The sequence below is a fragment of the Campylobacter gastrosuis genome, from assembly GCF_030249845.1.
In the GTDB taxonomy this organism is placed as follows: Bacteria; Campylobacterota; Campylobacteria; order Campylobacterales; family Campylobacteraceae; genus Campylobacter_A; species Campylobacter_A gastrosuis.
In genome coordinates, this window is sequence record NZ_JANURM010000007.1 from 1 (window position 1) to 57,671 (window position 57,671).

General features: G+C 38.6%; 48 protein-coding genes and 8 tRNA genes. 22 read left to right on the top strand and 34 right to left on the bottom strand.

Annotation, left to right across the window (positions count from 1 at the left end; translation table 11 throughout):
* Nucleotides 1-179: 179 nt before the first annotated feature.
* The 9 genes from rho to NYG85_RS06555 form a co-directional block, all read right to left on the bottom strand.
* Nucleotides 180-1,517: a transcription termination factor Rho gene (gene rho / locus NYG85_RS06515; protein ID WP_284937688.1), complete on the bottom strand. Its 1,338-nt coding sequence runs from the start codon at nucleotides 1,515-1,517 to the stop codon at nucleotides 180-182.
* A 74-nt stretch (nucleotides 1,518-1,591) separates the two neighbouring features.
* A tRNA-Asp gene (locus NYG85_RS06520) sits at nucleotides 1,592-1,668 on the bottom strand.
* A 17-nt stretch (nucleotides 1,669-1,685) separates the two neighbouring features.
* Nucleotides 1,686-1,760: transfer RNA gene (locus NYG85_RS06525), tRNA-Glu, on the bottom strand.
* Nucleotides 1,761-1,847: 87 nt separating this feature from the next.
* Nucleotides 1,848-1,923: transfer RNA gene (locus tag NYG85_RS06530), tRNA-Val, on the bottom strand.
* Between the two features lie 6 nt (nucleotides 1,924-1,929).
* Nucleotides 1,930-2,005, bottom strand: a tRNA-Glu gene (locus NYG85_RS06535).
* 14 nt (nucleotides 2,006-2,019) lie between these two features.
* Nucleotides 2,020-2,095 (bottom strand) — tRNA-Lys (locus NYG85_RS06540).
* Nucleotides 2,096-2,098: 3 nt separating this feature from the next.
* Nucleotides 2,099-2,175: transfer RNA gene (locus NYG85_RS06545), tRNA-Asp, on the bottom strand.
* Between the two features lie 49 nt (nucleotides 2,176-2,224).
* A tRNA-Val gene (locus NYG85_RS06550) sits at nucleotides 2,225-2,300 on the bottom strand.
* A 49-nt stretch (nucleotides 2,301-2,349) separates the two neighbouring features.
* Nucleotides 2,350-2,425, bottom strand: a tRNA-Lys gene (locus tag NYG85_RS06555).
* A gap of 193 nt (nucleotides 2,426-2,618) precedes the next feature.
* Between NYG85_RS06555 and sstT the strand changes: the two genes are divergently transcribed.
* The 14 genes from sstT to NYG85_RS06625 all read left to right on the top strand — a co-directional run bounded on the left by sstT (nucleotide 2,619) and on the right by NYG85_RS06625 (nucleotide 22,359).
* A complete protein-coding gene (sstT, locus tag NYG85_RS06560) occupies nucleotides 2,619-3,857 on the top strand; it encodes a serine/threonine transporter SstT (protein ID WP_284937689.1) in 1,239 nt (412 codons plus the stop codon).
* Nucleotides 3,854-5,572, top strand: a complete 1,719-nt coding sequence (locus NYG85_RS06565) for a M3 family oligoendopeptidase (protein WP_284937690.1) — start codon at nucleotides 3,854-3,856, stop codon at nucleotides 5,570-5,572. Before sstT ends, NYG85_RS06565 begins: the two co-directional genes overlap by 4 nt.
* The gene (locus NYG85_RS06570; protein WP_284937691.1) at nucleotides 5,566-6,015 is read left to right on the top strand and encodes a hypothetical protein; all 450 of its coding nucleotides are present in this window, start codon (nucleotides 5,566-5,568) and stop codon (nucleotides 6,013-6,015) included. Before NYG85_RS06565 ends, NYG85_RS06570 begins: the two co-directional genes overlap by 7 nt.
* Nucleotides 6,016-6,148: 133 nt before the next feature.
* Complete coding sequence (locus tag NYG85_RS06575; protein ID WP_284937692.1) at nucleotides 6,149-9,370, top strand: TonB-dependent hemoglobin/transferrin/lactoferrin family receptor; 3,222 nt, start codon at nucleotides 6,149-6,151, stop codon at nucleotides 9,368-9,370.
* A gap of 148 nt (nucleotides 9,371-9,518) precedes the next feature.
* Entirely contained in the window at nucleotides 9,519-10,598 is a 1,080-nt protein-coding gene (locus NYG85_RS06580) for an epoxyqueuosine reductase QueH (protein ID WP_284937693.1), read from the top strand.
* A gap of 70 nt (nucleotides 10,599-10,668) precedes the next feature.
* Nucleotides 10,669-11,727: a YedE family putative selenium transporter gene (gene yedE / locus NYG85_RS06585; RefSeq protein WP_284937694.1), complete on the top strand. Its 1,059-nt coding sequence runs from the start codon at nucleotides 10,669-10,671 to the stop codon at nucleotides 11,725-11,727.
* A gap of 277 nt (nucleotides 11,728-12,004) precedes the next feature.
* On the top strand, nucleotides 12,005-15,163 hold the full coding sequence (locus tag NYG85_RS06590; protein ID WP_284937695.1) for a S8 family serine peptidase: 3,159 nt from the start codon (nucleotides 12,005-12,007) through the stop codon (nucleotides 15,161-15,163).
* Between the two features lie 96 nt (nucleotides 15,164-15,259).
* Nucleotides 15,260-16,078: a peptidylprolyl isomerase gene (locus tag NYG85_RS06595; protein WP_284937696.1), complete on the top strand. Its 819-nt coding sequence runs from the start codon at nucleotides 15,260-15,262 to the stop codon at nucleotides 16,076-16,078.
* 10 nt (nucleotides 16,079-16,088) lie between these two features.
* Nucleotides 16,089-17,153 (top strand): class II fructose-bisphosphate aldolase, encoded by a 1,065-nt coding sequence (gene fbaA, locus NYG85_RS06600; RefSeq protein ID WP_284937697.1) that lies wholly within the window; start codon nucleotides 16,089-16,091, stop codon nucleotides 17,151-17,153.
* Nucleotides 17,154-17,156: 3 nt separating this feature from the next.
* A complete protein-coding gene (locus tag NYG85_RS06605; RefSeq protein WP_284937698.1) occupies nucleotides 17,157-18,458 on the top strand; it encodes a MotA/TolQ/ExbB proton channel family protein in 1,302 nt (433 codons plus the stop codon).
* Nucleotides 18,445-19,407 carry an OmpA family protein gene (locus NYG85_RS06610; protein ID WP_284937699.1) on the top strand — a complete coding sequence of 321 codons (963 nt, stop codon included), beginning with the start codon at nucleotides 18,445-18,447 and terminating at the stop codon, nucleotides 19,405-19,407. Before NYG85_RS06605 ends, NYG85_RS06610 begins: the two co-directional genes overlap by 14 nt.
* On the top strand, nucleotides 19,404-20,252 hold the full coding sequence (locus NYG85_RS06615) for a 1-aminocyclopropane-1-carboxylate deaminase (protein ID WP_284937700.1): 849 nt from the start codon (nucleotides 19,404-19,406) through the stop codon (nucleotides 20,250-20,252). Before NYG85_RS06610 ends, NYG85_RS06615 begins: the two co-directional genes overlap by 4 nt.
* Nucleotides 20,249-21,544: a histidinol dehydrogenase gene (gene hisD / locus NYG85_RS06620; RefSeq protein WP_284937701.1), complete on the top strand. Its 1,296-nt coding sequence runs from the start codon at nucleotides 20,249-20,251 to the stop codon at nucleotides 21,542-21,544. Before NYG85_RS06615 ends, hisD begins: the two co-directional genes overlap by 4 nt.
* Before the next feature lie 50 nt (nucleotides 21,545-21,594).
* Nucleotides 21,595-22,359 (top strand): flagellin, encoded by a 765-nt coding sequence (locus tag NYG85_RS06625; protein ID WP_284937702.1) that lies wholly within the window; start codon nucleotides 21,595-21,597, stop codon nucleotides 22,357-22,359.
* Between the two features lie 338 nt (nucleotides 22,360-22,697).
* On the opposite strand, the gene NYG85_RS06630 is transcribed toward NYG85_RS06625, so the two are convergent.
* The 7 genes from NYG85_RS06630 to NYG85_RS06660 form a co-directional block, all read right to left on the bottom strand.
* Nucleotides 22,698-25,397: a sensor domain-containing phosphodiesterase gene (locus NYG85_RS06630; protein WP_284937703.1), complete on the bottom strand. Its 2,700-nt coding sequence runs from the start codon at nucleotides 25,395-25,397 to the stop codon at nucleotides 22,698-22,700.
* Between the two features lie 72 nt (nucleotides 25,398-25,469).
* Nucleotides 25,470-26,018 carry a ribonuclease HII gene (gene rnhB, locus NYG85_RS06635; protein ID WP_284937704.1) on the bottom strand — a complete coding sequence of 183 codons (549 nt, stop codon included), beginning with the start codon at nucleotides 26,016-26,018 and terminating at the stop codon, nucleotides 25,470-25,472.
* Nucleotides 26,018-26,365 carry an aspartate 1-decarboxylase gene (gene panD, locus NYG85_RS06640; RefSeq protein WP_284937705.1) on the bottom strand — a complete coding sequence of 116 codons (348 nt, stop codon included), beginning with the start codon at nucleotides 26,363-26,365 and terminating at the stop codon, nucleotides 26,018-26,020. Before panD ends, rnhB begins: the two co-directional genes overlap by 1 nt.
* A gap of 3 nt (nucleotides 26,366-26,368) precedes the next feature.
* Nucleotides 26,369-27,649 carry a UDP-N-acetylmuramoyl-L-alanyl-D-glutamate--2,6-diaminopimelate ligase gene (locus NYG85_RS06645; protein ID WP_284937706.1) on the bottom strand — a complete coding sequence of 427 codons (1,281 nt, stop codon included), beginning with the start codon at nucleotides 27,647-27,649 and terminating at the stop codon, nucleotides 26,369-26,371.
* Entirely contained in the window at nucleotides 27,633-28,190 is a 558-nt protein-coding gene (locus NYG85_RS06650; RefSeq protein WP_284937707.1) for a histidine kinase, read from the bottom strand. The genes NYG85_RS06645 and NYG85_RS06650 overlap by 17 nt, the downstream gene beginning before the upstream one ends.
* Nucleotides 28,183-28,452 (bottom strand): NifU family protein, encoded by a 270-nt coding sequence (locus NYG85_RS06655; RefSeq protein WP_284937708.1) that lies wholly within the window; start codon nucleotides 28,450-28,452, stop codon nucleotides 28,183-28,185. The genes NYG85_RS06650 and NYG85_RS06655 overlap by 8 nt, the downstream gene beginning before the upstream one ends.
* A 28-nt stretch (nucleotides 28,453-28,480) precedes the next feature.
* Entirely contained in the window at nucleotides 28,481-29,278 is a 798-nt protein-coding gene (locus NYG85_RS06660) for a M48 family metallopeptidase (protein ID WP_284937709.1), read from the bottom strand.
* A 98-nt stretch (nucleotides 29,279-29,376) separates the two neighbouring features.
* Between NYG85_RS06660 and NYG85_RS06665 the strand changes: the two genes are divergently transcribed.
* Nucleotides 29,377-29,820 (top strand): DUF411 domain-containing protein, encoded by a 444-nt coding sequence (locus NYG85_RS06665; protein ID WP_284937710.1) that lies wholly within the window; start codon nucleotides 29,377-29,379, stop codon nucleotides 29,818-29,820.
* Between the two features lie 32 nt (nucleotides 29,821-29,852).
* Here the strand turns inward: NYG85_RS06665 and fldA are convergent, their stop codons facing one another.
* From fldA to NYG85_RS06700, 7 genes are all read right to left on the bottom strand, one after another.
* A complete protein-coding gene (fldA, locus tag NYG85_RS06670; RefSeq protein ID WP_284937711.1) occupies nucleotides 29,853-30,344 on the bottom strand; it encodes a flavodoxin FldA in 492 nt (163 codons plus the stop codon).
* Nucleotides 30,345-30,354: 10 nt separating this feature from the next.
* Complete coding sequence (locus NYG85_RS06675) at nucleotides 30,355-31,071, bottom strand: hypothetical protein (protein ID WP_284937712.1); 717 nt, start codon at nucleotides 31,069-31,071, stop codon at nucleotides 30,355-30,357.
* Nucleotides 31,072-31,389, bottom strand: coding sequence for a DUF2325 domain-containing protein (locus NYG85_RS06680; RefSeq protein WP_284937713.1), 318 nt, complete (start codon nucleotides 31,387-31,389; stop codon nucleotides 31,072-31,074). It abuts the gene before it with no gap.
* 195 nt (nucleotides 31,390-31,584) lie between these two features.
* Nucleotides 31,585-35,145, bottom strand: a complete 3,561-nt coding sequence (nifJ, locus tag NYG85_RS06685) for a pyruvate:ferredoxin (flavodoxin) oxidoreductase (RefSeq protein WP_284937714.1) — start codon at nucleotides 35,143-35,145, stop codon at nucleotides 31,585-31,587.
* A 577-nt stretch (nucleotides 35,146-35,722) separates the two neighbouring features.
* The gene (gene guaA, locus NYG85_RS06690) at nucleotides 35,723-37,258 is read right to left on the bottom strand and encodes a glutamine-hydrolyzing GMP synthase (RefSeq protein WP_284937715.1); all 1,536 of its coding nucleotides are present in this window, start codon (nucleotides 37,256-37,258) and stop codon (nucleotides 35,723-35,725) included.
* Nucleotides 37,258-38,628, bottom strand: a complete 1,371-nt coding sequence (gene nhaD, locus NYG85_RS06695) for a sodium:proton antiporter NhaD (RefSeq protein ID WP_284937716.1) — start codon at nucleotides 38,626-38,628, stop codon at nucleotides 37,258-37,260. Before nhaD ends, guaA begins: the two co-directional genes overlap by 1 nt.
* Nucleotides 38,629-38,681: 53 nt before the next feature.
* The gene (locus tag NYG85_RS06700; RefSeq protein WP_284937717.1) at nucleotides 38,682-38,834 is read right to left on the bottom strand and encodes a hypothetical protein; all 153 of its coding nucleotides are present in this window, start codon (nucleotides 38,832-38,834) and stop codon (nucleotides 38,682-38,684) included.
* On the opposite strand from NYG85_RS06700, the gene NYG85_RS06705 reads away from it, so the two are divergent.
* Genes NYG85_RS06705 through NYG85_RS06720 form a run of 4 tightly spaced genes read left to right on the top strand, consistent with a single transcriptional unit; the run spans nucleotide 38,820 to nucleotide 44,653 of the window.
* A complete protein-coding gene (locus NYG85_RS06705) occupies nucleotides 38,820-39,278 on the top strand; it encodes a hypothetical protein (protein WP_284937718.1) in 459 nt (152 codons plus the stop codon). The two genes, NYG85_RS06700 and NYG85_RS06705, sit on opposite strands and share 15 nt — an antisense overlap.
* Complete coding sequence (gene uvrC / locus NYG85_RS06710) at nucleotides 39,259-41,046, top strand: excinuclease ABC subunit UvrC (RefSeq protein ID WP_284937719.1); 1,788 nt, start codon at nucleotides 39,259-39,261, stop codon at nucleotides 41,044-41,046. Before NYG85_RS06705 ends, uvrC begins: the two co-directional genes overlap by 20 nt.
* Entirely contained in the window at nucleotides 41,043-41,792 is a 750-nt protein-coding gene (locus NYG85_RS06715) for a hypothetical protein (RefSeq protein WP_284937720.1), read from the top strand. Before uvrC ends, NYG85_RS06715 begins: the two co-directional genes overlap by 4 nt.
* Nucleotides 41,789-44,653, top strand: a complete 2,865-nt coding sequence (locus NYG85_RS06720; RefSeq protein ID WP_284937721.1) for a response regulator — start codon at nucleotides 41,789-41,791, stop codon at nucleotides 44,651-44,653. Before NYG85_RS06715 ends, NYG85_RS06720 begins: the two co-directional genes overlap by 4 nt.
* A gap of 34 nt (nucleotides 44,654-44,687) precedes the next feature.
* On the opposite strand, the gene pyrF is transcribed toward NYG85_RS06720, so the two are convergent.
* Genes pyrF through NYG85_RS06760 form a run of 9 tightly spaced genes read right to left on the bottom strand, consistent with a single transcriptional unit; the run spans nucleotide 44,688 to nucleotide 51,442 of the window.
* Nucleotides 44,688-45,365 (bottom strand): orotidine-5'-phosphate decarboxylase, encoded by a 678-nt coding sequence (pyrF, locus tag NYG85_RS06725; RefSeq protein ID WP_349252800.1) that lies wholly within the window; start codon nucleotides 45,363-45,365, stop codon nucleotides 44,688-44,690.
* Entirely contained in the window at nucleotides 45,362-45,748 is a 387-nt protein-coding gene (nusB, locus tag NYG85_RS06730) for a transcription antitermination factor NusB (protein ID WP_284937722.1), read from the bottom strand. Before nusB ends, pyrF begins: the two co-directional genes overlap by 4 nt.
* Before the next feature lies 1 nt (nucleotide 45,749).
* Entirely contained in the window at nucleotides 45,750-46,220 is a 471-nt protein-coding gene (ribH, locus tag NYG85_RS06735) for a 6,7-dimethyl-8-ribityllumazine synthase (protein ID WP_034969200.1), read from the bottom strand.
* A gap of 47 nt (nucleotides 46,221-46,267) precedes the next feature.
* Entirely contained in the window at nucleotides 46,268-46,843 is a 576-nt protein-coding gene (locus NYG85_RS12160) for a restriction endonuclease subunit S (protein ID WP_432264849.1), read from the bottom strand.
* Nucleotides 46,803-47,342: a restriction endonuclease subunit S gene (locus tag NYG85_RS06740; RefSeq protein WP_284937723.1), complete on the bottom strand. Its 540-nt coding sequence runs from the start codon at nucleotides 47,340-47,342 to the stop codon at nucleotides 46,803-46,805. Before NYG85_RS06740 ends, NYG85_RS12160 begins: the two co-directional genes overlap by 41 nt.
* Nucleotides 47,333-47,956: a restriction endonuclease subunit S gene (locus NYG85_RS06745; protein WP_284937724.1), complete on the bottom strand. Its 624-nt coding sequence runs from the start codon at nucleotides 47,954-47,956 to the stop codon at nucleotides 47,333-47,335. Before NYG85_RS06745 ends, NYG85_RS06740 begins: the two co-directional genes overlap by 10 nt.
* A 2-nt stretch (nucleotides 47,957-47,958) precedes the next feature.
* A complete protein-coding gene (locus tag NYG85_RS06750; protein WP_284937725.1) occupies nucleotides 47,959-49,749 on the bottom strand; it encodes an HsdM family class I SAM-dependent methyltransferase in 1,791 nt (596 codons plus the stop codon).
* A 5-nt stretch (nucleotides 49,750-49,754) separates the two neighbouring features.
* Complete coding sequence (gene kdsA, locus NYG85_RS06755; protein ID WP_284937726.1) at nucleotides 49,755-50,552, bottom strand: 3-deoxy-8-phosphooctulonate synthase; 798 nt, start codon at nucleotides 50,550-50,552, stop codon at nucleotides 49,755-49,757.
* Nucleotides 50,552-51,442: a DMT family transporter gene (locus NYG85_RS06760; RefSeq protein ID WP_284937727.1), complete on the bottom strand. Its 891-nt coding sequence runs from the start codon at nucleotides 51,440-51,442 to the stop codon at nucleotides 50,552-50,554. The genes kdsA and NYG85_RS06760 overlap by 1 nt, the downstream gene beginning before the upstream one ends.
* A 95-nt stretch (nucleotides 51,443-51,537) precedes the next feature.
* Between NYG85_RS06760 and der the strand changes: the two genes are divergently transcribed.
* The 3 genes from der to trpS all read left to right on the top strand — a co-directional run bounded on the left by der (nucleotide 51,538) and on the right by trpS (nucleotide 54,716).
* Nucleotides 51,538-52,914, top strand: coding sequence for a ribosome biogenesis GTPase Der (der, locus tag NYG85_RS06765; RefSeq protein ID WP_284937728.1), 1,377 nt, complete (start codon nucleotides 51,538-51,540; stop codon nucleotides 52,912-52,914).
* Nucleotides 52,901-53,419 (top strand): shikimate kinase, encoded by a 519-nt coding sequence (locus NYG85_RS06770; protein WP_284937729.1) that lies wholly within the window; start codon nucleotides 52,901-52,903, stop codon nucleotides 53,417-53,419. Before der ends, NYG85_RS06770 begins: the two co-directional genes overlap by 14 nt.
* Nucleotides 53,420-53,753: 334 nt before the next feature.
* On the top strand, nucleotides 53,754-54,716 hold the full coding sequence (gene trpS / locus NYG85_RS06775; protein ID WP_284937730.1) for a tryptophan--tRNA ligase: 963 nt from the start codon (nucleotides 53,754-53,756) through the stop codon (nucleotides 54,714-54,716).
* Here trpS and NYG85_RS06780 read toward each other — a convergent pair.
* Nucleotides 54,713-55,051, bottom strand: a complete 339-nt coding sequence (locus tag NYG85_RS06780; protein WP_284937731.1) for a hypothetical protein — start codon at nucleotides 55,049-55,051, stop codon at nucleotides 54,713-54,715. The two genes, trpS and NYG85_RS06780, sit on opposite strands and share 4 nt — an antisense overlap.
* Nucleotides 55,052-55,087: 36 nt before the next feature.
* Nucleotides 55,088-57,628 (bottom strand): molybdopterin-dependent oxidoreductase, encoded by a 2,541-nt coding sequence (locus tag NYG85_RS06785; protein WP_284937732.1) that lies wholly within the window; start codon nucleotides 57,626-57,628, stop codon nucleotides 55,088-55,090.
* Nucleotides 57,629-57,671 lie beyond the last annotated feature (43 nt).

Genomic DNA, 57,671 nt, shown 5'->3' on the forward strand with positions numbered 1-57,671 from the left:
TGTTTAGGGCATTTACGTTCGTGTTAATGCGAAAACTCATTGTGTATCCTTTTAAGTTTTATTTCAAGCTTTTTGCTTGTTAAAACCCAAATCGGCAAAAAAAAAAAAACGTTTAGGGGTTTAGAGAGAATTTGTGAAAAAATTAGAAAATTTGAAAGAAAAGGCGAAAAATCGCCTTTTTACTCATTTAAAATAGAAAGTAGCTCTTTATTATCTTTTGTTTTTAGCATTTTTGCGTATAAAAATTTAAGCGCTTCAACGTCGTCCATAGAGGCGATCGCCGTGCGAATAGCCCAAATTTTTTGAAGCTCGTCAGGCTTTTGAAGTAGCTCTTCTTTTCTCGTGCCTGATTTTAGCACGTTTATGGCAGGGTAAATTCTGCGGTCAGAGATGTTTCTATCAAGCACGACTTCGCTGTTGCCAGTGCCTTTAAACTCCTCAAAAATAACCTCGTCCATACGTGAGCCAGTGTCAATTAACGCAGTCGCGATGATTGTCAGACTTCCGCCGTGCTCTATGTTACGAGCTGCGCCAAAGAAGCGTTTTGGCTTGTGAAGCGCGTTTGCATCAACGCCACCCGTTAAAACCTTGCCACTTGGCGGCGTAACGGTGTTGTAAGCACGTGCTAAACGCGTAATGCTATCAAGCAAGATGATGACGTCCTTGCCCATTTCAACCAGGCGCTTTGCCTTTTCTATGACAAGCTCAGCCACACGCACGTGATTAAGTGCTGGCAGGTCAAAAGTGGAGCTAAACACCTCGCCCTTAACAGAGCGCTGCATATCAGTAACCTCTTCTGGTCTTTCATCAACCAAAAGCACCATTAAATGCGCTTCTGGGTGGTTTTTGGCTATGCCGTGAGCTAGTTCTTTCATAAGCTCGGTTTTACCGCTTCTTGGGGGTGCTACTATAAGCCCACGCTGACCCTTGCCAAGTGGCGTAAATAGGTCAAGCACACGTCCAGTTAGCTTCATAGGGTCGTATTCAAGGTGGATTTTCTCAGTCGGAAATAGCGGTGTTAGGTTGTCAAAAAGCGGTCTTTCTTTTGCCTCGGCAAGTGGCATATAATTTACCGCTTCAATCTTTAAAAGTGCGTAGTATTTTTCTTGATCCTTTGGCTCTCTAACCTGTCCAGTTACGATGTCGCCGACACGAAGTGCGAATTTTTTGATTTGCGAGTTTGAAACGTAGGCGTCATTTGAGCTGTCGCTTAGGTTTGCATCAACCGAGCGTAAAAAGCCATAACCCTCGTTTGTAACCTCTAAAATTCCGGTAAAAAGTATAAAACCGCCCTGTTTTGTCTGTGTTTTTAAAATTTCAAAAATCAAATCTTGGCGACGAAATTCCCTTGGGTTTTCAACACCGACGCTATTTGCGATTTGGACTAAATTTTCAAGATCAAGCGTCCTTAGCTCTTCAATCTTGTGTCCATCAACCGGGATATGTGTGCGAGTGTTGTTTGTGTGTTTTTTTGTGGTTTTTGTCGCTTCTTTTGGCGTTTCTTGATTGTTTTGCATTAAACCTCTTTGAATAAAATTAAGATACCCTTTAAAATAAAACGGATAGGGATTAAAATTTGAGTATCTGAAAGTGGCGCAGCGGACGGGGCTCGAACCCGCGACCTCCGCCGTGACAGGGCGGCATTCTAACCGACTGAACTACCGCTGCACCTAAAACAATAAGTATGGTGACCCATACGAGACTCGAACTCGTGTTACCAACGTGAGAGGCTGGTGTCCTAACCACTAGACGAATGGGCCAAAAATAGGAATGGACTAAATTTACAACCCTATCATTAAGAGTGATATGCTCTACCAGCTGAGCTAACGAGACAAAACACAAATTAATGGTGGTCGCTATAAGACTCGAACTTATGACATCCACCTTGTAAGGGTGGCGCTCTACCAACTGAGCTAAGCGACCAAATAATGGCGACCCTTAGAGGATTTGAACCTCTGTTTCTACACAGAGAAAGTAGAGTCCTGAGCCACTAGACGAAAGGGTCATAAACCCAAAAAATGGTGTCCTGTGCTGGATTCGAACCAGCGACCCCCTCATTAAAAGTGAGATGCTCTACCGACTGAGCTAACAAGACAGGTGGCGCAGCGGACGGGGCTCGAACCCGCGACCTCCGCCGTGACAGGGCGGCATTCTAACCGACTGAACTACCGCTGCACCTAAAAATTAAGTAAGCACTTGTGGTGGCTAATCACCCAAATTTAAGTGGTGGTCGCTATAAGACTCGAACTTATGACATCCACCTTGTAAGGGTGGCGCTCTACCAACTGAGCTAAGCGACCAAAATTTACAACTGGCAAAACTAAAAATAGATAAAAGTTTAAACCAAAGTGGTGTCCTGTGCTGGATTCGAACCAGCGACCCCCTCATTAAAAGTGAGATGCTCTACCGACTGAGCTAACAAGACAAAATCCAAAAGAAAGCGAGATTATACAAAAAAGTTTTACTTTTGTCAAGAAAAAATAAAATTTAAAAATATTAACTATTTTTATTGTTTTTAAACATAATTTTAATAAAAAGATAGATTTAACAACAAAAAATCATTTATTTTTAAAATTTTATTGGCTATACTTAACGAAATTTTCTAAAAAGGCAAGAACGTGTTTGCAAAATTTTTCAACTCATATAAAGATGGCAATCTCATCTTACAGATTGTTACTGGTATGATGCTAGGTGCTATTGTCGGCTTTGTGGCGTTTAAAACTGGCTCTGAGAGTGCTAAACAGATAGTAAATACTATCTCAATACTTGGCGACCTTTTTGTGGGTGCTTTAAAGGCGGTCGCACCGGTTTTGGTATTTGTTTTGGTGCTTTTTGCTGTGTCAGTTAAGCACGTTAAAAGTAGCTCAAAAGGCTTTAAAAACGTCATCACCTACTATATCATCGGCACTTTGGGTGCTTCATTTATCGCTGTTGGAGCTAGTTTTTTATTTCCAGTCGAGCTTTCGCTTAAAGGCGTTGAAGCCGTCTCATCAACAGCCCCACAAGCACTAAGTCAAATTTTAAAAACAATACTCTTTAAAATCGTAGATAACCCAATAAACGCCATTGCAACTGGCAATTATATCGGCATTTTAGCTTGGGCGATCGCTGGCGGTATCGCACTTCGCCAAGCGTCAAGCGAAACTAAAAATTTCATCTCAAATATCTCAGACGCCACGACAAAAATCGTCCGCTTCATCATTCGCCTAGCGCCATTTGGTATCTTTGGCATAGTTGCGTTTAGCGTCTATGACAGCGGTGGTAGCTCACTTTTAGAATACGCAAAACTCCTTGCCGTGCTTGTTGGCGTGATGTTTTTTGTCGCTCTCATAATAAACCCACTAATCGCCTTTATCGCGCTTAGAAAAAACCCCTATCCACTCGTATTTACCTGCCTAAAAGAGAGCGGTATTACGGCGTTCTTCACTCGTAGCTCGGCTGCAAATATCCCAGTAAATCTAAATTTATGCAAAAAATTAAAGCTAAAAGAAGAAATTTACAGCGTTTCAATACCACTTGGGGCAGCTATGAATATGGCTGGTGCTGCAATTACAATTAGCGTTTTGGCCCTAGCTGCTGTAAATAGCGTTGAGCACGTGCAAATTAGCTTTGCAAACGCCTTTTTACTAAGCGTCATCTCAGCGGTCGGAGCGTGCGGTGCTAGCGGTGTGCCGGGCGGTTCGCTTATGCTTATCCCACTTGCTTGCTCGCTTTTTAATATCCCAAACGATATTGCAATGCAAGTAGTCGCCGTTGGCGTGGCTATTGGCGTTATTCAAGACAGCGTTGAAACAGCACTAAATAGCTCATCAGACGTGCTATTTACAGCGGTTGCTTCTATGAAGGACGAGCGATGACGTGGGATTTGACGGCACTTTTTAAGGATTTAAACGCACTTGATGAGTTTATACAAGCCCTAAAACAAGACGCCATAAATTTTAAAAATCAACACGAAAATCAGCTAAGTAGCCTAAATGCCAATGAATTTTTAAAGGCGTTTAGCGAGTTTGAACGCCTAAATGAAGGCATTTCAAAGGTGCTAACCTACGCATTTTTAATCTTTGCAAAGGATACAAAAAACGGCTCATTTTATGCCAAATATGATGAAATTTGCACCAAAATCAGCCAAAATTTGCTATTTTTTGAGCTAGAATTTAATCAAATTGATAAAAATTTACAAGAAAATTTCATCACAAACGCCCCAAAATACGCCTACTATCTTAAAAATTTACAAAAACAAAAATCACACCAGCTAAAACTAGATGAAGAACAAATCCTACTTCGCACGGCAAACACCGGCGCACAGGCGTTTGCTAGGCTTTTTGATGAGAGTATGAGTGCGATGAAGTTTAAATTTATGGGCGAAATTTTAAGCGAAGAGGAGATTTTAAGCAAACTTCACAACCCGAGCCGAGATGAGCGAAAAATGGCTGCAAAATCGCTCTCAAAAGGGCTTAAAAAACACCAGCACCTACTTGGCTACATCTATAATATGATAAAGACCGACCTTGCAACAAACTGCGAACTTCGGGGCTTTTCTAGCAAAGAAGCGCCTCGCCACCTAGATAATCAAATCTCGCAAGAGAGCGTAAATGCACTCATAAACGCCTGTGAAAAAAGCTTTGAAATTTCAAGAGAGTATTACGAAAAAAAGCGTGAAATTTTAGGCTACAAACGCCTTTTTGACTACGACAGATACGCTCCACTTAGCAAGGACGGACTGAAATTTGAGTATCAAGACGCACAAAAAATCGTCCTTGATGCATTTAACGCCTTTAACCCAGAATTTGGCAAAATTGCAGATGAGGCGTTTAAAAATGGCTGGATAGATGTCTATCCAAGCGAGGGCAAAAGGGGCGGTGCGTTTTCTCACTCTGGCGTCTCAAATGCCCACCCTTACGTGCTTTTAAACTACACAAACGAGAGCCGAGATCTATTTACACTCGCTCACGAGCTAGGACACGCCATTCATCAAAAGCTAAGTTATAGCGTTGGGTTTTTAAACTCCGACACACCGCTTACCACAGCCGAAACCGCCTCGGTGTTTTGCGAAATGCTAGTGTTTGACTACGTCATCAAAGACGCCTCAAACGCCCAAAAGCAGGCACTCTTAGCAAGAAAGCTTGAAGATATCTTTGCCACGCTTTTTAGGCAGATAAATTTTACGACATTTGAGCGAAGAGTGCATTCACACGAGGGCGAAATTTCGCTTGATGAGCTAAATAAAATTTGGCTTGAAGAGAGCAGAAAAATGTTTGGCAAAAGCGTGAAATTAAAGGATTATTACGCCATTTGGTGGAGCTACATACCCCACTTTATTCACACGCCATTTTACTGCTACGCCTACTCTTATGCACAGCTTTTAGTTCTCGCACTTTTTGGGCTTTATAAAAGTGGCAAGTGCGAGAATTTCGCCCAGCTTTACACGCAGTTTTTAAGTAGCGGTGGCTCAAAAAGCCCAAAAGAGCTTGTTGGGCTTTTTGGATTTGACATTGATGATGAGCGGTTTTGGCAGATTGGACTTGATGAGGTTAGAAAAATTTTAAGCGAATTTAAGGAGATAAAATGCTAGAAACCATACTAAATGATGATAAATTCGCAGCTCTAATGCAAAAGCACGTCTATGAGTGCGTGGGCTATCTTTTAGAAAATGATATAAATTTTTCGGTTATGGCTAATTTAAGCTTTGTCGGCTTTGAGCCATCTTTGCCAGATAAAATCACACGCACTTTTACCCGCCCAGCCATTGTTTTTATGCTTGGCGGTTACACCTTTGAAAGTGCGGTTTTAACGCCAAAAATGCTTACTTTTGAAGCTGGTTTTGGCAGCGAAAATTTCGCCTCAATCGTAAGCGTGCCACTTAATGCAATCGTGCAAATTGCCGTTGAAGATAATCCGATTTTAGTAAATTTTGCAATCCCAAAAATCAGAAAACAAAAAGATAAAAGCCTACAAAAATCAATCTCAATCTTTAAATCAAACCCAAACAACAACAAAGCGTTGAGCAAAAAATAGCCAACGCTTTAAATTCTCTTTATTTGTTATATGTTTGCAATTAATTAATTAGTATTTAAACTTTATTTTATTAAAATTACTGCCGTTTATGAAAATAATTATCATAAGCACAAACTACAAATAAGGGGACTTAATGCTAAAAAATGCTACTTGGGGGAGTAGCATAAAATTTAGAAATTTTATGCTTTTATCAGCGATTTTATCGGCTAATTTAGAAATTTATGCAAACGAAATTGATTTGGATACAATAGAAGTTACGCATAAATTAGATGATATTAAAAATCAAAAAATTGGCGAAATTAGCAAGAGCGATAAGCTCTTAGAAAAACAGCAGGTTTCTGATACGAGAGATTTGGTTAAATATGAAACTGGCATTAGCGTGGTTGAGAGTGGTCGCTTTGGGGCTAGTGGCTATGCGATTAGGGGAGTTGATGAAAACAGAGTTAGCATACAAATTGACGGCTTAAATCAAGCTCAAACTCTCTCCTCGCAAGGTTTTAAAGAGATTTTTGAAGGCTATGGCAATTTCAACAACACAAGAAACAGCGTTGAGATTGAGACCATAAAACAGGTAAATATCACAAAGGGTGCTGATAGCATTAAGGCTGGTAGCGGTGCTTTGGGCGGTTCTGTAATGTTTAAAACCAAAGACGCTATGGACTTTTTGACACAAAAAGACTGGCATTACGGCTTTAAAGTCGGTCATAACTCTGCAAACGATGAGCGACTGCACGCCCACACCCTAGCGGCTCGTTTTAAGTGGTTTGACTTTTTAATCATCAAAACCGACAGAGATAGCAGGGAGCTAAAAAACTACGACTACGCAAAATTTGATGATAATGTGCGTGGCAGAGAGCGAGAAAAGGCTGATCCTTACGAGATTAAAAAGAGTGGCACGCTTTTTAAATTTGGTTTTATGCCACACGAAGAGCATAGATTTAGCTTTGCAAGTGATAAATACAAGGCAAACAGCAAGGGTAATGATTACAGCTACACGCTCTATCCGCCAAGCTCTGGCAGCGGTTTTGAGTTTGAGCCAAAGCGTGGGGAGCGTTACACCGATGATTTAAGCGAACGCCTAAATCAAAGCTTTTCTTATGAAAATTTCACACAAACGCCACTTTGGGACTACTTTAAAGTTACATATTCACACCAAAAAATCAAGCAACGAGCAAGGACACAGGAGTATTGCAGAGATGGGCAAAACTGCATAAACACGGCAAATCCGCTTGGTTTGAAGGTTGAAGGTGCAAAGGTCGTTGATAAAGACGGCAACGAGATAAAAATCGGCACAGAGTATTATTTAGTAGGGCAAATGGCTAAAATTTATAAAAGCGTTGATGATTTTAATACGAATTTTCAGGGCTGGGGCAAGGATGATCACCTTGCAAAACGAGACTACATAAGAGATGCTAATGGCAATAAAATTTTACTCTCGGACACATTTAATCCGATAAATACTTCAATTAATAGTAAAATTTCAAATTTCAAGCTTGATTGCTCTATTTTTGACTGCACAAAAAGCATAAATATCGTAAGCAAAAAAGAGCCAAATTTATACTATAAAACCTACGAAGCCGACTGGGACATAAAAAACGTAGATTTAAGCAAAACTCAAAACGATGAATACGACCAAGACGGCACAAGATATAAATTTAAGGTAGATACAGAGCAAATCGGCGATAAAACCTACAAATCAATTTCAAGAGAGCGTTACAACGATTTTTCAAATAGCTGGGTGGATGACAGCTCGCCTTATAACTACATTTTGCCAAACTCACGCGGATTTTTGACAAACGACTACAAAGAGCGTGATTTAGACACAGATACAAAACAGCTAAATTTAGACTTTGAGAAAGAATTTGAAATTTTTAAAATGCTAAATGACTTTAAATACGGCATAGAAATTTCAAAAACAACAAAATCAATGACAAATCGTGGCGGTTACTACGGCGTAAATGCAAAATGGTGGGCAAATACATATCCAATTGATTGCCAAAACGCAACAAACATATACAGCGAAGAGCTAAGATGCCCTAGAAACTCGCCAGAAACATCGTTTTTAATCCCGGTTGAAACCAAAACCAACGCCTTTTATCTAAACGAAAGTGTGCAAATAAACGATTATATTGGCGTTGATTTAGCCTACCGATACGATAAGATAAAGCACAATCCAATCTACATACCGGGCAAAACCCCAGCAATACCAGATGATATGGTTAAAGGTATTTTTGTGCCACTTGTAAATGTGCCAAAAGAGCCGATATGGTGGGAGAGTAAATATAATTGCTACTCATCTACTAATTGTTCTGACCCGAAATTTTTAGCGGATAAAAAAGCTTACGATGAAGCAGTAGCGGATAAAAAAGCATATGATGAAATGATAAAGGCAAATAGTGAAAACCCAGCTAAAAACATTGAATACTTTGCCAAGCCAAAAGAATTTAAAAACAGCTCCTACGCCTTTGGGCTAAATTTAGACCCATTCTCATTTTTAAGACTTGGGGCAAAATACTCAAAGGCGTTTCGCACACCCACAACAGATGAGATGTATCTTACATTTAAGCACCCAGACATTACTATACGCCCAAATCCAGATTTAAAACCAGAAATTGCAAAGACAAAAGAGTTTGCCATAACTCTTCATCAAAATTCAAGCTTTGCAACATTTTCGGTATTTAAAACCGACTACACCGACTTTTTGGACTTTAAATTTATAAAAAGAACTCAATTAAATGCGTCGGCAAATAGTATGCTTGATTTTGACATTTGGCAAAATGTAAATAGAGCAAGTGCAGAAGTTAGCGGATTTGAGATAAACTCAAAGCTAAATTTAGGCGATATTTCAAGCTTTTTTGATGGACTTTATTTAGGCTATAAACTCACAAAACAAAGGGGTAAAATTCTAACCGACAATGATGGCAAAGTGCCGATGAATGCGATACAGCCACAAACTTCTATCTATAATCTAGGCTACGCTAATAAAAAATATGGTTTTGATATTTTTATCACTGATGTTAAGGCAAAAAATCCAGATGATACTTACAATATCTTTTATCAAAACGAGCTAGGACAGACAATAAACAACAGGGTCGTTAGCGACTACCGCTCGCACTGGCTAAGCGATAAATACCGCACGATTGATTTTATTGCATTTGCTAAACCGATTAAAAATTTAACCCTGCAATTTGGCGTTTATAATATCACGGATAAAAAATATATCACGTGGGAGAATGCTCGCTCAATTCGCTCTTTTGGCACGACAAATATGGTGCGAAAAAATGATAGCTTAGGCATAAATCGCTTCTATTCGCCCGGACGAAATTTTAAGCTAAATTTTGAGATGACGTTTTAGTTTTAAAGCCAAAAACCAGCAGGCATTTGCAAAATGATACCTTAAAACAGCAATAAGTTTAAAAGGGCAATAAATCTTGCCCTACCTTAAAAAGCTAAACGCAAATTTTTATATTTTTAGCTAAAATCACGGCTAAAAAAGGATAAAAATGCTAGTTCATATCTGCTGTTCGGTTGATAGCCACTACTTCTTGCAACGCCTAAAAAAGGAGCTACCAAACGAACAGCTTGTTGGTTACTTTTACGACCCAAATATCCACCCTTACAGCGAGTATTTGCTTCGTTTTAATGACGTCAAACGCTCGTGTGATAAGCTAAAAATTCCCTTAATTATGGGCGAATATGATTATGAGGCGTGGCTTGGTGGCACAAAGGGGCTTGAAAACGAGCCTGAAAAGGGCAAAAGGTGCGTTTATTGCTTTGATTTTAGGGTCAAAAATGCCGCAAAAAAGGCAGTAGAAATTGGCGAGAAAACTATTACAACCACGCTTTTAATGAGCCCAAAAAAGGACTTTACGCAACTTACAAACGCCCTAAAAAACGCTGTTTTAGGCACACAGCTAGAAATTTTCGCCGTTGATTTTAGGATAAATGGTGGCACAAACGAGCAGTTTAAAATGGCTAAAAACGATAAACTTTATCATCAAAACTATTGTGGCTGTATCTTTGGGCTTACAAAACAGCGCGAGGCTCAAAATTTACCGCTAACCGAGCTTTCAAGCGATATTTTTAACAAAACATTAATAGGTAGCATAAATGAGCGTTTAGAGCTTTACGAAAAGGTAGCAGAGTGCGAAAAAATGGGCATTTCATTTAGCCTAGATAGAAGCTATTTTTTAAACTATCGCCTGCTTTTTGGTGGCGTGAAATTTAATAAAACAGCAATACCAAGCTACTTTTTTTTCTACTCAAATTTTAAGCGAGAGAGCGTAAAAATCACGCTAGAAAGCGACTTTGAGATGACAGACACGCTAAGGGACGGCGTGATATTTTTATCACTAAAACGACTAAATTTTATGCTAAAAAGCGAGTATAAAAGCGTTTTAGAGCTTTGTAAAAATCCGCCAAATTTTGATGACGAGCTTGCTTTAAGAGCCAAAATTTCAGGGCAGATGAGCCTAAATCCGATCATCGTTCTTGATGATTTAAGGGCTGGGCGATATGAAATTTTTGCCAAAAATGTGCTTTTTAACGACAGCCGTGAAATTTTAAGGATTAATGAAAGTTAAATTTTATATAAATTGCTGTAAAATTGCCGTTAAGAAATCAGTCTGATTTAGAAAATTTTAGGACAAAATTATGTCAAAAACACCGATTTTCATCATCACTGGCTCACTTATCGGAGCATTTGCCGCCCTACTTTCATTTTACGGCAACCCCGCAAATATGGGCATTTGTGCCGCTTGTTTTTTAAGGGACACAGCTGGGGCTTTTGGACTTCATAACGCAGCCGTAGTCCAATACGTAAGACCTGAAATTTTAGGGCTAGTTTTAGGCGGACTAATCGCTGCCCTAGCCTTTAAGCAATACACCCCAACAGGCGTTTCATCGCCATTTTCAAGGCTTTTGCTTGGGATTTTTGCGATGCTTGGGGCTTTGATATTTTTAGGCTGTCCGTGGCGTGCTTACATAAGGCTTGGAGGTGGCGATTTATCGGCACTGGCTGGGATTTTGGGGCTGGTTTTAGGCGTTATTGGCGGTAGATTTTTTAAAAAACGAGGTTACGCCTTAAAAGATGAGCCTAGCACGTCAAAATTTTTAGGATTTTTGCCTAGCATTTTGGCTGTTTTGGTGCTTTTTGCTGCCATTTTTGAGCTTAAAATCGGCGAAAATTTACCGCTTTTTAGCTCACAAAAAGGTCCGGGCTCACAGCACGCAAGCATAGCACTTTCGCTCATTTTAGCCATAATCATCGGCTTTTTTGTGTTTAAAAGCAAATTTTGCACCATTGGTGCAATTTCACGCGCCATTGATAAAAATTTCTCAATGCTTTATGGCGTCCTAGCCCTAGTCATATCAGCAACTGCCCTAAATATCGCACTAAACCGCTATAATTTAGGCTTTTTAAACCAGCCAATCGCACACAACGACACAATTTTTAACCTGCTCTCAATGGCGCTTGCTGGGCTTTGTTTTAGCCTTGCAAGTGGGTGCCCGGGCAAACACCTAGCACAAATGGGTAGCGGTAACCTAAACTCGGCAATCTTTATCGTCGGTATGATAATTGGTGCTTCTATCGCCCATAATTTCGCACTAGCAAGCTCCCCAAAAGGCGTAACACCAAACGCAATCTACGTGATACTGATCGGTTTTATCGTCTGCTTTTTCATCGGATTTTTTAACAAAAAACAGGTGTAAATTTCTGTCCTAAAATTTTTATTTTAGGACATACTTTAAATAATTTTTTTAATTTTATTTATTTATTTTTCTAATTTTAATAGTAAATTTTAAATAATATAAAAAAATAAATATAAAATACTAAGTAAATATTTTTATAAATTTTAGCTATTTTTATCTATTTTTAGACTTTTATTAAAATAAACTTATTATTTTATTTTAAATATTTTTATTAATTTTTAAACTTTTACGCTATAAAATTACCCACAGAATTTCTACATTTTTTAAAGGAGAAAAAATGGCAACGAAATCAAAGCTAAAAATTTCACTCTTAGCTTGTGCTATGATATGGGGGGGGGGCGAAGCACTCGCCTATGATGAAAAAGGCACTCTTGGCAATACTTTAAGCTGGGAAAGTCCTGAATACTTAAATCAATGGGGACTAAAATCACTAAACGTCTCAACAGCATACGCACTTGGCATCACTGGCAAAGGCGTAAAAATTGGCGTTTTAGACTCTGGAATTTTACTATCACACCCTGAATTTTTAGGCGGTAGATTCTTAGTCGTAAAACAGCAAGGCAAATACGGCAAAAATGGACTAAAATACCCAGACGCAAACGTAGGCAACGCACCTTTTAACAAAAATCAGCCAATAATTTTTGATATAAACGAGAATAAATACATAGCAAACCACGTAGAAACGGACTTTGGCGAGTTTAAAAAAGGCGAGAGTTTTAGCCTTGATGGCAACTGGATTTATGGGGTAAATGACGCTCACGGCGTAAATGTCGCTGGTGTAATTGGAGCAAACAGAGATGGCAATCAAATGCACGGAGTAGCCTTTGAAGCGACAATTTACTCGGCAAATACAGGTGGCAATGACAATATGACCTATGGCCCAACACAAGATTATGAATTTTTCTTAAATGCCTACACAGCACTAGCCAAAGAGGGCGTGAAATTTATAAACAACAGCTGGGGTTCAAATAGAAGACTAAACTCAGCCTACACAGGAGCTACTGGCTGGGTTGGATTTTGGGATGAAAACAGCAATTATGACTACACAATCAAAAAGACAAATGCACCAAGTGCTCATATGGATTTAAAGGATTTAGAATCTGCTAAAAAAGCCTACTATCAATTTGTTTTAACAAAACAAAAGAGTTTTTTAGACGCAGCCTATGAAGTAGCAAAGAATAACAACATCGTGCAAATTTTTACCGCTGGTAATAGAACATCAATGCAGTATCCATTCACTCGTGCTATGCTTGCATATTTTCGCCCAGATATTGAAAATTTATGGTTAAACGTAACTGGCGAAGACGGAGATAGCTCGTATCCAGATAGCTCATATGTTAGCGATTACGCTCCATTTGGCGGACAAGGAGCGCATATTTGGAATGAAAGCAGAGGCGCAAAATGGTGGAGCATAGCAGCCCCTGCACTAAATACAAAAGCCCCAGAGGTGCTTTATGAAGACCTTAGCGATGCTAGTTTATATGGCAGTGCTGGTTATACAGATCTTTTTGGTGGCACATCAGGCGCTGCACCTCACATAGCTGGTGTTTTAGGGCTTATAGCTCAACGCTATCCATATATGAGTCCAGCCTTAGTGCGTGAAATTTTATTAACAACGGCAAGGCAGACAAAATTTGACGACAGCACACAAATGCTTGACGGCTGGACGGCACAAGCCAATACACCTGATAATATTTGGGGCTGGGGCGTGGCTGATGTTAGCAAGGCTATATTTGGTCCGGCTCAGTTTTTAGGCACATTTAATCTAAATTTAGACACCGATGATACATTTTCTAACGATATTTCAGACGTTGCAATCAAATTTAGAAAAACAGAAGATGAAGCAGAACAAACCGCTTGGCTTACAAGAAAATCGGAGCTTGATAAAAAAGCAAATTTAAGTGATGAAGAAAAAGCCGAATATGAAGTAGAACTAGCAAGACAAACAGCAAGGGATTTAAGAGCAAAAGATGGCTATGAAGGTAAGCTCATTAAAAATGGCAAAGGCACACTAACCCTAACTGGCAACAACACATTTTCAGGCGACACAACAATAAATAACGGCAAAATCAAAGCCCTAAATCAATCCCTGCAAAACAGCAAAGTCATCGTAAATAACGGCGCTAGTTTAGAAATTTTAAACGAAGCTATTATCACAAAACCAAGTCAAACTGGATTTGTTAGCCAAACGATAAAAAGCACGGCAAATGATATTACAGCTACTATTAATGGTGGTGGCACATTCATCGCAAACAACGGCGTAAGTGGTCTAAATTTAAACTTCTTAAACGGCTCAAAAATCACACAAGCAGATACCACAAACACCAAGCTAAAATCGTTATATCAAAATCCAAGTGACACACTTACATATGCCATTAGTGGGAATTTTACAGGCTATGCAGAGCCGTTTAGTAAATACGCACTTTTTAGCCTTACGCAACAAAACATCACTACAAACATAACCTTATCACTTCAAAAAAGTAGAAATTTTAGCGATTTAGCAGAGAATGAAAATCAAAAAAACGTGGCAAACACAATCCAAAACGCACCAAATAGCAAAATTTTTACAAATTTAATGTCTGCAAATGAGCAAAAATTTAATGAGATTTATAATGCCCTAACAGACACAAAACCGCTTAAAGCCCAAAATCACGCTATCATTAACGGCATTTTGCTAAGCAGTAATATTCTAAATCAAGCAAATTTTACAAAGATAGGCGTAGATGAAAATTTATGGATTTTAAGTAGCTCAAATTTTAACACCATAAGTGATAAAAATCTAAAAACAAAGCAGATAAATCAGCTAATATCAGTAAAGACCACGCTTGGCGAAAATGCAAATTTTGGCGTGTTTATCGGTAAAGGCAGAAGCGATGATAAAAATTTAAAAAACAATGACACTCACGCTGGAATTTATGCAAATGCCGATTTTAACACACTTTGGCTTGATAGCACGGTATCACGCACTCATAAAAACGCAAAAATAAATACACCAAAAATTTCAGATGATTTAAATGTAGCTTATGAGCGAGAAAGTGCTAAATTTAACCTAACTCAGGCGTTTTTAAGAGCTGGTATAAACTACAACCAAATAAAACCATATATTAGCACTGGCTATTTAAAGCTTAAAGACAGAGAGCTAAAAATCGCAACAGCTGGGGTTTTAGGCACTTTATCATTTGATAATTTTAGCCTAAAAGGCGATTTGGGTTTTAGTAAATTTTTTGGCGATAAAACAGCATTTTATTACGTTGGCGTAGGCGATGCAGGGGATGCATTAATTAAAGGCGATGAGATAAAAAACCTAATAACTGCAAATTTTGGCATAGAAAAAGAGCTGTTTAAAAATGCAAAATTTAGTCTATTTTATCAAGGTGCTTACAATAAAAACGCCAAATCAAACGGCATAAGTGCGAATTTTAGTCTTGCATTTTAAAATAAATTTGCTAGTTCTAAAACTAGCAAATTTATACCTACTTTTAATATTACAATGCTATAATAACGCCTTAAAATTTCAACCAAAGGATTTTAAATGAAAAAAATTCTACTCTCTACAATCATAAGTATGACAGCTGCCATTAGTCTAAATGCCGCTGTTTTAGCAAGTGTTGATGGCGAAAACGTAACTAACGCCGACATTCAAGCGCTACTTTCACAGGCTATGCCGGGTGCAAATGTCGCTTCATTACCAGCTGACATTAAAAAGCGCGTGATTGACGATATCATCGGCAGAAAGCTACTTTTAAAAGAGGCAAAAGCTAGTGGCATAGAAAAAGACCCAGAATACACAAAAGCTCTAAATTTAGCAAAAGACAATATAGCTGGCGAGCTATATTTTAAGAAAATTTTTGACACGATTAAGGTTAGCGACGCCGAAATAAAGAGCTTTTATGACCAAAACAAAGATAGATTTAACCAACCAGCAGCCGTAAAAGCAAAGCACATTTTAGTTGAAAAAGAGAGCGAAGCAAAAGATATTATAAACCAGCTAAAAAATCTAAAAGGCGACGAGCTTAGTAAGAAATTTAGCGAGTTAGCCGCTGCAAAATCAATAGACAAAGGCTCAGCAGCACAGGGCGGAGAGCTTGGCTGGTTTGGTCAATCAGCTATGGTTAAGCCATTTGCCGATGCCGCTTTTTCAATGAAAAAAGGCGAAATTTCAAAATCGCCTGTTAAGTCAAATTTTGGCTATCACGTAATCTTTAAAGAGGACGCAAAACCCGCTGGCGTCGTGCCTTTAAACGAAGTAAAAGATCAAATTGAAAACAACTTAAAAGTTCAAAAATTCCAAGAAGTAATCAAAACAAAAACCGATAATCTTCGCTCAAAAGCAAAGATTGAATACAAATAAGGACTGAAAAATGGGCGTTTTAGATATTGTAAGAGCCGGTGTAGTAAGTGGCGATGACGTAAGCAAACTATACGCTCACGCTAAAAGTGAAGGCTTTGCTATCCCTGCGGTAAATGTTGTTGGCTCAAACTCAATAAATGCGGTTTTAGAAGCAGCAAAAGTAGCAAATTCGCCCGTGATTATCCAGTTTAGCAACGGCGGTGCTGGATTTTACGCTGGTAAAAACTGCGAAAATGCCGACATTTTAGGTGCTATCGCTGGGGCAAATCAGGTGCATTTACTAGCCCGTGCTTATGGTGTGCCTGTCGTGCTTCACACCGACCACGCCGCACGTAAGCTTTTGCCGTGGATTGATGGACTTATTAAAGCCTCAAAAGAGCATAAAAAAGCCCACGGCGTGCCACTTTTTAGCTCACATATGCTTGATTTAAGCGAGGAGAGCTTGGATGAAAATTTAAGCACCTGCGAGAGATATTTAAGCGAACTTAGCGAGCTTGGCATTAGTTTAGAGATTGAGCTTGGTGTCACTGGTGGCGAAGAGGACGGCGTGGATAACACCGGCGTGGATAACGCCCTGCTTTACACACAGCCAGAAGATGTCGCCCTAGCTTATGAAAGACTAAGCAAAATCAGCGATAAATTTAGCATCGCCGCATCTTTTGGCAACGTGCACGGCGTTTATAAACCGGGCAATGTCGTGCTTAGACCTGAAATTTTAAAAAATTCACAGGAATTTGTGGCAAATAAATTTAAAACTGCCAACAAAAAACCAGTAAATTTCGTATTTCACGGTGGCAGCGGTAGCGAGCTAAAAGATATAAAAGACGCTGTAAGCTACGGCGTGATTAAGATGAACATTGACACCGACACCCAGTGGGCATTTTGGGACGGAGTTAGGGCGTATGAGCTTAAAAATAGAGCCTATTTACAAGGGCAAATCGGCAACCCAGAGGGCGATGACAAGCCAAATAAAAAATACTACGACCCACGAAAGTGGCTAAGAAGTGGCGAAGAGAGTATGATTAGGCGTTTGCAAACGGCATTTTCTGACCTAAACTGCCTAAATAGGAATTAATTTATGCAATACGAACAGGGCGTTAGAGAAAATTTTATCCTATCTTACATTAAAATCGTAGCGTTGCCATTTGTGCTTTACGCTATGATTTTACTTAGCTTTTTTGGCTTTTTTAGGGTTAGGGTTGGCGTTGATTGCGTTATTCTAAGCGGTATTATGCTTATTATTGCGATGATTTTTGCCACGCAAAATGCCGATTTTGCCTACTCGTCATTTCTTAAAAAGGCTGATGAGTTTAAGAGCAAGTTAAAGGAATTTATAGTCGCAAACCTGCTTGAAATTTCTGGCGTAAAAAAGTCAAACGCAAGTTTTGATGAGTTCTTAGACAGCTACACCAAGGATTTAAGAAACGACAGCCTAGCAAATATCGCCGCTGGTATCTTTGCCACGCTTGGAATTTTAGGCACTTTTATTAGCATTGCCATATCTTTACCAGCATTTAGTGCAAACGACACGATAGGGCTTGAAAGGGACATTTCAAGGCTTCTTAGTGGCGTAGGCACGGCGTTTTACATCTCAATTTATGGGATAATTTTATCGCTTTGGTGGGTCTTTTTTGAAAGACTTGGTAGCTCTAAATTTGCAAAATTTATACTTGAACAAAAAATGCTTAGCAAGCAGTTTTTTTGGCAAAAAAACGAGCTAGAACAGCGTTTTATGAGTATGACCTCACTGCATTTTGATGATATTAGAAGCGTTTTTGCTAGAATTTCAAACGAGCAGTTTTTTACAAATTTAGACAATGTCGTGGGCAATAAATTTAAATCCTACTCCGATTTACAAGCCCTAGAACAGCGTATGATAGGCGAAGCACAGATAAAGATTGACCAAAATATCAGGCTTTTAAACAAGGCTGGTGCAAAGCAAGATGAGTTTGTCAAAATTCATACCGAAATTTTAAAAGCCGTGCTAAATCTAAACACATCGCTAAAAGAGATGCAAGGCTCGTTCTCAACCGAATACAACCGCCTAAATGACCTTATGCAAGAGCGTGTTAGTGGCTTTGAAAAGAGCGTAAATAAGTTTGATGCAAACCTAAAAGACCTTGATTTAAGCCTTAAAAATTTCGCTGTAAAAATCATTGAAGAGCAAAATCAGGCGATGAGTGCCTTTAAAAGCTCGGTCATTGAGGGCGTTGGGGCGTTTAAAGCTGTTTATGAGCAAGAAAAGACTCCAAGCAAGGCTGACATTGAGCGAGATTTATTGCTAGAAAGCCTTAAAAAAAGCACGACTGAGCTAAACAGCGAAGTTGAGCGCGTGATGAAAAATATTGAAAATTCAAGCCTGATAGATGAAGTTAAATAGTAGCGTAGAAAGGACATTTTGGCTCTCAAATTTAGCCGTTGTTCTCGGTTTAGCCTTTGTGTTTTTACTCGTTTTTTCAGCCGTTATCTTAAAGTATGAAATGGCTCAAAACGCCCTTGAAAAAAAGGAGCAAAAAACACTAAATGCGATCTCAAATTTAAAAGATGAAGAGGGCAAAAACCTAAGCCCAGAGCGACTAAATCGCATTTTAAAAAACGAGCTAGTTACACTAAATAACAAAAATTTAGAGCTAAAAAACGCAAACTTAAAACTGCAAGATGAGCTAACCGCCCTAAAATCCGTGCCAGTTGATGATAAAAGTGGCGAGATAAACGCCCTAAAAAGCGAAAATTCACGCCTAAATTTAGAAATTTCACAGCTTAATGAGAGTGTAAAAAATCTAAACGAAGAGATAAAAACGCTTAAAGATGTCGCGATCTCAGAGCCAAAAATCATCGTAAAAAACAGCACTCAAACAAAAGAGAAGCTTATAAAAATTCTAAAAACAAAACTGAACAGCAAGGCAAAAATCAACGATGAAACAGGCACACTAACCCTTCAAACCTCTGAAATTTTTCAAAAAAGCAGAGCCGAGATAAAAAAGGAGTCCAAAGCCGAGCTTGAAGAGCTTTTAAGGTCGTATTTTCAGGTGCTTTTAGGCGATGATGAGCTTTCAAAAATGATAGATAAGATCACAATTGAGGGCTTTACTGATAGCGGTGGTAGTTATTTAAGAAACTTAGAACTCTCACAAGGCAGAGCTTATGAGGTGCAAAAACTCGCCTTAAATAGCTACAAAAGTGAGCGACTTGATAGTATTTTACTAGCTTATGGCAGGGGCTATAACAGCCCAATTTTTAAAAACGGCACCGAGGATAAAGAGGCGTCAAGACGCATTGAGATTAACTTTTTTCTAAACGAACCGCTTACAAAACTCACTGCAAAATGATAGAGAAATTCATCTTTAAGGATCAAGAATTTTTTATCCTTAGAGATGATCTTTTAGGCGTTTTTAATGGCAATAAAGCACGAAAATTAGCCTACTTTTTAAACGCCGATTTTAGCGATTTTTCAGGCATTATCTCGCACGGGTCTAGCCAGTCAAACGCTATGCAAGCACTTAGCGTTTTTGCAAAACTAAAAGGACTAAAATTTCACTACGTTATCTCACATTTAAACTCAAATTTAGCACAAAATCCAGTCGGTAATTTTAATAACGCCTTGCAAAATGGTATGATTTTACATATCGCACAAAACCGCCAAGAATTTGCAAAAAACCTTGCAAAAACGCAAAATTTATTTTTCATAAACGAGGGCGTAAGCCAAAATGAAGCGGAGTTTGGCTTTAAAGAACAAGCAAATGAAATTAAAAATTACGCAAAAAAACACGGACTAGTTTTTGACATTTTCTTGCCAAGTGGCACTGGCACCAGTGCTACATTTTTATCAAAAAACATAGATTTTAACGTCCTAACCTGCCCTTGTGTCGGCGATGAGGGCTATTTAAGAGAGCAAATTTTAGCCCTTGATAAAGGCTCAAAAGTAAAAATTTTAACCCCACCAAAAAAATACCACTTTGGCGATTTAAAATTGGAGCTTTTTAAGATTTGGAGCGAGTTAAAAACTAAGAGCAAAATTGAGTTTGACCTGATTTATGACCCAGTCGGATTTCTCACGATTTTTGCGAATTTAAACGCATTTAAAAACAAAATTTTGTATATTCATCAAGGCGGAATTCTTGGCAATGTAAGCCAAAAATTAAGATACGAACGAAAATTTAAAGGACAGATATGAGAATTTTAAACCAAAATGATGAGAATTTTAAAGCCGAGTTTAGTAAGCTAACGCACCGCTCGGATATGGATATGAGCGAGGTTACGCCACTTGTGCTAAGCATTATAAACGAGGTAAAACATAACAAAAACGAGGCGTTAATCTCGCAAATTTCAAGGTTTGATAAATGGGAGCCAAAGTCAGCAAGTGAGCTTGAAATTTCACAAAACGAGATGAAAAACGCCTACGAAAATTTAGAGAGCTCACTAAAAGACGCCCTAAATTTAGCATTTAAACGCATTAAAAACTACCACGAGCTAAACGCCCCAAAAACTTGGCTTAGCACCGATGAATTAGGCAACACTCTTGGTGCAAAATTCACGCCAGTTGATAGAGCTGGGCTTTACATACCGGGCGGTAAGGCGGCGTATCCTAGCTCGCTTTTGATGAATGCCGTGCCTGCAATCGTGGCAAATGTCGGCGAAATCGTCGTTTGCACACCAGCTGTTGGCGGAGCGGTAAATGCCTTGCTCTTAGCAGCAATGCACCTTTGTGGCATTAAAAAAGCCTACAAAATCGGCGGCGCTAGTGCCATTGGTGCTATGGCATACGGCACGCAAACAATCCCAAAAGTAGATGTAATCACAGGCCCCGGCAATATCTACGTAGCCACCGCTAAAAAGCTCGTTTTTGGCGATGTAAATATTGATATGATAGCAGGGCCAAGCGAGATAGGCATCATCGCTGATGAGAGTGCAAACGCCCGCCACATCGCCATTGACCTGCTTTCACAAGCCGAGCACGATGAGCTAGCAAGTAGTTTTTTAATCACGCCAAGCCAAAATTTTGCAAAAAGCGTCGCTAGTTTTGTGCAATCCGAGCTACAAACCCTGCCACGCTCACAAATCGCAAGTCAAAGCATAAAAAACAAAGGTGCGATAATCGTGGCTAAAAATTTAGATGAGTGCGTTAGTTTGATGAATGATTTGGCTGTTGAACACCTTGAGCTAGCCTTTGATGACGCGCAAAACTACGTGCAAAAAATCAAACACGCAGGGGCGATTTTCATCGGGCACTACACACCAGAGGCTATGGGCGATTATTTAGCTGGACCAAACCACACCCTGCCAACTGGCGGGAGTGCGAAATTTTACTCGCCACTCGGGGTTGAAAATTTTATGAAAAAAAGCTCAATAATCGGCTTAACTCAAAGCGGATTTAACGCCCTTGCAGACGCCTGTGTCGCACTAGCAAACGCCGAAGGTCTCCACGCCCACGCAAGATCAGTAACCGCAAGAGTAAATAAAGCTTAAATTTATAAAATTTAGAGTAGTATAACAAAAACCTCAAAAAAGGAGTTAAGATGAAGGTAAATTCAGTATCAACTCAGCAGTATTTAGACAACGCTCAAAAGGCGAAAACTGCACAAGATAAGGCACTGCAAAATATCTCAGCAACAAGGGCGTTAAGTGGGACAGATAGTGCAAATTTGGTAATTGCTGATAGCCTTTTAAGCCAAGCAAACACGATAAATCAAGGCATTTCAAACGCAAATGACGCAATCGGTATGCTAGGCATAGCCGACAGCACTCTTTCAAATTTAACACAGAGTGCAGATAGACTAAACGAGCTATCCGTAGCAATGAATAATCCGATTTTAAGCAATCGTGAGCGAAGTATAATACAAAACGAGGCTAGTGCATTAACCGACTCAATGAAGCAAAGCCTTTCAAATGCGAGCTTTAACGGCAAAAATGTCTTTGGTGGCAATATGGAATTTCAAACTGGCAACGGCGTTGAGAGCATAAATCTAAGCCAAAATGCGATTCGTGGCGGTATTGAGAGCCTAAATGTAAATGACCAAAGTAGCATTGAGAGCTTTATCTCAAATGTAAATTCAATGCGTTCTGATATTGGCTCAGCACAAAACGGCATTTTAGCAGGGATTAATAGCTCGTTAGAGCAACACGTGGCTTTAATGTCAAGCGAAAACAACCTGCAAAATAACGATATGGCACTAAATATCAACAACCAAAAGCAAAATCAAACCCTGCTAAACGCAGCCATTTTAGCACAAGCACACAACACAGAAAATCTCAAAAATCAAATGGATAGGCTTCTAGCCTAAAATTTTGCCGTGTTTTAAGCACGGCAAAATCTCATTTTACACAAATTTTATCCTTATAAATAACCTTATTAAACGAGCCTACAAGATAAGCAAAAGTGATATTAAAAGGTTTGTAATTACGACTTACACAAAAAATTTTTGGCTTATAAAAATAAAAGCCCCAATATCTTTTTGCTTCTTAAAACATAAATTTATGGCTAAAAATGAGTTTTTGTGGTGCAGTTTTGCAAGACGCTTAACAGCAATGCAAGGCAAATGTTTAAAATTCACACAGCAAACACAAAGCTGTCAATAGCCAAAATCACAGCCTACACAAAGATTTATTGGCTTAGCAAAAATCACTCGCCACCGATTGGCTTTGGTTTGTCAAAATAAAAGCCCTGAGAAGCATCTATGCCGATATCTTTTACCGCTTGTGAAACGTCATCAGAATGCACAAATTCAGCAACCGTTTTTATCCCCAAACGCCTTGAAAAATCAACCATCAGCTCAACAATTCGCCTGCTCTCATCATCTTTGTCAATATTTTTTATCATTGAGCCGTCAATCTTGACAAAGTCCGCCTTAATGCGAAGCAAATGCTCAAAATTTGCATAGCCAGTGCCAAAGTCATCAATTGCGATTTTACAACCATATTTTCGCATTTTTTCAATAAATTCATTGACCTTTTCAAAGTTATTTATGCTCTCGTCCTCTAAAATTTCAAGCGTCAAACGCTTGCCAATGCCCGGATATTTAATCAAATTAAGCTCTAAATAATCAACGAGTTTGCTTGATAAAATATCATCAATGGCTAAATTTATACTAAAATCCTGCTCGTTGGTGAAAAAATACTTAAACGAGGTTTCTATCACGATTTTTGTTAGCTCCTGATAGAGATTTGAGCGTTTTGCCACACGCAAGAAGTCAAGCGGCGGTATGACATTATTTTTCTCATCAATCATTCTTACAAGGCACTCATATTTTATTGTTTTTTTGCTCTCATTATCAACAATGCCTTGCTTATAAAGCACGATTCTATCATCATCTATGGCTTTTTTCAGGCTTTGAGTTAGGTTTATCGTGTGAAGTAAGCCGTCCTTCTCATCATCAAAAACCACCACGCTTTGTTTATTTGTCTTAGCATAATCCTTTGCAATTTCAGTCGTAATAAACTGCTTAACATCAGATGAAATGCCAAAAACTAGCGAAATGTTAAATTTATTATCATCAATTATTAGCGGATTTTCTTCAAAATTTTCAACCACGAAGCGACAAAAATCTGAAAATTTCGTGATACTCCAAAATTTCTTAACCGCAATAATTGCAAAGCTGTCGTTTGTGAGCTTAAATAACTCTAAATTTTTGCCCTCAATTAGCTCTAAAAGCCTGTTGCTAACGCCAAGCAAGACCCTATCGCCCACGCCAAAGCCGTAATATTCGTTAATCTGCTTAAACCTTAAAATATCAAGGTTGGCTACAAAGCCGTATTTATCGTCATTTGAGAGCTTGTCAATCAAGGCTTGTCTATTTTGTAGGCTAGTTAGCGGGTCGCTTAAATGCTTATCAAGCATCTCTTGCTGGATAATAAACGGCGTGATATCATAGCCAATGAGTAAATACTCGCTAATGTCGCTACGCTCGGTTAAAATCGGCAAAATGCTAACCTTAGCATAGCAGACATCGCCGTCTTTTTTATGCATTTTTATCACGCCCTGCCAGAGATTTATATCAAGCGAAATTTCATCAAAAATCAGCTCGTTAAAGCTCATTGAGCTAATCTCTGACCTTTGATATTTTAGGGTTTTACAAGCCATATTGTTTGCAAAAATGAGCGTTTTTTCTTTGCTAAACCTTAAAACCATAGCTATCTCATCAACGGCATTTGAATAGTTTTTAAATAGCAAAAGCTCGTTTGTGTTGTGATTTTTCTCTTTTATTAGCTTTTCAAGTAGGGCATTAATCTCATCTGAAAAGCTTACAAATTCTATAAAATCAAAGCTATCCTTTGGGATATATCTGCTCTCGGCGGCGACTAAATTTAAAAAATGCGTGAAATTTGTAAAATTTCGCTTGATTTTTTGAATAATAAAAAAACAGGCAAGAAGTGCCATAATAACGATAGTAAATAGGCAAAAAATTGAGATTGTAACCTTTGAAATAAGCTCTGATAACGCCCTTTCTTGCTGGTCGCTAGCTACGATATCGGCATTGCTAATGTCAGCACTCACGCCAAAAACTAGGTTGTAGCCGATATTTTTTACAAAAATCATTTGCCTTGACTCGCTGTCTGAGCGGTCTTGGATATAAAAGCCCTCTTTTTGTGGGGTTTGAGCGATTTTAATTGCACTAAGATATGCCTGTGAGAGCTTTTTGTTTAGGGCTGAAATTTTCTGATTTTGCACTTTGATTTTGTTTGAAACGAGCAAAACGCCGTCTTTTGAGTCAATCAAAAATAGATTTTTATTTGGCAAAATGCTAATTATGCCTAGAAATTTCTCCCTTACTTCGTTTGTAAGCTGGATATCGTGAAAGCCATAAATGGCGATGACATCAAGGTCTTGGTAGAATTTTGCCACGTAAAAGACATCATCAACCTGCGTGATATCTTTGTGATTTGAGAATAAATTTACAAATATTGAATCAATAATTTGTCCGTTAAGCTCGCCTTTTAACGACTTTTTATCTGTGCTAAATAGATATAAATTTTCATCTTTATTTAGCATTTTTTTATCATCAATGGCTAAAAAATCATCAAGCGTTTTTGCGTTTTTGGTGATAAAATCAAAGCGGTAATTTAAGAAATTTATCGTATCTTGCTTAACTGGTGAGCTTATTGAAACTACGGAGTTATAAGCCTTGTAAAGCTCATCTTTAATCGCTCGTTTTTGCTCTTGGATATAGCTGTCATCGGCTTTTAGCGTGTCTGCTTTAAAGGTATTATGGACACTAAAAATGTTAAAAATTTCAAGCAAAATCAATGAAAAAAGCGAAACCAAAGCTATGGCAAGTGCTATGTATTTTATGATTGATTTTCTATTTTTTTCGCTAGAATTCAAGGCAATACCTCATTAAAATTATATTTTAGTAACATTTTTAAAATTTTAACTCTAATTATACTATATCTTTGCTTAAAAAATCAATTTTGGTTCATTTTTTATCTTAAAACTAGCTCTGCTTAAATCACACAATCCATAAATTTCTAGGGCTTTTAAATGCTCTTTTGTGCCATAGCCCTTGTGCTTTTTAAAGCCATATTGTGGATAATGGCTATCAAAAAGGCTCATTAATCTATCGCGACTAACCTTGGCTAAAATACTAGCGGCTGAAACCTCTTTAATTTTGGCATCTGCTTTGATGATTGTTTTTATATCAGTGCCGTAATTTATATTGCCGTCAAAGATAAGCTCGTAGCCGTTAAAATAGCGTTTAAATGCGTTTAATCCGCTATTTAAACACCAGCTTAGCCCGAGCGTGTCAATTTGCGTGTTTGAAAAATAGACAATTAAAAATTTTGAACTCTTACAAAGCTCATTAAAAACTCTCTCTCGTTTTAGTGGCGTGAGCTTTTTTGAGTCATCAAGCCCTGAAATTTGGGCGTCTAAAACACAAGCCGCCATAACTAATGGCCCAGCTAATGCCCCACGCCCAGCCTCGTCAATGCCACAAATTTTACCCATTAATCTTTGATGATTTCGTTTTTAGAATTTACCTGCACGATTGTTGGCTTAAACTCACGTGCTTTTTTTGGCTTCATTGTTGCGTAGGCTGCGATAATTACGATATCGCCAACGCAAACCTTTCTAGCAGCAGCACCATTTAGGCAAATTTCGCCCTTTTTGCCCTTGATTACGTATGTGCTAAATCTCTCGCCGTTGTTGATGTTTAAAATATCAACCTTTTGCCACTCGCAAAGGTTTGCAGCCTTTATTAGCTCATCATCAATGCTAATTGAGCCGACATAGTTTAGGTTTGCGTCAGTTACGACTGCGCGGTGAATTTTGCTTGAAAGTAGCTCTATTTTCATTTTTTATCCTTTTAGTAGCTCTAAAACTACGTTTTTATCGCTAAATGGGTGTTTTACGCCGTTAATTTCTTGATAATCCTCATCGCCCTTGCCTAAAATCACAAGTGCTTCGTTTGGTCTTAAATTATTAAGCCCAAGCCTGATAGCTTCGTATCTGTCGCTATTTACGATGACATTTTCTTTACTCATACCGCTTAAAATTTCAGCGATGATTTCATCTGGATTTTCGCTTCTTGGATTATCGCTTGTTACCACGCAAAGTCTTGCATATTTTTGTGCGATAGCCCCCATTTTTGGGCGTTTGGTGCGGTCCCTATCTCCACCAGCCCCAAAAACCACGACTAGGCTAAGGTGCCTAAGTGCGTTTAAAATTTTTAAAATCCCGTCTGGCGTGTGAGCAAAATCAACGATGACAAGCGGGTCTTTACTAACCACCTCAACCCTGCCGCTAACTCCGCTAAAATTTGCAATGGCGACTGAAATTTCATCTAATTTTTTATCGCTTAACGCCAAAATCACGCCAACTGCCGCCATTAAATTATAAAGGTTAAACTCGCCTTGCAGGTTTGATTTTAGCTCAAATTCACCTTTTTGTGTCTTTAAAATAGCGTGGATTGCATTTGTAAAATCAACGTTTTTTGCCGTTATATCAGCCTGTTTTTTTAACGAATAAGTTATGCTATTTTTTGTATTAAATTTTACAAATTCATCGTCAATATTTATAATTTTTACACTCTCGTCTGCTAAAAAGCTATTTTTTACCCTTGCGTATTCGTCCATTGTTTTGTGATAATCAAGATGATCTTGGCTTAAATTTGTAAAAATTTTAGCGGCAAATTTTAAGCCCTGAATGCGGTTTTGAGCGATTGCGTGAGAGCTTATCTCCATAACGAAAAATTCGCACTTTTGGCGTGTAGCTAGGCTTAAATATTCTAGCGTTTTTAAAATCGGGCTTGTTGTAAGCGACTTTTCATCAACCCTTTTGCCGTTTATAAACGCCCCTCTTGTGCCACAAAGTCCGCACGAAAAGCCTAAATTTAAAAGCGTTTGATAGATTAAAGCAGCAGTCGTGGTCTTGCCATTTGTGCCGGTTATGCCGATGATTTTTATGCCCTCATCAATGGCTAAAATTTTCTTACACTCATCTACGTTTATGATTTTTGCTCCGTTTTTTAGGGCGTCATCGCTAAATTTTTCATTTGCAAAGATCTTTAAAAAGTAGCAGTTTTTTTCGCACTCGTTTGAATTATCGGTTATGAAATTTTCATCAATGTAAATTCGCATTTTTACCCTTTTTAACCCTTTTCTTTTTTAGCTCATCAAATAGCCTTGCTATTCGCTCATCTCCGCTAAACATCGTGGCTGCGCTTTCAAGATAGCTCATACTAATATCTAAAAAATCGTGTTTTATTAGGTTTGAGATGAAGTCTAGAAAGTCATCTTTATTTGAAATCATCACCTTTGTTGAAAACATAATATTTTCAAAAACGCTCTTAAAATCGCCCTGTTTTACGGCGTTTAAGAAGTCATCGTAGGTTATTGCATCTTGTTCTTCAATGGCTTCGTTTTTAAAGTGCTTGTTTTGTAAAAGTGCCAAAAGCTGGGTAAGTCCGTCATCTTTTATCCCAGCCTTTTGCTTTGCATAAAACATCTCAAAAAGCACGTTTGCCTCATCAGGCGAGGTCTTAGCAAATACGCAAAGCTCAATGTAGGTAAGCAAATCATTATCGTTTTTTAGCTCGTAAGCCAGTGAAAAATACTTTAAAGCCTCGTCATAGTTTGCTTTTTTGAAATTTTTAATGGCTATTTTTTTATAATCAAGCAAAGGCGACCTCTTGTCCTTGTGGGACGTTTATGACTTCAAGCTCTGGGTGAATATCAAGGCGAAGTTGGCGTTCAACGCCGTATTTTAGGGTCGTTCCACTAGCAGCACAGCCGTGGCAGTGCCCAGTTAAACGCACATAAATTTTGCCGTCTTTAATACCGAGCAGATCAAGTCCGCCTCCGTCGTTTTTAAGCATTGGCATTACCTTTTCTAGGCTCTTTTGCACTGGTTTTAAAAGCTCATCATCGCTAAATGGTATCATTTTTGTCCTTTTTTTGCGTTATTATACATTATTTTGTTGCTAAATATAGTGGCATTACCTTTTTTGCAATCTCTTTTAAGTCCTTAATCCTGCTCTCATTTGATGGGTGAGTGCTTAAAATTTCAGGCGTAGATGAGCTGCCGATTTTACTCATCTTTTGCCACACGACAACGGCATCATTTGGGTTATACCCAGCTCTTGCCATTAGCTCGGTGCCGATGTGATCGGCCTCTGTTTCGTGTGAGCGTGAAAATGGCAGCGAGATCGTGTAGTGAGTGGCAAGATTTAGTAAATTTGTAGCACCGCTATCAAGCCCAGCAGCTTGTGAAACGGCAAAAATTCCTATATTTTTTAGCTGGTCAGAGCTGGCTTGTTCTCTGCTATGCTCCCTTAGGGCGTGGGCTATCTCGTGTCCAATTATAGCGGCTAGCTCGCTGTCTGTTAAATTTAGGCGGTTTATAATGCCAGTATAAACTACGATTTTACCGCCTGGCATACACCAAGCATTTAGGGTGTCCTCTTCAATTACATTTACCTGCCAGTCCCATTTTAAGGCGTCTTGCCTAAATGTGCCAACCTGAGCGATTAAGCGTTTTGCTATATTTTGCACACGTTTTGTAAGGGCTGGATTTGTATTTAATGCGCCCTTATTTCTAGCTGATTTTAGCGTATCAACATACGCCTTTGCAGCGCTTTCATTCATCGTGCTAGCTGAAACAAGCATAATCTGGCGACTATTTGCCCCTACAAGTCCGCCCTGCGTGGTGCTTGAATAGCAACCAACAAAAAGCAAAAATGCAAAAACTGCAACTAAAATTTTACGCATAAATAACCTTTTTTGAAAATTTTTTGCATAATTTTAGTATATTAAAACTAAATTTAAAAGCCTTTTGTATGATTTAGCAAATTTTTTAAGGAGAAACGATGAGAAAAACTGCTCTTTTGGCGTTTTTAGTGGCTGGTGCGTTTGCGTCTAATACGATAAATATGTATAAGTCGCCAACTTGTGGGTGTTGCTCTAAATGGGGCGAGGCAATGGAGAAAAGCGGATTTAAGGTAAATTCTCACCTTGAAAACGATGTGGTGGCTGTGAAAAATCGCTTTAATGTCCCGCTTGAACTTTCAAGTTGCCATACGGCTGTTATTGACGGCTACGTGATAGAAGGGCACGTCCCAGCCGATGAAGTCAAGCGACTTTTGGAGCTAAAACCTGAGGGTGTTGTTGGCATTAGCACGCCCGGTATGCCACTACACAGCCCGGGTATGGAGCAAGGCGACACGCCAGATATGTATGATGTAGTGCTGTTTAAAAAGGACGGCTCACGTGAAATTTTTGCCACCTATGTAGGCAGCAAAAAGATAAAATAATCTAAAATGCGTTTGAATTTCAAACGCATTTTTTAAGCAAAATTTGGCTTAATACTCTCTATCCAGGCACTCACTCTTGCTTCTGTTTTATCGCTTTCATTCTCGGCATCTATGGCTAGACCTACGAATTTTGCGTCCCTAACTGCGTCAGAGCCGTCAAATGTATAACCCTCGGTGCTAACGCTACCAACGACATTTGCCCCAGCCTTAACGACCTCATCGTAAAGCTTTGCCATACCATTACAAAATTCATCAGAGTAGCTTTGACTATCGCCAAGTCCAAAAAGTGCTACGACCTTGCCGTTTAATTCAAGCCCAGAAAAATCAAAGGCATCCCAGTCATCTTGCAAGTCGCCGCTGCCCCAAGTAGATGTGCCAAGTATCAGCTTGTCAAAGCCGTTAATTGTCTTTGCGTCAGTATCAGCGATGTTTAAAACTTCGCTTTTTACGCCTAGTTTTTGCGAGATTAAATTCGCAACTTCTTCTGTGTTACCCATACTGCTACCATAGATAATGGCTATCATTTTTATCCTTTTAAAAAATTTTATTGCTAATTGTATAAGGCACGAGTTTGATTTGGTGATTTTCACACTCACAATGCCTAACCTCAATATGTCGTTTAAATGCGTTATTTCGGGGCATTACGACATAAACACGCTCAAATTTATCCTCCTTTAAAGCACGAATTGCCGTGCTAATTTCATCTCTAATCACCCCTGCTTCATCAATGCAAAAATCTCTAAAACTAGGGATAACACAGAGCAAATTTCTGCCATTTTGCGAAATTCTAATCATATTATTTAATATTGATATATCCTTATCAATATTTTTATGCGATATTTTATCATAAACAAACTGAGAAAACATAAAATTTGCATCAAAAAACAGCTCAAAATTCCCATTAAAAAAGAGCATTTTTATCAGTTTTGCCACTGGATATTTTGGCTCTTTTGCAATAAATTTTGATATGTTTTTGTAATTTTTGCTTTTGTAAGCAAAGATGATTTGATTTGAAATGGCACAAAATTTCACACATTTTTTGCCACTTTTAAACCTTAATAAATCATCAATTCTAGCTGTAAAAGCACCCTTTATGCTTCTAAATTTTGCGTATGAAAGCGGGATTTTTAGGGGCTTATCAACGCAAGAGTTATAAAGCGTTAAAAAGGTGCTTATTCGTGAAAAACTATCAAGATTTGAAAAAATACTTGGAGTTATTTCGCCAATATCTAATAAGTGTCCAAAGCTCATCTAGCACTCTTTTTTGCATCCAAAATCCTTGTTTAGCCCAAAGACCTTGCAGTATTCACAAAAGACGCAACTAACGCTTCTTTTAGCACAAACGATTGGGATATTTCGCTTTTTTGCCTGTGTCTTTATTGTTTTCATTGTGTTATGATTTAAGAAACTTGTAAGCATAACAACGCAATCTGTATCTTGTGGGATTGGCTTACGATTTACCCTGTTTTCGTTTCTAGCGTCCCAGTGTTCTACTCTTTTTGCTCCTAGGTCTTGTAAGACCGCTTTGATTGGAGTTATCTCGTCTGCACCTATGACTAAAACTGACATTGTTAATCCTTTTTGTATTTTGATATTTGTTATTATAAATTAAAGTAGCTAAAATAAAACTTAGTTATGATAACAAATATCATAAAAAAGTGAAAATTTATAGCTATTTTTGATATTTATTATCTAAAATTTAAAAAGAATTTTCAAAAAATGGGATTAAAAAAAGAGAAGTTTGACCGCCGAAGCGGTCAAATATTATTCTAGCTCGTCGCTAAAATCAGCAGTTGCTATACGTTTTAGCTGTCGCCATCTGCGTTTTGCGTCTGCTTTGTTGTGAGCGATTAGCTCATCAGCGTGAGCTGGATTTGCTTTTTTAAGAGCGTTGTAACGAACTTCGTTTAATAAAAATTCCTCGTATCTATCCCACTCTGGCTCTTTTGATGTGATTTTAACTGGATTTTTACCCTCTTTTAACAACGCTGGGTCGTAGGTGTAGGTTGGCCAGTAGCCACATTTTGTAGCAAGCTCAGCTTGGTCGCCTGAGTGAGCTAGACCGCCTTTTATGCCGTGAGCGATACAAGGTGAGTATGCAATAACGATACTTGGACCATCATATGCCTCTGCTGCTAACATTGCTTTGATTGTTGCAGCTTGTCCAGCGTTTGAATTTACCTGAGCGACAAAGATATTGCCATAACTCATTGCGATATAGCCTAAATCTTTTTTCTGAACTGGCTTACCAGCGGCTGTAAATTGAGCGATTGAGCCTGTGCGAGATGATTTTGAGCTTTGACCGCCAGTGTTTGAATAAACCTCAGTATCAAGCACTAAAACATTGACATTTTCGCCACTTGCTAGGACGTGATCAAGTCCGCCGTAACCAATATCATATGCCCAGCCATCTCCACCGATAATCCATTGAGATTTTGCGTTGAAGTATTTTCTAAGCTCTAAAAGCTCTTTTGCACCTTCAAAATCCTGATTTTGTTTTAAAATTTCAGTTAATTTATCGGCAATTTGCATACCTGCGATTTTGTCATTTTTATGCTCTAACCAATCATTATAAAGTGCTGCAAGTGCGTTTGGAGCCTTATCTTTTGTGCGTAAAATGATATCTTCAATCCTATGGCGGATAGTTTCACTAGCCACTCTCATACCCATACCAAACTCGGCGTTGTCTTCAAATAGTGAGTTTGCCCACGCAATACCGCGTCCAGTGTCTTTTTTGGTATATGGTGTTGAAGGTGCTGAACCGCCGTAAATTGAGCTACAACCAGTGGCGTTTGCAACTATCATATGATCGCCAAAAAGACGTGAAAGTAGCGTAATGTAAGGTGTCTCACCACAACCCGGGCAAGCGCCTGAGAATTCAAATAGTGGCTGTGCAAAGCCAACGCCAATTACATTATCCTTGCCAGTAACATCATCTTTGTAAGATACTTTTTTAAATAGATAATCAGCATTTACCTGCTCGCCCTTATCCATCTCTTCGCCAAGTGGCACCATCACGAGTGATTTTTCTTTACTTGGGCAGTTTTGTGCGCAAAGCTCACAGCCGGTGCAGTCAAGCGGGCTTACTTGAATTTTATATTTTAAGCCCTTATCTTTTGCGTTTTTGTTTTTAGCATCAAGCACGTGAGCTTTTACGCTCTCAGGTGCTGCTGCTAGCTCAGCGTCATCAATTAAGAATGGGCGAATAACTGCGTGTGGGCAGACAAAGGCACATTGGTTACATTGGATACAATTTTCTTCAATCCATTTTGGCACCATTACGCCAACGCCACGCTTCTCATAAGCTGTCGTGCCAGCCTCAAAGTGACCATCTTCAAAGCCTAAAAATGCTGAAACTGGTAGACTATCGCCCTTAGCGGCGTTGATTGGTTTTACTACTTTTTCTACAAATTCACTGCCAACATAAGGACTTGTGCTATCTTTTTTCTCATCTGCTAAATTTGCCCAAGATGGATCAACTGCTACCTTAACAAGACCGCTAGCACCGATATCAATGGCTTTGTAGTTCATATTTACGATAGCTTCGCCCTTTTTCTGATATGTTTTGTAAGCATACTCTTTCATATATTTTACAGCGTCATCAAATGGGATAATCTCGGCAAGTTTGAAGAATGCTGATTGCATAATTGTGTTTGTTCTATTGCCAAGTCCTATGTCGTGGGCTAGTTTTGTTGCGTTGATTATGTAGAAATTTACATTTTTTTGAGCCAAAATTCTCTTAACATTATTTGGAATTCTAGCTATTGTTTCATCAGCGTCCCAAATTGAGTTTAATAAAAATGTCCCGCCGTTTCTGATACCGCCGATAACATCGTAAATATCAAGGTAAGCAGCGACTGAACAAGCCACAAAATGCGGAGTTGAAACTAGATAGGTTGAGCGGATAGGCTTGTGTCCAAATCTTAAATGACTTCTTGTATAACCGCCTGATTTTTTGCTATCGTAGGCAAAATAAGCCTGTGCATAAAGCTCGGTTTTATCGCCGATGATTTTGATTGAGTTTTTATTAGCGCCGACCGTGCCGTCCGCACCAAGTCCGTAAAATAGGCACTCTTTGACATCTGGGTCGCTAAGAGAAATTTTCTCGCCGACTTCAAGTGAGTGAAATGTCACGTCATCAACGATACCAACGGTGAAGCCATTTTTAGGATTGTCTAGTTTTAGGTTATCAAACACAGCTATCATCTGTGCTGGATCAACATCTTTTGAGCTTAATCCATAGCGTCCGCCTACAATTACTGGGGCATTTTCGCGTCCGTAGAATGCGCCTTTTATATCAAGATATAGTGGCTCGCCAAGGCTGCCCGGCTCTTTTGTCCTATCAAGGACTGAAATTTTCTTAACTGATTTTGGCATTACATCAAATAGGTATTTAACGCTAAATGGGCGATATAAATGCACCTTAATTACGCCTACTTTTTCGCCTTTTGAGCGTAGATAATCAACTACCTCTTCAAGCAGCTGGGTAACAGAGCCCATAGCCACGATAACACGCTCAGCATCAGGGTCGCCGTAGTAGTTAAATGGCTTGTATTCTCTGCCAGTGATTTTTGAAATTTCTTTTAAATAATCAGCCACAATATCAGGCACTGCATCATAATATTTATTAACTAGCTCGCGAGTTTGAAAGTAAATATCATCATTTTGAGCTGTACCTCTTGTTTTTGGGCTCTCTGAGTTTATCGCCTCATCTCTAAATTTCGCAATCGCCTCTTTATCAACAAGTCTATCAAAATGAGCATAATCCATAAGCTCAACTTTTTGAATTTCGTGGCTTGTCCTAAATCCGTCAAAGAAGTGTAAAAACGGCACTCTGCCCTTAATCGCTGCAAGGTGAGCCACACCAGCAATATCCATAACCTCTTGAACCGAGCCACTTGCTAGCATTGCAAAGCCAGTTTGGCGACAGGCGTAAATGTCTTGGTGGTCGCCAAAGATAGAGAGTGCTTGTGCCGCAACCGCTCTTGCACTTACGTGAATTACGCCCGGCAGTAGCTGTCCAGCGATTTTATACATATTTGGAATTTTTAATAAAAGACCTTGTGAAGCCGTGTAAGTCGTGGTTAATGCGCCAGCTTGAAGTGAGCCGTGAACTACACCAGCAGCGCCAGCTTCGCTTTGCATTTCTACGATTTTTACAGGCATACCAAAGATGTTTTTCTTGCCCTGTGCTGCCCAAATATCGGTGTAATCAGCCATAGGTGAGCTTGGGGTTATCGGATAAATCCCAGCAACTTCGGTAAAGGCATAAGCAGCGTATGCAGCTGCTTCGTTGCCGTCCATAGTTTTCATAACTTTTGTCATAGGTTGTCCTTTAATAAGGTTTTGTAAAATCAAACGTTTGCATTATATAATTTAAATTTTTAATTATTTCTTATAGTAAGAGTTAAAATTTATTACGATAAGTAACATTTTTGTGAAATTTTTAGACTAAAAGCGTTGTGTTAAAATTAATTTGTAAAAATAATTTTATTTTTTAAATAAAAATTTAGATAATAATCCGTGTTTAAAATATATTTTAAATATTCAGTCTTTTTTTGTTTGATAAATAGAAAAATCTAAGCATAAAATCGCCAAGACAAAAGGCTATTACTGCAAAAAATAAAAAACAAAATAGCACCAAAGCTACATAAACACATTTTACTATCCAAAATTTAGATTTTAAACGGAGCGACCGAGTGGGTCGCAAGCAGAAGTGAGACAAAAAGTCGCCAACTGCTTGGCGACGAGCCGAAGCGAGTAGGTGAGCGAAGGTGAATTTAAAACGCTATAAATTAGCGTTTTAAACCGAAGCAAAAAGCAAAAAGCTATACGTAACCGCACACCAAAATTTAACAAGACATAAACAAAAAGACAAGCAGGGCGGTTTCAAAAAACGCCCTTACTCCCACTCAATCGTCGCTGGTGGCTTTGAGCTAATATCATAAACCACTCTATTTATCCCGCTGACCTCATTTATGATACGTTTGCTTATGTTTTCAAGCAGATCGTAGGGCAGACGTGAAAAACTAGCCGTCATACCGTCACTTGCATCAACAACGCGTATGCAAACTGCATTCTCATAAGTGCGGTTATCACCCATAACTCCAACAGAATTAACATTTAAAAGCACACAAAATGCCTGCCAAGTCTTATCATACCAGCCACTTGATTTAAGCTCATCGCGAAGTATCACATCAGCTTTTCTTAAAAGCTCTAAGCTTGGCGTATTTACCTCGCCCATAATGCGAATAGCAAGTCCGGGGCCCGGGAATGGGTGGCGATAGACTAAATCACGAGCAAGTCCAAGCTCTAAGCCTAGCTTTCTAACCTCATCTTTAAAAATTTCTTTTAAAGGCTCAATGAGCTTAAATTCCATCCACGACGGCAGTCCGCCCACGTTGTGGTGGCTTTTTATCGTTTTACCAGCACCAGCGACAGAGCTTTCTATTATGTCGGTATAAAGTGTGCCTTGTGCTAAATATTTTACATTTTTATGCTTTTTAGCCTCTTTATCAAAGACCTCAATGAACGTTTCGCCAATTATCTTTCGCTTTTTCTCTGGATCAGTCACACCGGCTAATCTACTCAAAAATAGCTCACTAGCGTCAATAACGATCAAATCCACGCCAAGACGCGTTTTAAAGGTATTTTCTACCTGCTCACGCTCGTTTGTTCTAAGTAGTCCGTTATCTACAAAAACTACTATTAAATTTTCTTTTATTGAGTGCGCTAAAAGTGCGGCAACTACCGAGCTATCAACGCCACCGCTAACCGCACAAAGCACCTTGTCGTCGCCAACTTCGGCTTTGATTTTCTCCATTTGAGCTTTTGCAAAGCTTCCCATATTCCACGTGCTTTCACATCCACAAATATGCTTTGCAAAATTTTTAAGCATTAAGTAGCCAAACTCGCTGTGAGCGACCTCTGGGTGAAACTGAAACGCATAAAATTTGCGTTTATCATCACCAAAAGCACAAAACGGCGAATGCTCACTACGTGCCAGTGGCTTAAAGCCCTCTGGTAGCTCTAAAACCACGTCAGAGTGGCTCATCCACACGATTTGAGAATTTGGCGTATCTTTAAACAAAATATGGCTATCAAGCACGTTTAGCGTAGCCTTGCCATACTCTTTTTTGTTTGCAGCCTCTACATTTGCACCAAAGTGATGAGCAAGAAGTTGCATACCATAGCAAATTCCAAGTAGCGGCACACCAAGCTCAAACACACCCTTATCACAAAAATATGCGTCACTAGCATAAACACTAGCTGGGCCACCACTTAAAATTATGCCCTTTGGCGACTTTGTCTTGATCGCTTCAAGCGGTGCGTTAAACGGCAAAATTTCAGCATAAAAGCCCTGCTCTCTTAGCTTTCTAGCGATTATTTGCGTGTATTGTGAGCCAAAATCAAGGACGATAATATCTGCTGTTTTCATTAAAATAATCCTAAAATTTCAAACTGCACATACCAAACAACAAGCGAAACGATATAACCTGCTAAAACCGTCCAAGCAAGTTTCATATGTGCGCCAAACGTATAAATTCCACGAAGTTTGCCCATTACACCAACACCAGCAGCCGAGCCAAAGCTAATAAGCGACCCACCAATACCAGCTGTAAGAGTAACAAGTAGCCACTGATCAAGCCCCATTTTTGGATTTGCATTTAAAACTGCTGACATAACAGGGACGTTATCAATGATAGCTGAAACAAAGCCAACAGCGATATTTACAGGGCTTTGACCAAGCTTATCATAAAGTGCGATTAGATACTCTAAAAATCCTAAGAAGTGCAATGCCCCAACGGCTGAGAGAATTCCAAAGAAGAATAAAAGCGTGTCGTGTTCTATCTTTGACATAAAGTGAAATACGTGCATTGGCTCTTCGTTTTTATACGCCTTTTTAAAGTAATAAACATAAAGACTAAGTAGTGAAAAGCCAAACATCATACCATACATCGCTGGTAAGTGAAAGAAGTTATGGCCTAAAACGGCAGAAGTTATCGTTAAAACGCCAAGCGCGATGATAGCCTTGCCGCCCGGTTTTATCGTCACTCTCTTTTCGCTCTTAGCATCAAAGTGTGGGCTACCCTCTGGGACATATCTAGATAGTAAAAATGCTGTAACTGCCCAGCCGATGATTGAAGCTGGAAATAGTGCTAGAAAGTCAATAAACGGCGCCTTGCCAGCTGCCCAAACCATAAGCGTCGTAATATCGCCAAACGGACTCCACGCACCACCGGCATTTGCGGCTACGACGATATTTATCGCACCAGCCACCAAAAACGGCTTATTATCTTTATCTATCGTTAAAAGCACGGTTGAAAGGATTAGGGCTGTTGTTAGGTTATCAGCCACTGGGCTTAAAAAGAATGCGATTAAGCCAGTTAGCCAAAATAGCTTTTTATAGGTAAAGCCCTTTGAAACTAAGTTGTATTTTAGCGTGTTAAAGACATCTCTATCTATTAACGCCTCAATGTAAGTCATCGCTACCATTAAGAAAAAGACAATTTGTGCCACTTCAATTGTCAGGTGGTCAATCTTGCCTTGAAGTGGGTGCAAATCAAGCCCATTTAGCACCATATACGTGCCAATTAAAAAGAACATAGCAGTGCCGATAAACATCGCAGGTTTTGCCTTATTTATGTGAAAAACCTCCTCAGCAGCTATGAAAAAGTATCCGACTACAAAGACGATAAGACATAAAATTCCTATCCACGTCATTGTCAAATCTTGCTGTGCGTGTGCTTCGCCACCACTACCAAAAGCAAAGGCAAAAAGCAGTGCTAAAACGCTAAAAAATCTCATTAAATCTCCTTTGGATTTTAAAATTTTGCAATTTTACTTTATTTGGGCTAAATTTAAAATTTATTTAGCCGTTCGGTTTTATGCTCACTTTTATCACTTGGCGAATAAAACGGATTATCCTTATAACCACACGCCGTAAGAAAAATTAATGCAAAAAATGCTAAAATCGCCTTATGAAAGACGCTAAATTTTTGATTGAAACACATTTTTATAAAAATCCCCTGTTTTTTAAGCTAAATAACGCTAAGCAGTGCCGTGATTTAGTCCTGCTTTTAAACAAGACGCACCAAGCCCTAATCCACTTTTGCTACGTAAAAAACGAAACGCTCTTTTTTGTAGTAAAGCACCCAGTTGCACTCTTAGAGTTAAAGCACGATAATAATATAACTATGATAAAAGCCTTATTAAAAAAGATATTAAGCCAGAATGAAAATTCTGTTTTTAAGGATGTAAAAGAGATAAGCTTTTTTATCGCCAAAGAGCTAAAATTCACGCACGTAAAAGACCCATATCAACAAATTTTATACACGCCAAATCCCCCACGAAGCAAAGCGGAGTTTAAAAATAATGCAAAAACGGCTGAAATTTATAATAAATTTGAAGAGTTACGAGAAATTTTAAAGGGCAAAATTGCTAAACGAAGAGCTTAAAAATCTACCAAATAACCCGGGCGTTTATCAGTATTTTGACGCGCAAAATCGCCTACTTTATGTCGGTAAGGCTAAAATTTTAAAAAACAGGGTAAAAAGCTACTTTTCATTCACGCCAACCCTAGCCCCCTCGCCAAAGCTAAGCCCTAGAATTTCAAAGATGATAAGCGAAACAACCCACCTTGAATACATCATCACAAACACCGAAGCAGACGCACTAATCCTTGAAAATTCCTTCATCAAACAGCTAAAACCAAAATACAACATTTTGCTTCGTGATGACAAAACCTACCCATACATTTTTGTAAATTTAGATGATGAGTTCCCACGTTTTGAGATAACTAGAAAGGTTATAAAAGGCAAAAATATCCGCTACTTTGGACCATTTTTTACCGGCTCTCGTGAGCTTTTAGACGCACTTTATCTAAACTATAAACTAGCTCAAAAAGGCTCTTGTTTAAAGGGCAAAAAGGCGTGTTTGTTCTATCAAATCAACCGCTGTCACGCACCTTGTGAGGGCAAAATTTCAAAAGATGAATACGCAAAGATTGTCAAAGATGCAACAAACGCTATTTTAAATCCAAATTTGCTAATTTCTAGACTTGAAATTTTAATGCAAACCTACGCAAAAGCCCAAAACTACGAAGCAGCTGCCACTACAAGAGATCAGATAAACACACTAAAAAATATGCAAACAAACATTGAGGTTGATATCGCAAAACTGCAAGATTTTGAAGTATTTGCCATTTGTGCTAAAAACGAGCTATTTTGTATCGTTCGTTTTAGCGTTATTAGCGGCAAAATAAGCGGTGTAAAAAGTGAAATTTTAAACGCACAGCAGGGCGAGATTAGCGAGATTTATAAGCAGGTTTTACTTGATAGTTTTAGCATTGACACTCCGCTAACAAGCACGAAAATTTACACGCTTGATGAGTTTGATGATATGGATTTAATTAGCCAGATTCTATCCACTCGCCACGGCAAGAAATTTAGCATTACTAGCCCAAAAACTGGCGAAAAACGCAAAATTTGCGAAATAGCCCTAAAAAACGCAGAACTAAGCATAAAAAACCACAAAAAAGATACGCTAATTGATGAGATAAAAGAGTATTTTAACCTAACTCACACGCCTTATACCATTGAGTGTTTTGACAACTCTCATCTGTTTGGACAGGCAAGCGTTGGGGCATTTATCCGCTATGAAAACGGCGAGTTTATCAAAGAAAAATACCGCCACACGCACCTAAAAAGCACAAATGATTACGAGCAAATGAGAGAGAGCCTAACATCAAGGGCGTTAAGGTTTGATAAGCTAAGTCCGCCTGATTTGTGGGTCATTGACGGCGGAGAGGCGTTGCTTAGCTTAGCAAGAGAAATTTTAGCTTCAAGCGGCGCAAACGTTGATGTCATCGCTATCTCAAAAGAGAAAATTGACGCCAAAGCACACAGAGCAAAGGGCAGTGCAAATGATAAAATTTACACGCAAAATGCGAAATTTTCACTTAGCCCAAACGATAAAAAACTGCAATTTTTTCAAAAATTAAGAGATGAAGCACATAGATTTGTAATTAGTTTTCACCGCAAAATTCGTGATAAAAACGCCAAAAACAGCTCAAAACTTAAAGAGCTTGGCATAAGCGAGGGCTCAATTTCTAAATTAGTAAAATTTTATGGAAGTTTTGATAAAATCCACAACGCTACTTATGATGAGATAGCAAAGCTAACAAACAAAAGCGTGGCAGATAAGTTATTTAAGGATAAAAGTTGATAGTATATAACGACCAGTTTAAGCTCATCGGTATGGGTAAAAAAGCCCTAGAAATTCTAGGTTATGAGAGCCTTGATGACTTTTTATCACTTCACAACGACCTTGATGATATCATTCAAGGGACCAAAAAAGATGAAAAGGTAAAATTTTTACAAACCATTTTAAGCTCAACAAACAACCTAAAAAAGCTATTTTTAAAGACAAAAACAGGGCACGTCGCCACGGCTATTGCAAAGGCACACCCTATTTATTTAGAGGGATTTAAAAAAATGTATGAGCTTGAACTCATTCACGAAAACACCTCATTTAGCGAAGATGAGGCGAAAAATCCGAACGAAAACAGCATAGAACTTCGCTTGCCGTTGCTTCTTAGCACACAAAAAAAAGAGATCGCGCAAACTTACAAACCGACATTTATTGATGAAAAATGGCTTGAAACAACCAGAAATTTCTTACACCTTGAAAAAGATGAGTTTGTCGGCTATTTAAAGCTTTATATCCAAAACGTGCGAAAAAACGACATTGCAATCCAAAGTGCGATGATGGCGTATAACACGCTTGGCATTAAAAAGCTAATCTCAAAGCTAAAAGAACCAGCGATGAATTTACATATCACACCACTTGTAAAAATTTACACAGATATTCAAAACTCAGACAGCAACGACCTTAGCGAGCTTATTTTAAACGCAAAGGATTTTATTGATGAGCTTGATTTACTGCTTAGAAAATATCAGGGAAACATATGAAAGATCTTAAACACTATTTAATCCTAACACCGCTACTTTTAATCACGCTTGGCAGTTTTTACGCTAGTTACTTTTTTCTTGATAAGATGATGTTTTCGCAAACCCTTGCAAATACGATAAATGAACAAATTTTGTTTAAAAACGTAGTCCGCTCACTAATGCGTGAGCGAAACGCAATCACAAGCCAAACGCCAAGTGCCGATGAAATCGCCTTTGCTAGAAGTAGGACTGATGATGATGTTAGTGCCTTGCTTGACGCTAGAAGCGACGAGAGCATTACTTCGCTTACCACACAGATTAATGCGATTCGCGACAATATGGACGATGCGATAAAATACTCAACAATCTTTTTTAGCTTTTATAGCCACATAAATAGCTTTATTAACGAAAACTACGCCCAGTTTATCAATAACGAAGAAACCAGCGAGAGCATTAGAGATTACATAGTCGCACTCTCGCTAATTTATCAAAGCACAAATAATCTAAATTTAGATAGAGAATACATAGCCCAAGCCATCATAAACAACGAAGAAATCGGCAAAAAAAGTGTCGGCAGGTGGCTAATAAATAGAGATCTTGAAGCACTAAACACAAGCTACTTGCCAACAGAAGAATCAAGACTAAGGGTGTCAAAATTCATTGAAGCGTCCGAAATTTCAAGCACAATTGGCAAAATGGGCGAACTGCTTTTTTCAATCCTTGAAGGCAATAACCCAATCATTTCAAAAGAAAATTTAGCAAAAATTGATGAGTTTGAGCGTGATAAATTCTCATTTTTAATTGAAGTTTCAAACATCGTTGAGTCCGAGCTTTCAATAGCCAACAAGCACCTTTTGCAGTTTTATGAAATGTGGGTTTTAATCTTTATAACCACCGCTTTTGCTGTGTTATTTATGTTTTTTGCACTAGCTAGGGGCGTTAAAACCACGATTAATCTACAAAATGCAATAAACGGCGTTAGAGTGCAAATTGACGCAAGCAAAAAGGATATTTCAGGCTATAAAATTTTAGAGTATTTTGCAAAATCTTATAACGATTTAAGACGCTCATTTGAGTATTTAAACGAGTTTAACAACATAAAAAACGGCTATTTAGAGAAAATTTCAAAAAAACACAAGCTAAATTTCTTAGATAAATTCCAAAGTCTTGCATTTTTGCGAAAAACCCTGACCTCAGCCGAGCAGGTAAAAGCCATAAATGTCCTTGAAGAAAACTACTCAAAACTATCGGTGGATTTAAGCAATATAGAAAAAATTATCCACTTTGAAAGCCGAAATATCGTGGTTGAAAATACCGAGTTTGACCCGCAAGAAATTTTCAAAATCACTCTTGAATCTCGCCTTGATGAGATAAAAGACAAGCAGATAAACTACGTAACATTTGTTGATCCACGCATCAAAAACGAGCTAAGTGGCGATAAAAATAAGATAATTAGCATAATCTCAAACGTCCTTTCGTGTGCGATTTATCAATGCAGCCAATACGCAAAGGTAAGCGTGGAGATAAGACAGGCGAGTGATAACGAAAACGCCGATATTTCAACGATTAGAGTTGATATTAAAAACAACGCCGATTTTATGGGCAGATATGATATACAAGCGGTTGATGAGCATAAAGTGCCAAGCATTAAAGATGAGTTTATCTCATTTTGGCTCTCTATCTCAAATATCTACCTAAAATCGCTCGGCTCAAACCTTGAAATCAATGGCGCAAAAGATACCGGCAACGAATTTTCATTTACCTTAGTCCTAAAAACTCACGATATACAAAAGCAAAAAGAGCGTTTCATAAGAGATATAAAAATCGCCTACATTAGCGACACCGACGAAGAATACAACGAATTTTTCAAAGAGACGATGATGGGTATGCATTTTGGGTTTGAAACATTTACAAATTTTAACAAAATCAAAACCCAAGATGATTTTGATGTGATCTTTACAAGAAGCAATAAAGATAACCAAGGCACGCAAATCAAGCACCTAATCAAACTACGAGACCCACTCACGCCGTCAAAAATTTTGCAGTATTTACAAAGTAATGTCAGCCTTGATGACACGCAAAAATTCATCCTAAACAAGCCACAAATTTTGATTTTAGAGGATAATATTATAAATTTAAACCTAATCAAATACGCCTTTGAACGCTACAACGTGGAGATTACGGCGATAAATGAATACCGAAATATCCTTGAAATCATCAAAAAACGCAACTTTGATGTGATTTTTATGGATACTGGACTGCTTGGCGTAAATAGTATTGAGATCGCCAAAAAATACAAATCAAGCGAAATTTCAAAGCACACGCCAATGGTGGCAATGATATCAAACACCAGCCACGTCTCATCAAGCCAAGCGCTTGAAGTCTTTGATGATTGCATAAAAAAGCCATTTAGCAAAAAGGAGCTAAACCGCATTTTAACGAGCTTTATTGTGAATTTTGATGCATTCTCAAAGAGCGAAAGCACCTACGCAAAAAGCCAAAATATCCTTATCTTTAAGAAATCTAGCATTGAGAATAAAATCATCACGAGTGCCTTGCCAGAATTTAGCAAATTTATCACGATAGCAAACAACTTTGATGAGTTTAAGCACGATTTAAAAACCACGCCGTATGGGCTGATTTTTATTGATGAGGGCGTGAAGGGCTTTGAGGCACAAAAGCTAGTTGAGAACGTAGAGAGCGCTAGAATGAGCTTTGGGACAAACACAAAGCTGTTTATTTTTAGCAATAAATCTCAGTCAAGTTTTAGCATTAAGCACTACATTAAAATTTTATCGCCACAAATCAGCAAAGAGCAGGTCGCTGACATCGTAAAACAGGAATTTGGCGTCAAAGTCGGCAGCATTGAGCGGGGGTATTGACCCCGATTTTGCTTAAATGCTGGTGTGTTTTGATTTAAATTGCGTTTAAAATTTTCTCTGCCACAAGGCGTGGGTTTTGTGCCTTATAAATTGGGCGACCAACCACGATAAAATCGCTTAAATTTTCTTTTGCCGTGTTTAAGTCAGCCACTCTTGATTGATCATCTGTGCTTTCGCCAAATGGGCGAATGCCGGGCGTTAGGGTTAGAAATTTTGCGTTTGTGGCGTCTTTTATCATCTTGCTTTCAAAGACCGAGCAGACCATACCATCAAGCCCGGCCAGGTAAGCGCTAAGGCTAAATTTTCGCACCGCATTTTCAATGCTATCGTTATAAACCGCCCTAAACTCATCATCGCTAAAACTAGTAAGCGCTGATACGCCAAGCACGAGTGGGCGACGTGGCAGGGCGTTTAGACGTGCCATTACCTCACTCATCGCGCGCTCTCCGGCACTTGCGTGGATGTTTATCATATCAACGTTTAAATTTGCGATAACCTCTGCAGCGTCAGCCGTGGTGTTTGGTATGTCATGAATTTTTAAATCCAAAAAGATTTTAAAACCCAAATTTTTAAGCTCATTGACAAACTCCGCTCCGTCGCGTAAATACGCCCTAAGCCCTACTTTTAGCCACAAATCAAGCCCTTTAAGCTCCCTTGCTAGGTTTAAATTTTCATCACGACTAGCCATATCAAGGGCAACGCAAAGTTTCATTTTATCGCACCCAAAACGCCATTTATAAATCGTGGGCTGGTGTCGCTTGTAAGCTCTTTTGCAAGCTCGACCGCTTCGTTGATGATGACAGCCCTATCCGTATCGCCAAGGCTAATCTCAAAAATGGCAAGTCTTAAAATCGCTCTCTCAACCACGCCGACCTTGCTGATATCGCCGTCTTTTAGGTGCGATTTTAAAATTTCATCAATCTCATTTTGCTTAGCCAAAATCTGCCTAAACGTATCACTCGCCTGAGTTTTTCGCTCATTTCGTATCTTTTTTTCTTCTAAAAACTCACCTATAAACTCATCGCTACTGCTGCCCATTTCGTGTGCGTAAAGTAGCGAAACTACCGCTTGTCTAGCCTGATGACGAGTAGCCATTTTACGCCTTTAAGCTTTTATAAAGGCTAAGCATTTCAATGACGCCAGTCATCGCCTCAAAGCCCTTGTTGCCGGCTTTTGAGCCAGCTCTTTCAATGGCTTGTTCTATATTATCAACCGTTAAAACACCAAAAGTTACTGGCAGTCCGTATTTTAGCGTGATGTTTGCAATGCCCTTTGTGGTTTCAGCTGAAACGTAGTCAAAGTGCGGTGTAGAGCCACGAATCACCGCTCCCACACAGCACACGGCGTCAAATTTACCGCTCTCAAGCACCTTTTGCAGTGCCATAGGAATTTCAAACGCACCAGGCACCAAAATCAAGCTTAAATTCGCCTCATCTCCGCCGTGGCGTAAAAACGCATCACGCGCACCCTCAACCAAGCGGTCGGTTATGATATGATTAAACCTAGCGTTTATTATCGCAACTCTCTCATCGCCATTTAAGCGTAGTTTGCCTTCAATTATTTTCATTTTTGTCCTTTAAAATTTTCTTGATTTTAGCAAAAAAATTATAAAAGTTAAATAGTGATTATGTTTGATTTTTTGTTAATATAAATTAATTTTTGTGTTCGTTTTTGTATTTTGTAAATATATTTTTCCATAAAATCAAAATCAATTTGGTTATTTTTTGTCGGTAAAAATACAATCTCATTTTTTATGGCAGTTTGACTTCTTTTTTTGTTGTATGCATAATTTAGTATCTTTATATTTTTATTTAAAATAGAACAAAAATAAAATGCTAATTTTTCATTCATTTTAAATTTAGGGCGTAAAATTTCAACATGATCAGAGGCGCTAAAATTTTCTTTTTGATAAAAGCATGTTCCTAAAACTGCACTATCTATCGTTAAACAATCTCCAAGCTCTGTAAAAAAGTTGTAATAACCAGCTATACCATTATTTATGGCTTGTGTCGTAATATATGGGAATTTGCCTTTGCCAATTAGTTCTAATTTAGCTTTTGGCGTGGTTTTGCTACCACTAATATTAAATAAATCACTAACTTTATACTTTTGCCATTTTATATCTATAAAATCCTCATATTCATTAAAATCAAATTCTACTCTCTCGATTTTCCAAAAATCTATAATAATTTATGAGTTTTTGCGTGTGGTTTTGTTTAATTTCTTTTATAAAATTTTCCATTAAAGTAAAATTTGGATTGCCAAAATCATCAATTGGCAACAATATGATATGTTTTTCTAATGTGTTTTGTCTATACTGTTTTCCGTAACCAAAATTAAATTTATCCTTATTAATAATGGCACTTATAAAATGCATAACATATATACTTATATTATTTTTTGATTTTAATACCAATACGTTATCATCACAACAAAAATCCTTGATATGCACAAAGGAATTACAAAACATATCAATCGTAATTGCATTATTGAAAATCTTTTGGTTTTCGTTGCTTATAAATTCTTTTACACCCAAATTCGTTTCACCTGCCGTCACAAGCGGATAAGCACCACTTTGACGATTGTTTTTTGTAAGCCTTGAACCTCTTTCGTATTCAAATAAATCAATAAGCTTGAAATTACCCCATTTTACATTTAATTTATCAAAAAGACTTTGGGCTATCTGCATAATAGCCTCTTTGATAAAGTTTGATAAATGAGAATTTGAAGTATAAATATCAGTAAAATCGCCGCGCGATTTACTCTCTCTCTCTCTCTCTCTCTCTCTCTCTCTCTCTCTCTCTCTCTCTCTCGATTGGCAAGCATATTATAATATAAAATCAACTTTTGCATTTTAGCTTCTATATTCTTTATATAGTTTTCCATAAAGTCGAAATCAATATTACCGCTAGTTACAGGGAGTTGTATGTATGATTTTTTTAAATCGGTGCTTGAGATTTGATCATTATAAACACCATTAAACGACTTTTTAAAGAGATTTACCAAAAATAAAGCGATATATTTATTAAGACAACGTTTAATCGGCTTTAAACAATGAACTTTCATATCTAAGCTTGCTCTATACGGATGATAAAAACAAGTTCCCAAAAAGGATAAAGATATAAAATTTTCTTGAATTCTATAATTTTTTGACGACAAATCACTATAATACCCAGAAATACCATTATTTAAATTGGTTACAGATATTCTTGGAGTTTTCCCGGAATTTAATTCATTTTGTGAGATATTTGCTCCAGTTTCAATGATAAAAACATCTGCTATTTTAAATTCTTCATACTCCAAATTCAAACCTTAATTTTTATTTCATCTTCATCTAAATTTATATCACTTCCATACAAAACGCTCTCTAAAATAGTTTTTTCAAACTCCTTTTTATCAATGCCATTTTCAAAAAGCATATAATCAAGCACTACTTTTTTAAAATCCTGCTCGGTTATCTCAAATTTAGGTTCAGGCATTTTGTATTGCAAACTTTCGTTTGGTTTTATCCACTGGCAGCTTTCATCACCACTTTGTTTATATATCACATCCACCCAAAAATCTTCAAGCTCTTGCCATTTGCCTTTTAGGTCGTGGCGACCTTGATTTTTAACGGTTTCTAGTCCGTCTTCTTTTATATAGCAACCAAAAATTTCCTTATTTCCCTGCGGTTCGTGAGCTTTAAAAATAAAAATAGACGTTTCAGCAGCACCTTTTACCCTAGTAAAGATTTCCTTTGGTAGTTTTATAATTTTTAAAAGAGAGTGTTTTTTGAGCCATTTTAAAACTTGTTTTTTACCGACTTCAAGTTTATTACTAGGCAACAAAAACGCACAAATAGCTCCGCTTTCTACATTATCAAGCACATTTTTTACTATCGGCAAACAACCAAATTTATTCTCATAAGGTGGGTTCATTAAAACTTTTGTTATTTTCTTGCTCTTTATCCACTCGCAAGCCGCTTCACTCCTAGCGTCATCGTGAGTTAAATTCGTTTTGCCATCTTTATGGATAAGCATATTAGCACAAGCTAATGCAAAAAGTTCTTTATCAAATTCTATACCAAAAAGTCTCTCGTTTTGTATCTGTCTTACGGCGTTTTCATTAAAATTTCCGCCGACTTCGTTTATCATATTATTCATAGATTTTACTAAAAATGCACCACTTCCGCAACACGCATCAAGAACATTGTCTTTGTAATTTACATTTGCAATGCGATACATTAAGCTTGTAATATGGTCGGGAGTAAAAACTTGCCCAGCTTCACTTTTACCTTTATAACGAGTAAATTCATTAAAGAAAATTCCCATCACATCTTCGCCGTTCCAACTTTCAGCTTTTATATAGCCAGAAATTGCAATAACATCATCAATAAAACTATCAATAGCCTTTTGATTTTTTGTGTAATTAAAACTTATGAGATTAAATTGCTCTTTTATGATATCCAGTTTTAAATTTAGAGCCTTTTGTTCGCTGTAAGAATTTTCTAGCGTCTTAATAATTTCGCCTTGTAGTGTAGCAAAATCTCTACCTTTTAGTCCATTTAAATTAGCACCCTTTCTATCAGCGACTAAGGCACAAGCTGTAAAAATCATCCTGTGTTTTAGGTTATTTATGCCAAAATTCGTATGTAAATTATCATTAATGGATTTTGTGCAAGAGTAAATTTTTGGTTTGTCAATGCTACTTTGCGTAAAGAGTTTAAGATAATAGTCTTTGCTAAAAAGCTCGTTGTCTTCGCGATAAAATTTATCGTTTTTATATATTATCGCCTCATTACCATTGTATAAAATTCCGACAACTTGATTATATTTTCGTTGGGTTATTTTTATATATTCTTCAAGCTGTGTTAAATTCGAGTTTAAATTTGAATTTGGTTCGTAAGCCTTGGTTTCTAAAACAATTGCTGTATCGTTTATATCATATGGAAAATACCAACCATCTGGCTTTTGATTAATACCATCAAAGCCAAGCTGATTAAATGTCGTAATTTGCCCAACCCCACTTCGTGCCTCTTTGGTATCTTCAAATTTTAGCAAAATACCAGCATGTTGTCTTATTTTATCTTCACTTATCTTTTGCATTCCAAACTGCATAATTTTTACCCTAAAATCTCTTGTATTTTCATCGTCTGCTCTACAACCTTATCAAGCTCGTCTAAGCTTAGCATATTTGGTCCGTCGCATAGTGCTTCGCACGGATTTATGTGCGTTTCGTAAAAAAATCCATCCACGCCTACACTGGCCGCCGCACGTGCTAAATACGGCACAAATTTAGCGTCCCCACCGCTCTTTTCGCCAAGCGCGCTAGGCATTTGCACCGAGTGCGTGGCATCAAAAATCACCGGCGCAAATTCACGCATAAGCACGAGATTTCGCATATCCACGACAAGGTTGCCGTATCCAAAGCTATTACCGCGCTCCGTTAGCCACACGCCGTTTTCGCGCGCCGCTTCGTATCCATCGGCTAAAATTCCGCGCGTTTCAAGCACTTTTTTGACGCTATGCTTCATCGCACTAGCCGCTAAAAACTGCCCTTTTTTGATATTTACGACCGCGCTCGTTTTTGCAGCGGCTACTAGCAAATCAGTCTGGCGACACAAAAACGCTGGAATTTGAAGCACGTCAGCCACCTGTGAGACCGGCTCCGCCTGATAGCTCTCGTGAATATCGGTTAAAATTTTAAAGCCAAATTTCTCTTTCACACGAGCTAAAATTTCACAACCCTTTTCAAGTCCCGGGCCACGAAACGAACTAATGCTCGTGCGATTTGCCTTATCAAAACTTGACTTAAAATAAAAATCTATTCGCTTATTATCATTAAATTTCGCCAAACGCTCAGCGACTGCCATCACAAGCTCTTCGCTCTCAATCACACACGGCCCTGCTATTAAAATCATCACTTCTCCCTTACTACGATAATACCGCTAAAAATGACTAGCATTATACCAAAAAATGCGACGTGATTTGGCAGAGCGTCGCCTAAAAAAAATCCGATAAAAATGGTAAAAACCACATCAAGATAGCTCACGGCTGCGACCACGCCAGCCTTTGGACTTGCGGCGTAAGCCTTTGTTAAATACACTTGAAAAATTAGTCCAGCAACGCCCATTAAAAGGATTAAAATGCAGTTTTTAAGACTTGGTATAACAAATGGCGAGAGTAAAAAGTCAAGCGGTTCATAGCTAAAATTTTCAGCCAAAGCCATAAAAACAAGCGGCAAAGCCGACCCCCACGCCATAAAAGATAGGACAATCGTTCTAGTATCATAACTTCGTTTTAGCTCTTTTACGCTCGTGTAAGCAAGTGCTGCTCCAACACCGCTAAAAAGTCCTAACCAGTCGGATTTTGATATGCCTAAATTTGGTTGAATAACAAACAAAATTCCCACAAATCCTAAAAAAATCGCACCCCAGCCTTTAAGACTTAGTCGCTCTTTAAAGACAATTGCAGCAATAATTGCCGTAAAAATCGGACTGGTTTTTGAAAATGTAAAAGCTGCACCTAAATTTATGTGAGCGATATTGTAAAAAAATGCAAAAAGTGCCATAGTGCCGATAAATCCGCGAAACATCAAAAGCCAAAAGTGTCCGCCCTTTTGTTTTAATGGGCTTTTAAAAATCGCATAAATAATTATAAAAAGTCCAACAACATTTCTAAAAAATACCACTTCAATACTTGGTAAATCAGCACTTAAAATTTTCGCAAACGCCCCAGTAGTCGCAAACAAAACAGAAGCAATAATCATATAATAAACGCCTAAATTTCTGGCGATTAATCTAGCAAACAATCTAATCCTTTAAAATTTTAAACTCACATTTTAATAAATTTTGGCTTAAATTAATGAAAAAATAACTATAATATCGCCCAAAATAAGGACAAAACGTGCAAAAGATAATTTTAGTAGGCAAACCAAATGTCGGCAAAAGCTCGCTTTTTAACCGCTTGGCAAAACAGCGAATAGCAATCACCTCAGATACGGCTGGCACGACAAGAGATACAAACAAAGCCGTGGTTGAAATTTACGGCAAAAGTTGCATAATCGTTGATAGTGGCGGACTTGATGATAGCTCAGAGCTTTTTAAAAATGTCAAAAAAAAGACACTAAACGAGGCTAAAAATTCAGACGCCATAATCTATATGGTAGATGGCAAGCTAATGCCAGATGATGAGGATAAAGCCCTATTTTACGAGCTTAGCGGACTAAATCTGCCAATAGCACTCGTGATAAATAAGGTTGATAGCAAAAAAGATGAGGCTAGGTCGTGGGAGTTTATTAGCTTTGGGGCAAAAGATGTTTTTAATATCTCTGTAAGCCACAATGTCGGCATTGACGAGCTAAATGAGTGGATAGAAAAACAGCTAAAAGATGAGATAAAAGCCGATTTAAGCGATGATTTTGACGATTTTTTAGATGAGTATGATGATAACGGCGAAATTAGCGTTGAAAATTTCAAAGATAAAAACATAAAAGTAGGCATAATCGGACGCGTTAATGTCGGCAAAAGCAGCCTTTTAAATGCCCTTGTAAAAGACAGCCGTGCCGTTGTTAGCGATATTGCAGGCACGACAATTGACCCAGTAAATGAAATTTACGAGCAAGGGGGCAGGATTTATGAGTTTGTTGATACGGCTGGGATTAGGCGTCGTGGTAAGATTGAAGGCATTGAAAAATACGCCCTAAACCGCACCGAGAAAATTTTAGAACAAGCAGATATCGCCCTACTTGTGCTTGACGCTAGCGAGCCTTTAAGCGAGCTTGATGAGCGTATCGCTGGGGTGGCTTCTAAATTTGAGCTAGGCATAATCATCGTTTTAAACAAATGGGATAAGAGCCAGATAGAGTTTGACACGCTTTGTAAGGATATAAAAGACCGCTTTAAATTCCTAGCCTACGCACCAATCATTAGCATTTCGGCACTTGGCGGTAAAAGAGTGCATAAACTTTATGATTTGATAAACGAAATTTATGAAAATTTCACGCAAAAATTGCAAACTTCAAAACTAAACGAAGTCATCACAGAAGCGACCAAAACGCACCCACTGCCACACGATAAGGGCAAAAGCGTGAAAATTTACTACGCCGTGCAGTTTGGCTATGCACCGCCAAAAATAGCTCTGATTATGAATCGCCCAAAGGCGTTGCATTTTAGCTACAAACGCTATCTTGCAAATAAGCTAAGGGCTAGTTTTAAACTTAGTGGCGTGCCAATTATTTTTATACCAAAAAAACGTGGGGAGGTTAGCGATGAAGAGCAGTGAAAATTTAGTTTTAATCGGCTTTATGGGCGTTGGCAAGGGTGCCACGGCTAGGGCGTTATCAAAGCTAATTGGCAGGTTTAATCTTGACTGCGATGACTTAATCCAAAGCAAAGAGAATCAAAAAATAACCGAAATTTTTGCTACAAAGGGCGAGGCGTATTTTAGGGAGCTTGAACGGGATTTGGCAAAATTTCTAGCCAAAAATGTAAAAAACACCATAATCTCAACTGGTGGCGGATTTGTCAATGTCAAAGGGCTAGGCAAAATCGGCAAAATCATCTATTTAAAATCAAGCTTTGAAGCGATTATACAAAAGATGCAAAAAAGCCAAAACAGCGAGAAAAAATTTGCCAAACGACCGCTTTTGCAAAACCTTGATAAGGCAAAGGAGCTTTTTAATTTGCGTGAGAAAATTTACGCAAAAAAGGCTGATTTTATCATAGAAGTAGAGAATAAAACGCCAAAACAGATAGCAAAAGAGATACGAAAAATCGTAAAAATTTAGCAAAGTTTTTAGCTGATTTTAATGCTTTCGTAAAAAATAAGCAAGGCTAACCAAATAGGTTTAAAAGCGAAATTTAAAAACGTAAATTTAAAAAAGTCTTGGCTTATATCTTTAAGCTAGGCTAGGCGACCGAGTATTTTACAAGGGAGTTGCCGTGTTGGCAATGACGCTTTTAAAGATAAAATGTGAATTTTAAAAAATGGCGAAGTATTTTTAGATGATTTTTATGCTTTGAAGTAAAAATAAGCAAGGCTAGCCAGATAGGTTTAAAAGCGAAATTTTTACGAAATCATTAAAAAGCACTAAAAAGACGAAGCCAAAAAAGGAGAAAATTTTGAGAACTTTAACCGGTCTTCAACCAAGTGGCAAACTACACATCGGCAACTACTTTGGAAGCATAAAACAGATGATAAAGGCACAAGATAGCGAAGATATGTTTATATTCATCGCAAACTATCACGCTATGACTTCGGTTGCGGACGCTAAAATTTTAAGGGCAAACACACTTGAAGCAGCAGCTGCGTTTTTAGCACTCGGCGTCAATCCTGATAGAGCGACATTTTGGGTGCAAAGCGACATAAAAGAGGTCTTAGAGCTTTACTGGGTGCTAAGCCAATACACGCCAATGGGACTTTTAGAGCGCGCTCATAGCTACAAGGACAAGGTCGCAAAGGGCATAAGCGCAAATCACGGACTTTTTAGCTATCCAGTTTTAATGGCAGCTGACATTTTGCTATTTGGCGCAGACGTCGTGCCAGTGGGCAAAGATCAAATCCAGCACGTTGAGATCGCTCGTGATATAGCGCTTAAATTTAACAACGAACACGGCGAGATTTTAAAACTACCTGAGTTTAGAGTTGATGAAAATGTCGCTGTCGTGCCTGGCACCGACGGGGCAAAAATGAGTAAAAGCTATGGCAATACGATTGAAATTTTTAACGACCAAAAAGGCTTAAAAAAGCAAATCGGCTCAATAGTAACGACATCAGAACCGCTTGAAGCACCAAAGCAATGGCAAACTTGCAACGTCTATAACATCGCAAAGCTATTTTTAGATGAGAGCGGACAAAATGCACTAAAAGCACGTTACGAGCGTGGTGGCGAGGGACACGGACACTTTAAAATGTATCTAAATGAGCTTATTTGGGAGTATTTTAAAGATGCGCGCGAGAAATTTGAGTATTACAAAAATCACAGCGATGAAGTGGAGCAAATTTTAAGCCAAGGCGCAAAAAAGGCAAAAGCCATTGCTACACCGATAATAGACAAAGTGCGACAAGCCGTTGGGGTGTATTAAAACACCTCATATTTTGTGTCGTTTGTGCGTTTTGTGCGTTTAAAAAGCTCGTTTAGTGGCTCTTTTTGCAGGGTGATTGCCTTTGCGGTATTTAAAAATTCGCTAAATTCTATCTCGCTTAAATCTTTTGTGCCGTTTTTTTGCAAAAATTCACGCAAAATTTCAAAGCCGTCAAGGCCAAATTTCAGGCTGTTATTTGTCGCCATTATTTGAGTTAGAGCGTCATCGCAAAAGCGAAAAACGCTCATTAAAAAGCCACGAACACTAAGGTTGTCGCTTGGGTCATCTAAGAAATTCTCTAAAACATCTAAATTTTTAGCAAGCATTCGCTCCATTTTCTATCCTTTTAAAATGGAGCATTTTAGCAAAATTTAGCTCATTTTTGGGTCGCTAAATGCACTAAGCTCTGGTGCGACGCCCTTAAATTTCTCAATATTTACTAGTGCTGTGTGGCTTATGTTGCCGTTTGCTAGCTGTGAGGTCGGTATGTCTATGGTTAGCACATTTGGGCAACCGTTTTTGCAAAGTCCGCTCTCGCTTGGGTCATACCACACGCCCTCGGCTAGTTTTACCACGCCTTTTAGGATATTTTTTGTTACCTTTGCACCAGCTACCACTTCGCCACGTTTATTAAACACACGCACCAAATCGCCGTCTTTTACGCCAAGCTCCTTTGCATCCTCTTCGTTTATCCAGATTGGCTCACGATTTGCCACGGCGTATTTATCACGAAGCGTGGTGTTGCTAAACTGCGAGTGAAGGCGGTCTGTCGGGTGAGCTGAGATCATATGAAATTTCGCCGGCTTATCCTTCATACCTAGCCACTCAATCGGCTCATACCACATAGGGTGCGGTTTGCAGTCTTCATAGCCCATTTTCTCAATCGTTTCAGAGTAAATTTCAATAAGGCCGCTTGGCGTGCCAAGTGCGTTTAGGATCGGATCTTCTCTAAATTCAGCGTATCTTACCCAGCCATCGCTCTCTGGGGTTGAGCTAAATGTAACTGGCTTATTCTCGCTCCAAAACTCATCAAACGGCTTCATCGGATTTACAAAATCAGGGATTTGGCTTACTTGATTTAGCGCTGCTTCATAATACTCTCTTATCCAGTCAAACTCGCTCTTGCCGTTATCAGTAAATGCGATAGCCAAACGCTCATCGTAAGCCTTGCAAAGGTCGGTAAATACTTGATAATCGTCCTTCGCCTCTGCAAATTTCTCAACGACCTGCTTCATCGGAGCGATATTCATATTTGAATAATCCCCAGTCATCGTTATGTCGTTTCTCTCATACTCAGTTGTAACTGGAAATACGATATCAGCCATTTTAGCCGTTGGCGTCCAGTAAGGCTCATTTACGACTATTGTCCTTGGCTTTTGCCACGCTTTTACGAGGCGATTTAGCTCTTGATGATGAACGAACGGATTACCGCCGACCCAGTAGATAAAGTCAATGTCTGGGTAGGTTATCTTTGTGCCGTTGTGATTAATCACTTTGCCAGGATTTAAAAGCGCATCGGCTATCCTAGCCACTGGGAATGCGTAGTTTGTCGCCTTTTGAAGCCAGCTCTGACCAGTCCCAGCCGTAGCCACCGCTTTTGCGACAAAGCGACCATTTTTATCAAATTCACCGCTATCAGTGCCGATAAACTCGCCTTTTTCGTTAAATTTACCCACGCTTGCGCTATTTACACCGCCAATTACAGCGCCTTTGCAAGTCGGAGCGCCGCCGTTTGAGTAGTGATAGCTAAGTCCAAAGCCACCGCCCGGTAAGCCGATTTGCCCTAGCATAGAACAAAGCGTTACAAGCATCCAGTGTGGCTGCTCGCCGTGATGAGCGCGCTGCATACCCCAGCCGCTCATAAACATCGTGCGTTTTGCAAAAAATAGCTCGGCTAACTCTTTAATCATCTTTTCGCTCACGCCAGAAATTTTACTCGCCCATTTTGCGTCTTTTGGCGTTTTATCGGTTTTGCCAAGCAAATAAGGTAGGAATTTCTCAAAGCCGTGCGTGTAGTTTGCCATAAATTCCTTGTCGTATTTACCGCTAGTATAAAGATGATGAGCCATACCAAGCATCATTGCCGTATCGGTATTTGGGCGCGGCGTAACCCACATAGCGTCTTTGAAAAACTCAGCCGTTTCGGTTTTTAGCGGGTCAATGATGATGATTTTTTTACCGCTGTCCCTTAGTTTTTCAAAATACATAAAGCCCTGCTCATCGGTGCTAGTCCAAGCGATACGAAGGGTCGCTAGCGGATTTGCACCCCAAATAACGACTACTTCTGAGCTTTCAAGCACGACAGGCCAGCTGGTTTGTTGCTCATAAACCTCTATCGTGCCAAGCACGTGAGGCATAATGATTTGACTAGCACCTGTTGAGTAATCGCCCAGTGAGCCGACAAATCCACCGCTTAAATTCATAAATCTATGAAGCAAAATTCGCGAGTTATGCACGTTACCACTTGATTTCCAGCCATAACTCCCTGCAAATACGCTCTCTAAGCCCTTAGCAGCCCTTGTCTTTTTAAGCTCACGAGCTACTAGCTTAATGGCGTCTTCATATCGCACACGCACCCACTCGTCCTTACCGCGAAGCTCTGGCTTTGGACTATCTGGGTTTTGTAGGTAGCTTTTTCTAACCATCGGATATTTTATGCGTGATTTATAAACTAGGTCGTGAGTATAGTATTGAAGCGGATTATAAACGTCGCTCGTTTTTTGATACGGCTTTGAGCCGATGACCTTGCCGTCTTTAACCTGCACGTTTAGCATACCCCAGTGAGCGGCGGTAAATACTTCGCCGTTTTTAACTAACCCGGTATTTAGGCTATCTGCAAGTAAATTTTTAGCCGTTACGCTTGAAAGCAAAGGCACAGCCGCTAAGCCCTTTAAGAAACTTCGTCTTTTCATTTTTTCTCCTTTTTTTGGCGGTTAAACCGCTGAAAATTTAGTT

Bases quoted from the DNA above. Each gene is read 5' to 3' on its own strand.
- rho (WP_284937688.1), bottom strand. From the start codon at position 1,517: ATGCAAAACAATCAAGAAACGCCAAAAGAAGCGACAAAAACCACAAAA.
- NYG85_RS06565 (WP_284937690.1), top strand. From the start codon at position 3,854: ATGACGTGGGATTTGACGGCACTTTTTAAGGATTTAAACGCACTTGAT.
- NYG85_RS06570 (WP_284937691.1), top strand. From the start codon at position 5,566: ATGCTAGAAACCATACTAAATGATGATAAATTCGCAGCTCTAATGCAA.
- NYG85_RS06575 (WP_284937692.1), top strand. From the start codon at position 6,149: ATGCTAAAAAATGCTACTTGGGGGAGTAGCATAAAATTTAGAAATTTT.
- NYG85_RS06580 (WP_284937693.1), top strand. From the start codon at position 9,519: ATGCTAGTTCATATCTGCTGTTCGGTTGATAGCCACTACTTCTTGCAA.
- yedE (WP_284937694.1), top strand. From the start codon at position 10,669: ATGTCAAAAACACCGATTTTCATCATCACTGGCTCACTTATCGGAGCA.
- NYG85_RS06590 (WP_284937695.1), top strand. From the start codon at position 12,005: ATGGCAACGAAATCAAAGCTAAAAATTTCACTCTTAGCTTGTGCTATG.
- NYG85_RS06595 (WP_284937696.1), top strand. From the start codon at position 15,260: ATGAAAAAAATTCTACTCTCTACAATCATAAGTATGACAGCTGCCATT.
- fbaA (WP_284937697.1), top strand. From the start codon at position 16,089: ATGGGCGTTTTAGATATTGTAAGAGCCGGTGTAGTAAGTGGCGATGAC.
- NYG85_RS06605 (WP_284937698.1), top strand. From the start codon at position 17,157: ATGCAATACGAACAGGGCGTTAGAGAAAATTTTATCCTATCTTACATT.
- NYG85_RS06610 (WP_284937699.1), top strand. From the start codon at position 18,445: ATGAAGTTAAATAGTAGCGTAGAAAGGACATTTTGGCTCTCAAATTTA.
- NYG85_RS06615 (WP_284937700.1), top strand. From the start codon at position 19,404: ATGATAGAGAAATTCATCTTTAAGGATCAAGAATTTTTTATCCTTAGA.
- hisD (WP_284937701.1), top strand. From the start codon at position 20,249: ATGAGAATTTTAAACCAAAATGATGAGAATTTTAAAGCCGAGTTTAGT.
- NYG85_RS06625 (WP_284937702.1), top strand. From the start codon at position 21,595: ATGAAGGTAAATTCAGTATCAACTCAGCAGTATTTAGACAACGCTCAA.
- rnhB (WP_284937704.1), bottom strand. From the start codon at position 26,018: ATGGGTAAAATTTGTGGCATTGACGAGGCTGGGCGTGGGGCATTAGCT.
- panD (WP_284937705.1), bottom strand. From the start codon at position 26,365: ATGAAAATAGAGCTACTTTCAAGCAAAATTCACCGCGCAGTCGTAACT.
- NYG85_RS06645 (WP_284937706.1), bottom strand. From the start codon at position 27,649: ATGCGAATTTACATTGATGAAAATTTCATAACCGATAATTCAAACGAG.
- NYG85_RS06655 (WP_284937708.1), bottom strand. From the start codon at position 28,452: ATGATACCATTTAGCGATGATGAGCTTTTAAAACCAGTGCAAAAGAGC.
- NYG85_RS06660 (WP_284937709.1), bottom strand. From the start codon at position 29,278: ATGCGTAAAATTTTAGTTGCAGTTTTTGCATTTTTGCTTTTTGTTGGT.
- NYG85_RS06665 (WP_284937710.1), top strand. From the start codon at position 29,377: ATGAGAAAAACTGCTCTTTTGGCGTTTTTAGTGGCTGGTGCGTTTGCG.
- fldA (WP_284937711.1), bottom strand. From the start codon at position 30,344: ATGATAGCCATTATCTATGGTAGCAGTATGGGTAACACAGAAGAAGTT.
- NYG85_RS06675 (WP_284937712.1), bottom strand. From the start codon at position 31,071: ATGAGCTTTGGACACTTATTAGATATTGGCGAAATAACTCCAAGTATT.
- NYG85_RS06680 (WP_284937713.1), bottom strand. From the start codon at position 31,389: ATGTCAGTTTTAGTCATAGGTGCAGACGAGATAACTCCAATCAAAGCG.
- nifJ (WP_284937714.1), bottom strand. From the start codon at position 35,145: ATGACAAAAGTTATGAAAACTATGGACGGCAACGAAGCAGCTGCATAC.
- guaA (WP_284937715.1), bottom strand. From the start codon at position 37,258: ATGAAAACAGCAGATATTATCGTCCTTGATTTTGGCTCACAATACACG.
- nhaD (WP_284937716.1), bottom strand. From the start codon at position 38,628: ATGAGATTTTTTAGCGTTTTAGCACTGCTTTTTGCCTTTGCTTTTGGT.
- NYG85_RS06700 (WP_284937717.1), bottom strand. From the start codon at position 38,834: ATGTGTTTCAATCAAAAATTTAGCGTCTTTCATAAGGCGATTTTAGCA.
- NYG85_RS06720 (WP_284937721.1), top strand. From the start codon at position 41,789: ATGAAAGATCTTAAACACTATTTAATCCTAACACCGCTACTTTTAATC.
- pyrF (WP_349252800.1), bottom strand. From the start codon at position 45,365: ATGAAACTTTGCGTTGCCCTTGATATGGCTAGTCGTGATGAAAATTTA.
- nusB (WP_284937722.1), bottom strand. From the start codon at position 45,748: ATGGCTACTCGTCATCAGGCTAGACAAGCGGTAGTTTCGCTACTTTAC.
- ribH (WP_034969200.1), bottom strand. From the start codon at position 46,220: ATGAAAATAATTGAAGGCAAACTACGCTTAAATGGCGATGAGAGAGTT.
- NYG85_RS06740 (WP_284937723.1), bottom strand. From the start codon at position 47,342: ATGCAGATAGCCCAAAGTCTTTTTGATAAATTAAATGTAAAATGGGGT.
- NYG85_RS06750 (WP_284937725.1), bottom strand. From the start codon at position 49,749: ATGCAGTTTGGAATGCAAAAGATAAGTGAAGATAAAATAAGACAACAT.
- kdsA (WP_284937726.1), bottom strand. From the start codon at position 50,552: ATGATTTTAATAGCAGGGCCGTGTGTGATTGAGAGCGAAGAGCTTGTG.
- NYG85_RS06770 (WP_284937729.1), top strand. From the start codon at position 52,901: ATGAAGAGCAGTGAAAATTTAGTTTTAATCGGCTTTATGGGCGTTGGC.
- NYG85_RS06780 (WP_284937731.1), bottom strand. From the start codon at position 55,051: ATGGAGCGAATGCTTGCTAAAAATTTAGATGTTTTAGAGAATTTCTTA.
- NYG85_RS06785 (WP_284937732.1), bottom strand. From the start codon at position 57,628: ATGAAAAGACGAAGTTTCTTAAAGGGCTTAGCGGCTGTGCCTTTGCTT.